This window comes from Streptomyces fradiae (assembly GCF_041270065.1).
GTDB lineage: Bacteria > Actinomycetota > Actinomycetes > Streptomycetales > Streptomycetaceae > Streptomyces.
In genome coordinates this window covers 3,597,487-3,653,588 of the sequence record NZ_CP065958.1, presented here as the reverse complement: position 1 = coordinate 3,653,588, position 56,102 = coordinate 3,597,487, and the positions used below count along the sequence as shown (strand labels likewise).

Here is a 56,102-nt window from a genome sequence, read left to right as displayed (position 1 = left end):
AGGCCATCATCTCCGGTGTCGCGCACGACACCTCCGAGGCCAAGATCACGGTCGTCGGCGTGCCGGACAAGCCGGGCGAGGCCGCCGCCATCTTCCGGGCCGTCGCGGACGCCGAGATCAACATCGACATGATCGTGCAGAACGTGTCCGCGGCCTCCACCGGCCTGACGGACATCTCCTTCACGCTTCCCAAGGCCGAGGGCCGCAAGGCCATCGACGCCCTGGAGAAGACGAAGGCCACGATCGGCTTCGACTCGCTGCGCTACGACGACCAGATCGGCAAGATCTCCCTGGTTGGCGCCGGTATGAAGACCAACCCGGGCGTCACCGCGGACTTCTTCCGCGCGCTGTCCGACGCGGGCGTCAACATCGAGCTGATCTCCACCTCCGAGATCCGCATCTCGGTCGTGACCCGCGCCGACGACGTCAACGAGGCCGTGACCGCCGTGCACACCGCCTTCGGTCTGGACTCCGACTCCGACGAGGCCGTCGTCTACGGCGGCACCGGCCGGTGACGTGCCCCCGGTAGGTACGTCGGGTACATCGGGCACGGGTACATCGGGCATGCCCGGCACCGGCAAGCCGACGCTCGCGGTCGTGGGAGCGACCGGGGCGGTCGGCTCCGTGCTGCTCCGGACGCTGTCGCACCACGCGGACGTCTGGGGCGAGATCCGGCTGCTCGCCTCCCCTCGTACGGCCGGCCGCAGGCTGACCGTACGAGGGGAGGAGTGCGAGGTCCTCGCGCTGAGCGAGGCGCACGAGGAGCACCTGGCGGGCGTCGACCTCGCGCTCTTCCTGGTGCCCGAGGCCGTCGCGGCCCGCTGGGCGCCGATCGCCGCCGCCAAGGGCGCGGTGGTCGTGGACACCTCCGCCGCCTTCCGGGGCGACTCCGACGTGCCGCTCGTGGTCCCCGAGATCAACGCGCACGCCGCCCGGGTGCGCCCGCGCGGCATCGTCGCCAGCCCCGGCTGCGCGACCCTCACCCTGGTCGTCGCCGCGGGCGCGCTGCACGCCGAGTACGGACTCGACGAGCTCGTCGTGACGGTCCAGCAGGCCGCCAGCGGCGCGGGCAGGGCCGGTACGGGCGCGCTGCGCGAGCAGCTGGCCCTGGTCACCGGCAGCGAGCTCGGCAACCACCCCGGGGACGTCCGGCGGGCCGTCGGCGACCACACCGGCCCCTTCCCCGGGCCGCTCGCCCTCAACGTGCTGCCCTGGTCGGGCGCGCCCGCCGCCGACGGCTGGTCCTCCGAGGAGCTGGCCGTCCGCGAGGAGATCCGCAAGATCCTGGACCTGCCGCGGCTGCGGGTCACCGCCACCTGCGTCCGGGTGCCGGTCGTCACCGGGCACTCCGCCTCCGTGCACGCCCGCTTCGAGCGGCCGGTGACGGTGGGCCGCGCGCACGAGATCCTGGCCACCTCGCCGGGAGTGGTGCTGTACGACGATCCCGCCGCCGGCGACTACCCGACGCCGGCCGACGTCGTGGGCACCGACCCCACGTGGGTGGGGCGGGTGCGCCGGAGCCCCGACGACGAGCGGGCCCTGGAGTTCTTCGCCTGCGCCGACAACCTCCGCAAGGGCGCCGCCCTGAACGCCGTACAGATCGCCGAACACATCGCGGCCGAGCTGTCCGGCCCCTCAGGCACTTCCGACCGGTGAGGTCTCTCCGACCGGTGAGGTCTCTCCGGCCGGTGAGTGTCCGAAAATCGGCCTCCCCGTGTCGATCAACTTTGTAGGATCTGTGAACGCCTTGTGAGCAAATCGGCGTCGGATGCCTCTTGATCAGGTCAGATGTCCTGGACGACGATGCTGTTCCCTCCCTCTGCAACCGGTGGTCGGGCGGGAGCGTCTTCGCGTGCACCCGAACCATGTGCCACGGAGCACGTCGCACAATGGGGCATCGGGGGAGAACGGGTACGCATGAGGGCGAATGGCGCACCGCCAAAAACGGTGGCGTACGCGTACAACCCTGACGGGGGGAAGCGTGTCCAACAGGCGTGGCAGAGGTACTCGACATCGCAGCGGTCATCCCGCTGCGCAGCGCAGCGGTCGCGGTGCGCCCGCTCCGGCGGCCGCGCCCGGCCGGCGGCATGCCGGTGATCGCGCCGATGCCCATCAGGACCGGCCGGCCGGCCGGCATCAGCGGTATTCCGGCGCCCCGCGAGGGCGCTGACGACGCGATGGCTGCCGGCACCACCGTCGACCACCTCACCGAGACCTACCGCGCGCACTACCGCTCGCTGCTGGGTCTCGCCGCGCTGCTCCTCGACGACACCGCCTCCTGCGAGGACGTCGTCCAGGAGGCCTTCATCCGGGTGCACTCGGCGCGCAGCCGGGTGCGCGACCCCGAGAAGACCCTGGCCTATCTGCGGCAGACGGTGGTCAACCTCTCGCGCTCCGCGCTGCGCCGGCGCATCCTCGGTCTCAAGCTGCTCTCCAAGCCCATGCCCGACATGGCGAGCGCGGAGGAGGGCGCCTACGACCAGCTGGAGCGGGACGCGCTGATCAAGGCGATGCGCGGACTCCAGCGGCGGCAGCGCGAGGTCCTGGTGCTGAGATACTTCGCGGACATGACGGAGGCTCAGGTCGCGGAGACCCTCGGGATCTCCCTGGGCTCCGTCAAGGCGTACGGCTCCCGCGGCATCGCGGCGCTGCGCGTCGCCATGGAGGCCACGTCATGAGCGGGCCGCTGGACGGCGCCGGTGACGGCACCCGGGAGGGTGCCCGTGACGGTGCCGCGGAGGGGCGCGCCGCGGCGCGGCAGGCCCGCGCGCAGTGGCGCGGGCAGCACGACGAGCACGGTGACCGGGACGACCTGAGTGGACGCGGGATGGTGAACGAAGCGCCGGACAACGGCACGCCCGACGAGCTGGCGCTGCGGCGGCTGCTCCAGGGCGCGGTGGCCGGTCTCGAACCCACCGAGGGCGCGCTCGACCATCTGCGCCGCGCCGTGCCCGCCCGCCGGGCCCGCAAGCGGCAGGCACTGGTCGGCATGGCCGCCGCGGTCGTCCTCATCGGTACGGCCGTCCCGGCCCTGGTGCACGTCGCCTCCTCGGACGGGATCACCGCCGACAACGCGATCAACGCCGGGCACGGCGAGCAGGCCCAGGGCGGCACGGGCACCGAGACCGGCATCGAGGGCGGGCAGCACACCGCCGCCCCGCTGCCCGGCACCGCCGCGCCGAAGCCGGGCGAGGCCGACGGCACCAGCGGAAAGCCGACCGCCTCGGCGCAGAACCCGGGCACCGGCACCGACCCGGCCGGCACGCCGACCGGCGCCCCGCCGACCCAGCCGGTCTGCGCGGCCGCGCAGCTGGGCGTCAGCTCCGTCCAGACGGGCGCGCCCGACGCCACCGGCAAGGTCTACGGCACCTTCCGCATCGCCAACGTCTCCGCCAGCGACTGCGTGGTCGGCGGCGCCGGCCAGGTCGGCTTCGCCGCCCGCGGCGCGGCCGACGGAGCGAAGATCGCGGTCGTCGAGCACACCAGCGGGGACGTGGCGAGCGGTCTGCCCGACCCCTCGCAGGAGGCGCCCCAGCTGCTGCTGACCCCGGACAACGCGTACGAGGTGCGGTTCGCCTGGGTGCCCAGCGAGACCTGCCCCACCACCGGCACCACCCCGACGCCCACCCCCACCCCGTCGACGGGCGGTTCCACCTCGGGGGGCGCGGGCACGACCGGCGGTTCCACGGGCACCGGAGCGGCGGACAACGCGGTGGCTCCCCAGCTCGTCACCGACGGCACCCCGGCCGACGGCAGCGTCGAGGTCACCCACACCGCCGACCCCGGCGGCCCGGTCGCCGCGGCCACCATCCCCAACGCCTGCGCCGGCACGATCTACCGCACGGGAGTCCTGGACGCGTCCTGAGGGCCGGGGCCCCGGCCCCGGCCCTGGCTGGGCGCGGGGCCTTGGGCCTGGGCCCTGGGGCCCTACAGGCCCAGGGCGGCGTCCCGGGAGGCCTCGGCCTCCCGGCGGAGCAGGCGGAACCACATGAAGACTACGAAGCCCGCGAACACGAACCACTCGGCGGTGTAGCCCAGGTTCTGGAAGGCCTTCATGTCCAGGCCGGTGCCCGCGGCCGCCTGGGCCGGGACCGGGGTGAGGCCGGAGGGCGACTCGGTCAGGGTGATCCAGGCGTCGTAGACGTCGTCCGACACCACGTTCACCAGGGATGCCGCGCTGATCATGCCGAGCTGCCCCTGCGGCAGCCCGCCGGCCGTGCGGACACCCTTGGTGCCCTGGCTCTCGGAGGCCTGCAGCGCGCCCGTCACCGTGACCTCGCCGGACGGCGGCGCCGGCGCCTTCGCGCCGGACGGCAGCCAGCCCCGTACCACCGGCAGCGCCCGGCCGCCGTCGGTCTTCAGGAGGGTCAGCACATACGCGCCGGAGCGCCCGTCCAGCTCCCGGTCCGGGACCAGGAACTGCTCGCCGTACCGCCCGCTGGCCCGGGCGACCCGCCCCGAGGTCTCCTTGTCCACCGGCAGCAGGGTGTCCAGCGCCTCGGGCGCCTGGGTCGACGGGTCGGGCCGCTGCTCCGCCTGTTCGTGCGACGCGACGCGGTCCTCGAACTTCCCCATCTGCCAGGTCCCCATGAACAGGCAGAACGGGATCGCCAGCAGGACGAAGACGTTGATCCCCCACCAGCGGGGCGTTCTCAGGAACCGGTACACACCCCCACGGTACGCAAGGCCGCTCAGCCCACCTCCTTCCGGGTCCCCAAGTGGCGGGCCGCGAAGTCCAGGTCAAGCGCGACCTGCTTGATCCGCTCGTCCACCACCAGCGAGCCGTGCCCCGCGTCGTACCGGTACACCTCGTGCACCGCGCCGCGGGCCGCCAGCCGGTCCACGTAGTTGTCGATCTGGCGGATCGGGCAGCGCGGGTCGTTGACGCCGGCCGAGATGTGCACCGGGGCCGTCACCGCGTCCACATAGGTCAGCGGCGACGAGGCCGCGTACCGCTCGGGCACCTCCTCGGGCGAGCCGCCGAGCAGCGTGCGGTCGAGCGCCTTCAGGGCCTCCATCTCGTCCTCGTACGCCGTCACGTAGTCCGCGACGGGCACCGCGGCGAGCCCGACCGCCCAGGCGTCCGGCTGGGTGCCCAGGCCGAGCAGGGTCAGATAGCCGCCCCACGAGCCGCCGGAGAGGACGAGCCGCTCCGGGTCGGCGAGGCCGCTGTCGACGGCCCAGGCGCGGACCGCGGCGATGTCCTCCAGCTCGATCAGACCGACCCGGTGCTTCAGCGCGTCCGTCCACTCCCGGCCGTAGCCGGTGGAACCGCGGTAGTTCACCCGCACCACCGCGTACCCGTGGTCGACCCAGGCGGCGGGACCGGACGCGAAGGCGTCGCTGTCGTGCCAGGTCGGGCCGCCGTGCACTTCGAACACGGTCGGGAACGGGCCCTCGCCCTCCGCCGGGCGCTGCACAAGCGCGTGCACCCGGCCCCCCGGGCCCTCCACCCACACGTCCTCCACCGGCACCGACGGCGGCGCCTTTTGCCCCGGCGGGTCCAGGACCACCGAACCGTCCGTGGAGCGCACGACCGGCGGCTGGGCGGCCGAGGACCACAGGTACTCCACCGAGCCGTCCGGGCGGGCCGTCGCGCTCGACACCGACCCGGCCGGGGTGTCCACCCGCACCAGGGCGCCGGTGCCGATCTCGTACCGCCACAGCTCGCTGCGGGCCTCGAAGCCGTGCACGATCAGCAGCCCAGAGCCGTCCGGATACCACTCCGCCGATACGTCGCCCGGCAGGTCGAGCCGCAGATCGGTCTCCGCGCCCGTGGCCACGTCCCACAGCATCGGCTCCCAGCGGCCGCGCCGCTGGTGCCCGACGAGCAGCCGGGTGTCCCCGGCCAGCGGCGCGAAGCCGAGGACGCTCAGGCCCAGCTCCTCCGTACCGCCCTTGGTGTCGTCGAGCTCCGCCACCACCGAGGCGTCCGCGGCCCGCAGCACCCGGACCGCCGAGTGCATCGCGTCCCCGTGCTCGGTGTGCTCGACCGCGACCAGGGCCGCGTCGTGCGACAGGTCGCCGACCCCGGCCGACTCCCGGTGCCGGTAGATCTCCACCGGCCCGTCGGCGCCGGGGCGGACGAGATCCACGGTCGAACCGTCCTCGTCCGTGGACCGGCCCACCACGACCGTGCCGTCCCGGCCGAGCGCCAGGCCCGCCGGATAGGAGGCGGCCAGCCCCGGCACGGCCTCCTCGTCCGCACCGCCGCCGAACGGCTGCCGCATCCACACGCCGAACTCGTCGCCGTCGGTGTCCGCGAACCACCAGACCCAGCGCCCGTCCGGGCTGAGCGTGCCGTCCGTCGTCCCGTTCGGCCGGTCGGTGACCTGCCGCTGCCCGCCGGTCGCCCGGTCCCACGCGTACAGCTCGAAGGTCCCCGTCGCGTTCGACACGAACAGCGAACGGTCCGGGGCCTCCTCCGCCCACTCGGGCAGCGACACCCGCGGCGCCCGGAACCGCTGCTCCCAGAGCGGCACCGCGGTGCTCTCGCTCCTGGTCTCGTCGTTGCTGTCGTCCTTGATCCCAGTGATCTCCGTCATGCAGCCATGATGCTCCGCGCGACCGACAAACCGTTCGCCCCGCCCACGAACCTGTGGATAACCTCGCGGACATGTACGCATCACAGCCGCCCGAGGGCTGGTACGAGGCCAACCGAGCCCGCTGGGACGAGCGCGTCCCGCTGCACGCCGCCAGCGAGTTCTACGGCCTCGCGGACTTCCGGGCCGGCAAGGACCCCCTGCGCGACTTCGAGCTCGCCGAGGTCGGCGACGTCACCGGCCGCAGCCTGCTGCACCTGCAGTGCCACATGGGCCAGGACACCCTGTCCTGGGCCCGCCACGGCGCCTCCCGCGTCGTCGGCCTCGACTTCTCCGAGCCCGCCGTCGAGACCGCCCGCACCCTCGCGGCCGACCTCGGCCTGGGCCCGGACCGGGCGGCGTTCGTCGCCGCCGACGCGTACGACGCGGCCGGGGCCGTGCCCGACTCCGCGTACGACATCGTCTACACCGGCGGCGGGGCGCTGTGCTGGCTCCCCGACATCGACCGCTGGGCCGAGACCGCCGCGGCCCTGGTGGCCCCCGGCGGCTTCCTCTACCTCGCCGAGTTCCATCCGCTCATCGACGTCTTCGACGACGAGACCGGCTCGCGGGTGATCAACGACTACTTCACCAGCGACGTGTGGGTGGACACCACCCCCGGCACCTACGCCGACATCGACGCCGGGATCGAGACCGTCCACAACCGCAGCGTGGAGTGGCAGCACCCGATCGGCGAGGTCGTCACCGCCATCGCCAAGGCGGGCCTGCGCATCGAGTTCCTGCACGAGCACGACGTCACGCTGAACCAGCGCTACGGCACCCTCAGGCGCCACGACGACGGTTACTACCGCTTCCCGGCGGACCGGCCCCGTATTCCGCTGATGTACTCGATCAAGGCGTCCAAGCCGGCGGCCTGACCCGGAGGGCACCGCCCGGCGAAGCGCCCCGGGAAGCGGAGGTGCCCATCCCGCTTGTGTTCAGGGGCAGTTGTCGGTGGCGGTGTCTACGATGTCCGCATGTTCGTATTCGTCGTGGTCGCCGCCGTCTTCGCCGTGCTGTTCGGGCTCGGCGTGCTGCGCGACCGGCGGCGCTTCAGCAACGCGGTGTATCTCGGACTCGCCGTCAGCTTCCTCGGCCTCGGGCTGCTCGCCGGGATCGACGAGGCGCCGCACGGCGTGGCCGAGACGGTCATGGTGGTCGGGCTGCTCGTGCTCGCGCTCGGCCCGGTGGCCCTCGCCGGACTGCTGTGCGCCAACGGGGTCAAGATGGTCCGCAAGGAGGGCAGACGCCCCGCCAACCTGCTCTCGCTGCTCGCCGGGCTCGGCATCTTCGGCGTCATGGGCCTGATGGCCGCCGCCTTCGCGACCGGATCGCAGACCCTCGGGATCGTCGTCGCCACCCTCCTGATGATCCTCGGCTACGTCTCCTTCCTCTTCCTCTGCTTCATCGGCTACGCCTTCCTGTACGGCCGGATGCGCATCCGCCGCGACGCCGACTACGTCGTCGTCCTCGGCTCCGGACTCATAGGCGGCCGCCGGGTGCCGCCGCTGCTCGCCAGCCGGCTGGAGCGCGGCCGTGAGGTGTACGAGACGCTGGCCCGGCGCCGCGAGGTGGACCGCACCCCGGTCCTGATCACCTCCGGCGGCCAGGGCCCCGACGAGCAGCTGCCCGAGTCGCACGCCATGGCCGACTATCTGATGGAGCGCGGCTTCCCGGCCGACCGGATCGTGCGTGAGGACCGCTCGCGCACCACCGAGGAGAACATGCTCTTCAGCAAGGCCGTGATGGAGGCGGAGCGCCCCGGCTCCGAGTGCGTGATCGTCACCAACAACTTCCACGCCTTCCGGGCCGCCCTGATGGCCCGGAAGGCGGAGGTGAACGGTCAGGTGGTGGGCTCGCCGACCGCCGCGTACTTCTGGCCGAGCGCGACCATCCGCGAGTTCGCCGCGGTCTTCCTCCAGTACAAGGCGGTCAACCTGGGAATCTGCGGCTCCCTGATCCTGCTGGGAGGCCTGGCCCTCGCGTTCACGGGGTGAGGACCAGCCGATCGGACCATGGGCGACGTACCACCGCATGTCAGACAGCGCGGGAGGTCCTACCCTGGAAGTCCTACCCTGGAGGGAAGGCGGCCCGGCGCGCGGAGGCGACGTCATGAAAGCACGGCACCACTTCCACATCGACTACCGCGGCCACTCGGTCAGCGCCACCGTCCAGACCGGCCACCACCCGGTCGTCGAGATCCTGGTCGACGGCAAGGAGACGGGCTACGCGACGAGCCAGGACGACCGCCCGGTCATGGTCCACATCGAGCTGCCCACCGAGCCGCCGACCCCGGTCGTCGTCCGGGCCACACCCGGCCCGGGGGTGCCGCGCTGCCTGCTGCTCGGCCCGGAGGAGCAGGAGGGCCATGTGATGGCCCCGCGGATCTACTGATCCATTGGTCTACTGAGCCGCTGCCCGACCGACCGACCGGCCGACCAGGCTCAGCTGAGCCAGGCCATCCCGATCAGCAGGAAGACGACGAAGGCGACCGCACCGGCCACGGCGGCGGTTCTGCGCGGTCTGCGCCGGGATATCGCCGCCAGCGCGTTCTCGGTGGGCGGCTGGGCGCGCCGGGACGTCCGTGACTGCGGCGGTGCCGACGCCATCGCGGCCGGGCCGGGAGCCGGGGCGGTCTGCGGCGCGTGGTGCGGCGCGCGCGGTGCGGTGTGCGGTGCCGTGTGCGGTACGGGACGGGGCACGGACTGCGGTACGGGCTGCGGTACGGCCGGGGGCAGCGGCATCGGCTGGTCGCGCCACGAACCCGAGGTGAACCAGTCGGCGATGGCCTGCGCCGAGGGGCGCTGCTCCGGCTGCTTGGCGAGCAGCGACAGCAGGTACGCCTCGAAGGCGGCCGGCATCGGCACGCCGAGCTGCCGCGGCGGCGCCGGCGGGGTGTCGATGTGCTGGTAGAGCAGCGCGGTCGCGGTGTCGGCGCGGAACGGCGGCTGTCCGGTGAGCAGTTGGTAGAGCACGCAGCCCAGCGAGTACACGTCCGAGGCGGGCGAGGCGGGCTGCCCGAGGGCCCGCTCGGGCGCGAGATAGAGGCCGGTGCCGACGATCTGGCCGGTGGTGGTGAGTCCCGCCGAGGGGTCGTCGACGAAGCGGGCGATGCCGAAGTCGGCGAGCTTCACGGTCCCGTCGGCGTCCATCAGCAGGTTCCCCGGCTTGATGTCGCGGTGCACCACGCCCTGCCGGTGCGCCGCGGCGAGCCCGGCGGCCGCGTGCGCGGCCACCGTGGCCACCTGCTCGGGCCCGAGCACCACCGAACGGCCCCGGTCGCCGGCCAGGCTGTCGCCGGACACCAACTCCATGACGAGGAACAGCTTGCCGTCCCAGGTCCCGAAGTCGAAGACGCCGACCACATGCGGATGGCTCAGCCGCGCCGCGGTCTGCGCCTCCATCCGGAACCGCTCGGCCGCCGACGGATCGTGCTCGTGCCCCAGCATCAGCTTCACGGCGACATCGCGCCCGAGCACCTCGTCGGTCGCCCGCCACACCTCACCCATGCCGCCACGCCCGACACACACTTGGAGCTGATATCGGTCCGCGACCAGCACCTGAGACCCACCCTTCTTCTTGACGCCCCATCGTAGAGCGGGTTTTGAAGGGCTCTTGCGTCGCGTCCGGATCAAGGGACACGGTCCGTCAGGGGAGCTCGGGTCGCCTTCACTACGATGGGTGCTCCGACGAATGGGGGGATTCGTGACAGACGCGCGCCGCGGGACCGGGGACGAGGGACCGGCCCAGCCCGAGATCCCCGAAAAACCCGAGAACCCCGAGGTCCGACGCCAGGCCGAAGCCCTGCTCGACCTCGCCCGCCGGTTCACGTCGCGTGTACTGACCGAGGACGAGGCCCTGCGCCGCGTGCGGGACCCCGCCCTCGAACTCTCGGAGGCCGCCCTGGGCTCGGTCGTGCTGGGGGCGTTACGCGTCGTCAGGGCCGGCACGCCGGGCGACGCGGTGCCGGCGCTCACCCTTGTACTGGAGGCCGCGCGGTCCCGCTGGGGCGCCCGGCAGGGAACGCCGTGGTGGTGGGCGGCCGACGCCTATGTCGAGGCGGCGCGCCTCGCCCTGGTGGACGTGGCGGACGGGCTGCTGTTCCGCCGGGCCTGCGCGGTGGCGGACGAACAGATCGCCGTTCTCCGTGCCGGCGGCCGCGCCGAGGCGGCCGATGACGCCAAGGACGCCAAGGACGCCAAAGACGCCAAGGACGCCGAGAACGTCGCCGAACTCGCCGAGACGCTGTTCGCCGCGGGTCTGCTGCGCGTCACCCCGTATCTGGGAGGCATGGCGGGACTGACCTTCCAGTCGGCGCACGCCCTGTGGCGTGAACGCAGAGCCCGGCACCGTGCCGTCCACCCCGACGACTCCCTCCCGTCGGAGACCGCGGAGATGCCGCCTCCCCTGGCCGCCATCGAGGAAGGCGTCGGCTATCTGCGCGAGGCCGTCGAGCTGTCGCGCGGGCACGAACGGGCGCGGGTCCTCAAGGCGCTGGCCGAGGCTCTGACCATGGTCGCCGGTCTTCGGCAGGAGTCGTACGACGAGGAGATCCGGGCCCTGGCCCGCGAGGCGTTCGACCTGCTGGATCCCGTGCAGGACCCGCTCACCCTCCTCTACCTGCTGAGGATCCTGCATCTGCTCGGTGAGCTCTCGCTGCCCGCCGACCTCCAGGACCTGCTGCCGCTGCCGCTGGCCGCCATCCGGGCCCGGCAGGGGGCGCAGGAGGCCGCGGGCGTCTTCTCCGAGGCGCTCACCCTGGCCGAGGAGGCCCGCCGGCCCGATCTGGAGTTCCAGCTCCTCCAGGCCGCCGACCGCGAGCTGCCCGAACTGCCCGGGGACGCGTACCGCCGGCGCCGCTGGGCCAGCGAAGTGCACTGTCTCGCGGGCGAACGCCTGGGCTGTTTCGCGGGCCGGATCCGCGTGGCGGAGGCCGCGGACCTGATCGCCGAACGCGCTGACGAAGAGGGCTGGTCACCCGAGGAGCGCGCGGCAACCCTCGTCCATCTGGCGGCACATGCCCGCGGGAGCGGCGAGGAGCACATCGGCCGCGCTCTGACGGCGGAGGCGCGGGAGCTGGCGCCGGAGCTGCGCCGACGGTGTGGTCCCGCACTGGACTATCTGGACGCGACGCTCTCGTACGAGACGGGCCTCGGCACCCCGGCGGGACAGGAGGCCCTCGCCGCCCGCCACTTCGCCGACGCGCTCGCCTCCTACGCGCTGTGCGGCCAGCTCGATCTGGCGCTGAACAGCCTCGACGCCGCACTGCGCAGCGTGCAGGCGGCCGACGCGCACGATGCCGGCGCGGCCGTGGCCGCGCTGATTCCCGCCTCCGCATGGCTCCGGGGCGGGTTCGACGAGGTCATCGGCTGGAAACTGCGCGATCTCTACCAGCAGTTGGTCCTCGCGCTGAGCGGCCCCACCCTCTCGTACGGTCTGATGCTGGCGATCCATCAGGCCGCCAAGGGCGTCGACTTCACGTTCCGCACCGGACGGCCCGGCCCGTTCGCACCCTCCGAACGGCTCTCGCGCCTTCTCGCCCGTATCCGCGCGGACGAGTCACCGTCGCTGGCACCGTCGTCGGCGCCATCGTTCCCGCCTGAACCGCTCGGCGAGCCCGAACTCCCGGGCGCCGACGAGGCCATGCTCTTCTACGTGGCCACCGGCGAATCGGAGCCCGGCAGCGACGCCCAGACGCTGCGCCGCAACGCACAGCGTGCCGCGGACCGGTGGATCAGCCAGGAACTCGTGGCCGAGGCGCCCGCGGACGGCATTCCGGTGATGTTCCCCGACGAGCTGCAGGCGCTCCTCCCCGAGGACACGGTGCTGCTCTCGCTCTTCCTGGCCCACACGCGCCGGGCCGGGTCCGACGCGCCGGTGGCCTCGCTCTCCGGCCTCGCGGTGACCCGCGACGACATGCGGCACCACACCGTGATCCTCTCCGATTTCGAAGCCGGGCTCATCCGCTTCACGAAGGCGGGGCACACCCTCTCCGCCCACCCGGTGGCGTTCCACGTCGCCGAGCTACGGCAGGCCGTCGTCGCGGACCCGCTGCACCGCCAGGTCGGCCGGCAGGCGCAGGAGCGGCTCCGGCAGGACGGCGTCACGCATCTGGCGGCCTTCACCACCGCCCTCGACGACTGGCGGGCCCAGGGGAAGCGCCATCTCTGCATCTGGCCCAACGGCCCCTTGCATTACGTCCCTTACCACCTGCTCGATGTCGACGGCCGTCCGCTCGCCGACGACTGGACCGTCACGCAGGTGCCGAGCCTGGGTTTCCTCCGGCCGCCGTCACCCGGCAGTTCGCCCGCACCCGGCGGTCCGCGGGCCCCTGGGCGGGGACTTCTCGCCTTCGCGTCCGGCGCCGGAGGCGCCCCGCACGGTTTCCCCGCCCAGGACGACCTGGAGACACATGCCGCCCGGGTCGCCGCGGCGATGGGCGGCCGTGCCGTGCTGGGGGCCGCGGCGACACCGCGACGGCTCCTCGCCGAACTCCCCGGCGCGCGGTACGTCCACGTGGCCGCGCACGGCGCGCACAACGAGTGGGCTTCCTGGTACCAGTGCCTGTTCCTGTCGCCGGATCCGGACAACGACGGGCGCGTCTTCGCCCACGACATCCTCCGGGCGGACCTGCGGGGCGTCGAACTCGTGACGATGAGCTCCTGCGAGTCCGCCCTGGGGCGTTTCGACGTCAACGACAACCTGCGCGGCCTGCCCGCCGCCTTCCTGTCCGCCGGGGCCTCGGCCGTCATCGGCTGCCTGTGGCCGGTCCACCCCCAGGTGGCCACGGATTTCTTCGGGACCCTTTACGAGCACCTCGCACGGACGCCGGACGACCGGCGGGCCGCCTTCCGCGCCGCCCAGACGGCCGTCCGAGGCCGCCACCCGGCCTACCGGGACTGGGGCTCGTTCTGTTTCATCGGCGACTGGCGCCAGTCGAACGCGAACCACGGAGCTGCCACGTGACCCTTCTTGAACTGCCCCTGCCCGTGCCGCCGCTCCACGAGATCGACCTGGTGGCCGTGCCCAGGCTCCAGTCACCCGCTCCCCAGCCCCGTATCGAGGGACGGGTGTCGCTCAGCGCGGCCGTCGTCCATCCGCTGACGGCGGAGGAGGCGGCCGGGAGCGAGGCGGAGTGGCTCGGCTTCCTGACGGCGGAAGCGCCGCACAGCGCCTACTTCCTCCTCAGCCTCACCTGCGCGTTCCGCCCCCCGGGGAACGGCGATCCGTTCGCCGACGCGGCGGTCGGCGTCCTCCTGGAGTCCCCCTACGAGCCCGCCGACCGACAGCCGATCGCCTGGTCGATCTCCCCCAAGAAGCGCTCCCACCCGGTCGAACGGTCCGGCTCCATCGCGCTCAGCGCCAGTCTCGCGATCGTCGAGACCACCCTCGAACTCACACCGGGCCAGGGCCGTGAGGACATCTCCGTCATCGGAATGGGGGAAAGGGACAGCGACCCCGAGTGGCGCCTCCAGGCGACGGGCCGCCGCCCCCTCATCGGCGACGAGACCTTCACGATGATCGTCAAAGCCGCCGCCGGCGCCCCCGTCCAGGCCCACGTGACCGTCGCCGCCACCATCAGACACCGCCGTTTCGGCCTGATCCCCTACCGCGCGGACCTCCCCACGGCCCTCCGGACCATCAACCTGCACTGACCAGAGCGAAAGCCGACCCGACCCGACCCGCCCACGCCCCGGGTCGGCCCCCGCCTCTGGAGACTCGCCTCGGCGATTCACCCCGGAAACCACTCAGGGGCCTGATCCGATGTCTCGGCTCAGGCCCCTGACCTGGTCTTGCGGCTGTCGGGGTGGCGGGATTTGAACCCACGACCTCTGCGTCCCGAATGACGTTCGGTCCGGATCGTCACCGGCCGGTGTGCGCCAGCGCCGCCAGGTGGCGTTCGGTGTCGAGGGCGGCCTGGCAGCCGCTGGCGGCGGCGGTGATGGCCTGGCGGTAGGTGTGGTCGACGACGTCGCCGGCGGCGAAGACGCCGGGGAGGTTCGTGCGCGTCGAGGGGGACTCCACCTTGATGTAGCCCTCGCTGTCGAGGTCGATCTGGCTGGTGAAGAGTTCGGTGCGCGGGTCGTGGCCGATGGCGATGAACAGGCCGGTGGCGTCGAGGTCGCGGGTCTTGCCGGTGATGACATCGCGGAGGACGACGCCGGCGAGCATGCCGTTCTCTTCCTTGAGTTCGGCGATCTCGCTGTCGAAGGCGAAGGAGATCTTGTCGTCGGCGAACGCGCGGTTCTGCATGACCTGGGAGGCGCGCAGGGTGGAGCGGCGGTGGACGACGGTGACGGAGCGGGCGAAGCGGGTGAGGAAGGTGGCTTCCTCCATGGCGGTGTCGCCGCCGCCGACCACGACGATGTCGCGGTCGCGGAAGAAGAACCCGTCGCAGGTGGCGCACCAGGACACCCCGCGGCCGGACAGTTCGTCCTCCTTGGGGAGGCCGAGCTTGCGGTAGCCGGAGCCGGTGGCGATGATCACGGTCTTCGCGCGGTGGACGGTGCCGGCGGAGTCGGTCAGCCGCTTGATGTCGCCGGTGAGGTCCACCTCGACGATGTCGTCGTCGATCATCTCGGCGCCGAACTTCTCGGCCTGGGCCCGCATGTTGTCCATGAGGTCGGGGCCGTCGATGCCGGTCGGGAAGCCGGGGAAGTTCTCGACCTCGGTGGTCGTGGTGAGCGAGCCGCCGACGAAGATCGAGCTGCCGAAGAGCAGCGGCTTGAGCTGGGCGCGGGCCGTGTAGAGCGCGGCGGTGTATCCGGCGGGGCCGGAGCCTATGACGATGACCTCGCGGACGTCGTCGGTGGCGGCGGGGGTGTCGGTCACGGGGTCATGCCTCCTGCGTGGCGTCGATCTCGGCGATCAGGGACTCGATGCGGGTCCTGATCTCGTCGCGGATGGGACGGACGGCCTCGACGCTCTTGCCGTCGGGGTCTTCCAGCTCCCAGTTGAGGTACTTCTTGCCGGGGAAGATCGGGCAGGCGTCGCCGCAGCCCATGGTGATGACGTAGTCGGACGCCTGGACGGCCTCGGTGGTGAGGATCTTGGGGGCCTGGCCGGCGATGTCGATGCCGAGTTCGGCCATGGCTTCCACGGCGGCCGGGTTGATCTGATCGGCGGGGAGGGAGCCCGCGGAGCGGACCTCGATGCGGTCGCCGGCGCGGTCGGAGAGGAATCCGGCGGCCATCTGGGAACGGCCGGCGTTGTGGACGCAGACGAACAGGACGGAGGCGAGCGAGGCAGGCATGAGGGCGTTCCTTTGGTGCGGTCGTGCAAGGGATCACGTGCCGAGGCCGGTGGCATGGCAGTGCGGTGACGCGGGTGTCGAGGCCGCTGCGGACGCACGGCGACGCCGGTGTCCGGCAGGTCGGGTAACGGTCCGGCCGGGCCGTGATGGCCGCAGGCGGCCGGCTGCGAGGAGGCGGTCATGGCAGGGGCCTCCTTCGACGGCCATAAGTCAGCCCAAGATGTCAGTACGAACTGGTGTCAGTGTCGACTGATGTGAGAGTATCAGTCCATGATGACGTCAGTCGACACTGATCTGATTCGGGTGCTGGGCGACCCCCTGCGCCTCCGGATCGTGACCCTGCTAGCCCGCGAGACGCTGTGCACCACCCACCTCGTGGAGGAGACCGGTGCCAAGCAGACCAACCTCTCCAACCACCTGAGAGTCCTGCGCGAGGCCGGGGTCGTCGAGACCGAGCCCTGCGGCCGGTTCACGTACTACCGGCTCAAGCCGGACGTCATCGAGCAGCTCGCCGGCCAGTTGGCCGAGCTGGCCGAGTCCGCCCGTAACGCCGCCGAGAACAAGAGGGCCTGTCCGTGACTCCACCCGCTCCCGTGACCGCTGCCGAAGAACAGTCGGTGGTCGCGAAGCTGTCGACGCTCGACCGCTTCCTCGCCGTCTGGATCCTGCTCGCCATGGCGCTCGGCCTGGGGCTCGGCCGGCTGATCCCGGGGCTGAACGATGCTCTGGCGAAGGTCGAGGTCGGCGGTGTCTCGCTGCCGATCGCGGTCGGCCTGCTGATCATGATGTATCCGGTGCTCGCGAAGGTCCGCTACGACAAGCTCGACACCGTCACCGGCGACCGCAAGCTGATGGTCTCGTCGCTGGTGATCAACTGGGTCCTCGGCCCCGCGGTCATGTTCGCCCTTGCCTGGATCTTCCTGGCGGACCTGCCCGAGTACCGCACCGGCCTGATCATCGTGGGCCTCGCCCGCTGCATCGCCATGGTGATCATCTGGAACGACCTCGCCTGCGGAGACCGCGAGGCCGCCGCCGTCCTCGTCGCCCTCAACAGCGTCTTCCAGGTCCTGGCCTTCGGCCTGCTGGGCTGGTTCTACCTCGACATCCTGCCCGGGTGGCTGGGCCTCGGCGAGGGCGAGACCCTCGACATCTCCATGTGGAAGATCGCCCTCAACGTCGTCATCTTCCTCGGCATCCCGCTGCTCGCCGGCTTCCTCACCCGCCGCATCGGCGAGAAGAGGCTCGGCCGGGAGTCCTACGAGGTGAAGTTCCTGCCGAAGATCGGCCCCTGGGCCCTGTACGGGCTGCTGTTCACGATCGTCATCCTCTTCGCTCTACAGGGGAAGACGATCACCTCGCAGCCCCTCGACGTGGCCCGCATTGCGCTTCCGCTCCTCGTGTACTTCGCCGTGATGTGGTTCGGCACCTTCGCCCTCGGCAAGGCGATCGGCCTGCACTACGACCGCACCGCCACCCTCGCCTTCACCGCCGCCGGCAACAACTTCGAGCTCGCCATCGCCGTCGCCATCGCCACCTTCGGCGTCACCAGCGGTCAGGCCCTGTCCGGCGTCGTCGGCCCGCTCATCGAGGTCCCCGTCCTGGTCGCGCTCGTCTACGTGTCGCTGGCCTGGCGCAGGAAGTTCGCCGCCCCGGCCCACGTGCCCACGCGGCGGTAGTCGCGGTGCCGTGCGCTCCCGGCCGTCCCGCTCCTTCCGGCGGGCGCGGCCGGCGCGGTCATTCCGAGGCGGCCTTGATCAGCAGGCGGCCCATGGCGGCGAGCACGGCGGGTTCGAAGCGGTAGTAGACCCAGGTGCCGCGTCGCTCGGAGGAGAGCAGGCCGGCCTCCTTGAGCTTCTTCAGGTGGTGCGACACGGTCGGACCCGACACGCCCACGTCGGAGATGGCGCAGACGCACGGCTGCCCCTCCTCGAACGAGGCGATCGTGGACAGGAGCTGGAGGCGGATCGGATGGGCGAGGACGTGGAACGCCTTCGCGGTCCGCTCGGCCTCGTCTGCGGTCAGGGGGCGCTCGTTCAGGGGCGTGGCGGAGAGCTCGGCCTCGACCCGGGGCAATGGAAGCCTGGGGGAGTTCGGCATTCCCCTATGTTGACATACATCGAATCAGGCGGCGCCGTGGCGTCAGGCGATGTGAGGGCTGCGGCGTTCGATGAGCACGGTGTCGCGCCAGCGGCCGTGGTGCAGTGCGATGCGTTCGCGGGTGCCGATGATCCGGAAGCCGGCCCGCTGGTGGACGGCGAGGCTGGCGGCGTTCTCGGGGAAGATTCCGGACTGGATCGTCCAGATCCCGGCCGCCTCCGTCGAGTCGATCAGCGCCTTGAGCAGGGACGCGGCGACGCCCCGCCCGCGCGCGTCGGGGTGTACGTAGACGGAGTGCTCGACCACACCCGCGTACGCGGCCCGCTCGGAGACCTTGCTCGCGGCGACCCAGCCGTGCACACGGCCGGTCTCGTCGACGGCGGCGAAGCGGTGCCCGGGCAGTCTGGCGGCGTCGAACCGCTCCCAGGTGGGAGCGGCGGTCTCGAAAGTGGCGTTGCCCTCGTCGATCCCGGCCTGGTAGATCGCCAGGACCTGCTCGGCGTGCTCCGCCGCGAGGGGTACGACGGCCGCGGTGGAGGCGGTCACGCGGCGGCTGCCTTGGTGAGCAGCTGCCCCATCGCCGCGAGTACGGCCGGCTCGACCCGGTAGTGCACCCAGGTGCCGCGTCGCTCGGAGGAGAGCAGGCCGGCCTCCTTCAGCTTCTTCAGGTGGTGCGACACGGTCGGCCCCGACACGCCCACGTCGGAGATGTCGCACACGCACGCCTCGCCGCCCTCGTGGGAGGCGACCGCCGAGAACAGGCGCAGGCGGATCGGGTTGCCCAGCGCGTCGAACATCTTCGCGGTCCGCTCGGCCTCCTCGGAGGTCAGCGGGCGCTCGTTCAGCGGCGGGCAGCAAGGGGCGGCGGCCTCAGGCTGGATCAGCGGGAACTCGGTGCTATTCGACATGTGTCTATGTTGACACATGTCGAACCAGCAGACGGAGGCGGGGTTACCAGGCAACTTCGATGAATGTCTATGTTGACGCATGTCAATTCAGGTGTCATGCTGGCCGAGCAATACATCGACAGATGTCGAAATAGAGAGGGGAACGTCGTGAACGCCACCGTCACCGACCAGCTGCCTGTCCTCGTGATCGGCGCCGGGCCTGCCGGCCTGGCCGCAGCCGCCCACCTCGTCGAGCGCGGACTCGAACCGCTGGTCCTGGAGGCCGGGCCGGTCGCCGGCGCGGCGGTGCGCGAGTGGTCGCACGTCCGGCTGTTCTCCACCTGGGGCGAGATCACAGACCAGGCCGCCGAGAAGCTCCTGGCCCCCACCGGCTGGGTGAAGCCCGACGCGAAGACGTACCCGACCGGCGGCGACTGGGCGGAGAAGTACCTCCAGCCGCTGGCCGACGTCCTCGGCGACAAGGTCCGCTTCGGCGCCACGGTCACCGGCGTCTCCCGCTCCGGCCGCGACCGGATCGTCGACGCCGACCGGGAGACCCAGCCCTTCGTCGTCCACGTCGCCCACGCCGACGGACGCGAAGAGCGACTTTTCGCCCGTGCCGTGATCGACGCCTCCGGCACCTGGTCCACCCCGAGCCCGGCCGGCGCCTCCGGCCTGCCTGCCCTGGGCGAGAAGGCCGCCGCCGACCGCGTCACCTACCGCGTCCCCGACCTCAAGGACCCGGTCGTCCGCTCCCGTTTCGCGGGCAAGCGCACCGCAGTGATCGGCTCCGGCGCCTCCGCGTTCAACGCGCTCACCTCGCTCGCGGACCTGGCCCGGGCCGAGGACGGCGAGGGGACCAAGGCGGTATGGATCCTGCGCCGTGGCATCTCCGGCTCCACCTTCGGCGGCGGCACCGCCGACCAGCTGCCCGCCCGCGGCGCCCTCGGGCTTGCCGCCAAGGCCGCCGTCGACGAGGGCCACGCCGACGCCGTCACCGGCTTCCGTACGGAGGCGATCGAGCGCGACGGCGACCAGCTCGTGCTGGTGGCCGAGGACGGCCGACGGCTCGAAACGGTCGACGAGGTCATCGTCCTCACCGGCTTCCGCCCCGACCTGTCCTTCCTCGACGAGCTGCGCCTCGGCCTGGACGAGCGCCTTCAGGCCCCGGTCGAACTCGCTCCGCTGATCGACCCCAACCAGCACTCCTGCGGCACCGTCTACCCGCACGGCGTGAAGGAGCTCTCCCACCCGGAGGAAGACGTCTACCTCGTCGGCATGAAGTCCTACGGCCGCGCCCCGACCTTCCTCGCCCTCACCGGCTACGAGCAGGTCCGCTCCGTGGTCGCCTCCATCGCCGGCGACCACGAGTCCGCCGAACGCGTCGAACTCGTCCTGCCCGAAACCGGAGTCTGCGGCGGATCCGGCCTCTTCGACCAGCCCGACACCGACAACCAGTCCGACGGCGGCGGCTGCTGCGCCCCCGCCCCGGCCCTCATCCAGCTCGGCACCAACACCCAGGCGCCGTCCTGCGGATCGTGACCGACCTGACCACCCGGGGCCAGGCGGCACGTCCTTCTCCGGCCGATACTTGATCGCGTGGACGGATCATCAGCGCGCAGGTCGATACGGCTTGGCAGCCGTGAACCGGTCGTGGTGCGGCCGTTCGCCGAGGGCGACTCCGTTGCGCAGTTGACGCGTCTGCTTCACCGTGCCTCTTCCGCTCATACTGCCGAAGGCCGAGTCTTCTTTGCCTCGTATCAGTCGGTGGAGGACACGGCCTACAGGCTGCGCAAGGGCGAGTGCTGGCTCGCTCCGCGGGCGGGCGAGCTGGTGGGCACCGTGACGGTGGCGGCCCCGTACGGGGTGCCCGAGGGGTATCCGGCTCCGGCGGGGGCTGGGGCATTTTGGCAGCTGGCAGTGGATCCGGAGTACCGGGGGACGGGGCTCGGGCAGCGGCTGCTCGATCTGGCGGAGGAACGTATCGGCGCGCTCGGTTCCTCGCAGGTGGTGATCGATACGTCGGCCCAGGCGGCGGACCTGGTGGGCTGGTATCGCAGGCGCGGTTACGTGCCGGTCGGGTCCTGGCGGTGGGGCGTGACGAACTACGAGAGCGTCGATCCGGGACTTGGAGAAGCTTGCGCTGCTCTCGCTTCCGGACTTGTAGCTTCGTTCCACCCACGCCGATGAGCCTCGGCCACGGCCTCGTCCTGCTCCGTGGCATGCGTGCCGCACGCCACGTCCGACCCCGATATCCGGATCTTGCAGGGACTCCCCGAACGGGTCGGTCGCCCGCAGGTCCGGTTGTGCTGGTCGGTCATGTGCACTGGTCCCCTCTGGCAGAAAGCCGATCGGGATCTTCTCCCGGATTCCTCCCGGGGGAGGGGAACGCAGAAATCGGTCGCGCTCTACGTGGCGGTGGAGCGGGCTCGGCGGAAGGCCCCCGATGCCGAGCGCAGGCCCCGCTGCCGACGGCGTCGGACCCGCTCCGGGAGCCGGATCCTGAAGTCGGCTCCAAACGGCTCCCAAGGGTGCCCAGAAAACCACTCAGGGGCCTGATCCGATGTCTCGGATCAGGCCCCTGACCTGGTCTTACGGCTGTCGGGGTGGCGGGATTTGAACCCACGACCTCTTCGTCCCGAACGAAGCGCGCTGCCAAGCTGCGCTACACCCCGATGTCGCTGCTCTGGTCTTTCTCCGTCGCGGCGACATCGCTTACTTTAGCCCACCCGCGCCCAGAGACGAAATCCGGTTTACGCGGCCCGCCACCGCAGGTCGGAAGCGGTCTGCCGTGACCAGGGCGAGGCCCAGGGCGTAGAAGGCCAGGGCGAGCACCAGGGCGTTGGTGAGGACGCCGGCGTAGCCGTGGGCGGTGACGTCGAGGAAGGGGTACGTGTAGCGGGTCGGGGTGTCCGGGGGGAGCAGGGCGCCGCGGGTCAGGGCGAAGAGCAGGTAGGCGCCGGGGGCGGCGAGCCACTGGGCGGCGTGGCGCCAGCGGAGGGCGCCCGGCGGGGTGAGGAGCAGCCAGTCGAGGAGGACGCCGAGCGGGGTCACCGTGTGGAGGAGCTGGTTGGCGACCGCCCGGGGGCCGGTGAGGCGGGCGATCTCGGCGGCCTGGTTGAAGGGGCTCGCCGGGTTGTCCAGGACCAGGTGGAAGACGAGGCCGACCACCGAGATGCAGAGCAGCACCCCGCCCGTCCACAGCGGGGCCGGCGGCGGCAGGCGCCGCCAGGCCCGTACGGCGCCCAGGCCGAGGACGGCGGCGACCGCGGTGTTCGACCAGATGGTGAAGAAGGAGAAGACGACGAGGGGGCTGCCCTCGACGCACTCGATCACGATGCCCGTCGCGGCGGCAAGGGCGATCAGCCCGCGGAGGAGTGAGGTCACGTACGGCATGGGGGCACCGTACGGCTACACGTACGGCTACACGCGGGCGGTCACGGTGAGCAGCGTCGCCTCGGGCGGGCAGGCGAAGCGGACCGGGGTGTAGCGGTTGGTGCCGCAGCCGGCCGAGACGTGCAGGTAGGAGGTGTGGCCGCCGGCCGTGTGGGTGGACAGGCCCTTCACACGGTCGGTGTCGAGGTCGCAGTTGGTGACCAGGGCGCCGTAGAAGGGGACGCACAGCTGTCCGCCGTGCGTGTGGCCGGCCAGGAGCAGGTCGTAGCCGTCGGCCGTGAAGGCGTCCAGGGCCCGCAGGTACGGGGCGTGGAAGACGCCCATCGAGAAGTCGGCGTCCTGGACGGGGCCGCCGGCCACCCGCTCGTACCGGTCCCGCTTGATGTGCGGGTCGTCGACGCCGGTGAAGGCGAGGTCCAGGTCGGGCAGCTTGAGCCGGCCGCGGGTGTTGGTGAGGTTCACCCAGCCCGCCGCGTCGAACGCGTCCCGCAGGCCCTCCCAGGGGTTGTGGACGGCGCCGACCACCGGCGGGTTGCCGTTCAGGCCGTGCTTGCCCTGCACCTTCTCCTTCAGATAGAGCGCGGGGTTCCGCAGCCGCGGCCCGTAGTAGTCGTTGGAGCCGAAGACGTACACACCGGGGAACTCCATCAGCGGACCCAGCGCGTCGAGCACCTCCGGCACCGCCTCGGTGTCGGAGAGGTTGTCGCCGGTGTTCACGACGAAGTCGGGACGCAGCCCGGCGAGCGACTGGAGCCAGGCGCGCTTCTTGCGCTGGCCACTGACCATGTGGATGTCGGAGACCTGGAGGACCCGCAGGTCGCGCATGCCCCGGGGGAGCACCGGGATGGTCACCCGGCGCAGTCGGAAGGAGCGGGCCTCGAAGCCCGCCGCGTAGACGAGGCCGGCCGCCGCCGTCGCCGTGAGGCCTGCCGTGATCTTCAGGGGGATCCCGTACCGTGCGCGCATCCCCTTATCGTCGCAGACCCGATGAGCCGAAATGCGCGGGCGGTCGAGGCCCGGCACCTGCCACACTTGACCCCATGACCACGCTCAAGGCCAAGCTTCAGGACGACCTCACCGCCGCGATCAAGGGACGCGACGAGCTGCGCTCCTCGACCCTGCGGATGACCATCGCCGCGATCAACAAGGAGGAGGTCGCGGGCAAGACCAAGCGCGAGCTCTCCGAGGACGAGGTGCAGAAGGTGATCGCCAAGGAGGCGAAGAAGCGCCGCGAGGCCGCCGACGCCTTCACCCAGGGCGGTCGCGCCGAGTCCGCCGCGCGTGAGCTGGCCGAGGGCGAGGTCCTCGACGCGTACCTGCCGAAGCAGCTGAGCGACGAGGAGCTGGAGGCCGTCGTGGCCGCCGCCGTCGCGGAGGCGAAGGCCGCGGGCGCCGAGGGGCCGCGCGCGATGGGCGCCGTGATGAAGATCGTGAACCCGAAGGTCGCCGGGCAGGCGGAGGGCGGCCGCGTGGCCGCCGCCGTGAAGAAGCTGCTCGCGGGCTGATCCCCGTACACGAGAAGGCGCCCCTCCCGAACGGATCGGGAGGGGCGCCTTCGTTGCTGTTGCTGTTGCTGTTCCTGTTCGTGTTCCTGTGGCAGGACTAGTTCCCGCCGCGGCCGTGGCCGGGCTTGCCGCTGGTGCCGCCGATCAGGTCCGGCGGGAGGACGATCCCGCCCGGGAGGGTGGTGCCCGGGTTCGGGCCGCCGCCCGGCTTGTTGTCGTCGCCGGGCTTCGGCTTGTCCTTGTCCTTGTCGCCCGGCTGCGCGCCGCGCGGGATGTTGATCGGGACGAAGGAGGGGGTCTCGCCGGCGTTCAGGGCGCCGGTCATCGCGATCCGCCAGATCGGGCCGGGGAGGCAGCCACCGCAGACCTTGTCGTAGTACTGGCCGCCGATGGTGATGTCGTACATCGACTTCTTCTCGCCGATGTCGTCGCCGACCCACACCGCCGTGGACAGGTTCGGCGTGTAGCCGACGAACCAGGCGTCCTTGCGGTCGTTGGTCGTACCCGTCTTGCCCGCGTTGTCGCGGTCGCTCAGACCGGCCTTGGTGCCGGTGCCGTCCTCGACGACGCCCTTCAGCATCTGGTTGACCATGTCGGCGGTGCGGTCGCTCATCGCCTTGGAGCACTCGGTCTGCGGGACCTTGAGCTTCTGGCCGTTCGCCGTCGTGATCGACTCGATGGCGATCGGGGTGCAGTACGTGCCGCGGTTGGCGAAGGTCGCGTAGACCGAGGCCATGTCGAGCGGGGTGCTCTCGACTGCGCCCAGGGTCGCGGACGGGCTCTGCACGATGGGCTTGCCCAGCTCGCGCTCGTAGCCGACCTTCTTCGCCATCGTCAGCGTCTCGCAGAGGCCGGCCATCTGCTCGAGCCGGGCGAAGTACGTGTTGATGGACTTGCCGAGGGCACTGGTCATGTCGTACATGCCCTTTTCCGACTTGAGCTCGTTGCCGACCTTCCAGTTGGCGTAGCCGGACGGCTTTCCGTCGCAGCGGGTGTAGTCCCGCTCCGAGAGGGTGATCTCCGTCGGGTCGTCGAAGCTCTGCGCGGGGCTGAGGCCCTTCTCCAGCGCGGCGGCGGCCGTGATCGGCTTGAAGGTCGAACCGACCTGGAAGCCGTAGGTGGTGCCGCCCATCTTCTTGCCGACGGAGAGGTTGAGGGTCGTCTGGTGCAGCTTCTGGTCGAGGCCGTACGGGCGGGACTGACCCATCGAGAGGATCTTGCCGGTGCCGGGCTGGACCTGGACCACCGCGGCGGCGACCGGGTCGTCCTTGTCGACCTTGGCGATGGCGGCCTCGTTCGCCGCCTCCTGGGCGCGCGGCGAGAGGGTGGTCTTGATGGTGAGACCGCCCAGGTTCCACAGCTTCTGGCGCTCCTCGACCGTCTTGCCGAAGACCGGGTCGCTGAGGATCGTCTTGCGGACGTAGTCGCAGAAGAAGCCGGAGCCGTCGACGGCGGTGATACAGCCGTTCTTGGGCGACTTCACCTTCAGCTTGATCGGCGTGGCCTTCGCCTTGTCGGCCTCCGCCTGGCTGATGTCCTTGACGTCGGCCATGCGCTGGAGGACGGTGTTGCGCCGCTTGGTCGCCTCCTGGAGGTCGTTGACCGGGTCGTAGCGGCTCGGCGACTGCACAAGGCCGGCCATCATGGCGGACTCGGCGAGGGTCAGGTCGGCGGCGTGCTTGGAGAAGTAGCGCTGCGAGGCGGCCTCGATGCCGTACGCCTGCTGCCCGAAGAACGTGATGTTGAGGTAGTTCTCCAGGATCTTCTTCTTGCCGAGCTCCTCCTCGACCTGGATCGCGAACTTCAGCTCGCGGACCTTGCGGCCCATCGTCTGCTGGGTGGCCTGGGCGACCTTCTCGGGGTCGTCACCGGCCTCCTCGACGAAGACGTTCTTCACATACTGCTGGGTGAGCGTGGACGCGCCCTGCGCGACGCCGCCCGACTGCGCGTTGCGGTTGATGGCGCGCAGCACGCCCTTGAGGTCGATCGCGCCGTGCTCGTAGAACCGCGAGTCCTCGATGGCGACGATCGCCTTCTGCATGTACGGCGAGATCTTGTCGATCGGCACGACCTGCCGGTCGCGCGAGTACACGGTGGCGATGTGGCCGCCCTCTGAGTCGAGGATCGTGGTGCGCTGACTCAGTGGCGGTGTCTTCAGGTTGGACGGGATTTCGTCGAACCCTTCGACCGTGCCCTTGGCCGCCAGCCCCAGTGCTCCGGCCGCGGGCAGGGCGATGCCTGCCAGCACGGCTCCGGAGAGCACACTGACCCCGAGGAACTTGGCGGCCTGCTGGGTCCCGGTCAGACCTCCGCCCGAGCGCTTCTTTGCCATGGGGGCAGCCTACGTTCTCATTCGCCGGACACACGTATATGCCTTGGCCTAAGCTGCTCACAACTGTCACAGCAGTGCGGTCCCGCATCAAGACCCGTGCACGCCCCGTGCCCGACCCGTGCGAGATCCGCGCAAGACCAGTGCGTGACATCGGCAGGAATTCCCGCGTCCCCGAAGCGCGGTGACTTCATGCCTGAATCCGGCTCATGTCCGGTATGGCTGTTATGTCCTGGCGTCACTCCCCTGGGTGATCTGCCGGGCACGCATAGTCCGTTCGGGCCATTCAAGATTGGGCCCGAAGGGGGTGTTGCGCTGTCCCCACCTTCCGTAACGTCCCAACTGGCAGCGGTGAATATGCCGCTACCGCCGTGGGGGAGCCTCGATTCGGGAGAGGACGGCGCCGGTATGGGCTGGGTAGCTGACTGGAGTGCGCAGGCGGCCTGCCGCACTACCGATCCGGATGAACTTTTCGTGCAGGGCGCGGCGCAGAACAGGGCGAAGGCGGTGTGCACCGGATGTCCGGTGCGGACCGAGTGCCTCGCCGACGCCCTCGACAACCGCGTGGAATTCGGCGTGTGGGGCGGCATGACGGAGCGCGAAAGGCGCGCACTGCTGCGCCGCCGGCCGACCGTCACCTCGTGGCGCCGGCTCCTGGAGACCGCGCGCACCGAGTACGAGCGGGGAGCGGGCCTGCTGCCCGTGGCGATGGACGACGACGCGACGTACGAGACGTACGCGGCGGTGGGCTAGGCAGCTAGGCGGCTGGGCCGCCGGGTTGGCTGGGCCGCCGGGTTTGACGGGCGCCGGCCTCGCAGGCCCGCCGAGTGGCTTCGCAGGCCTGGGCCCGAGGGCCTGGAGAGCCTGCCGCCCGGTGATGCACCGGCGGTGCGATCGGGCGACCGGGCCGGCCGCGGTGCCGGTCGGCGTGCCCGTCAGGGCATACGGCCGACCGCCAGGCGCTCACCGATGGCCCGCAGCCCGTCGAGGTCGTGCACATCGCCGGGCAGGGCGGCCACTTCGGCGACCGCCACCTCGGGGTGGAGCGCGGTGAAGCGGTCGCGCGTGCGTTGCTCACGTGCGAGCACCTGCATCCGCTCGGCATGGAGACGGAGCAGTCCTGCGGTCAGTCGCTGTACATCCGGGTCCGCTCCGGCTGTGGGGGCAGCCTCGGACTCGGAACCTGTGGATCCTGCGGTGCGGGTGGTGCCGGTAGTGCCCGTGGTGCTGGTGGTGACAGCGGCGGCGGTGGCGAGGTGTGCGGCAAGCTCTGCGCTGGGGTGCGCAGCGTGATCTGACGGCTCGGGAGACTCGGAAGACTCGGGAGAGGTGGCCCGGGAGCCACGCCCACTAGGTTTCCCGGCGCTCTGATCCACAATGCGCCCCTCGTCAAGATTTTCTGCGGCGGCCCGCGCCCGCTCTGCCGACAGCCGGGCGGCGCCGCTGCCATGGACCCGGTTGAGGACGATCCCCGCGAGCGGCATCTCCTCCGCGGCCAGCCGCTCCACGAAGTACGCCGCCTCGCGCAGCGCGTCCCGCTCCGGGGTGGCGACCACGAGGAAGGCCGTGCCCGGAGCCTGGAGCAGTCGGTACGTGGCGTCCGCGCGGGTCCGGAAACCGCCGAACATCGTGTCCATCGCCGCCACGAAGGTCTGCACGTCCTTCAGGAACTGACCCCCGAGCAGCTTCCCCAGCGTCCCCGTCATCATCGACATGCCGACGTTGAGGAACTTCATCCCCGCCCGGCCGCCCACCTTCGCCGGCGCCATCAGCAGCTTGATGAACGTGCCGTCGAGGAAGGAACCGAGCCGCTTCGGCGCGTCCAGGAAGTCGAGCGCCGACCGCGACGGCGGCGTGTCGACCACGATCAGGTCCCACTCGTCCTTGGCCCGGAGCTGGCCCAGCTTCTCCATCGCCATGTACTCCTGCGTACCGGCGAAACCGGCCGACAGGGACTGGTAGAAGGGGTTCTCCAGGATCGCCCGGGCCCGGTCGGCGTCCGCGTGCGCTTCGACGATCTCGTCGAAGGTCCGCTTCATGTCGAGCATCATGGCGTGCAGTTCGCCGCCGTCGCAGCCCTTGATGCCGTCCACCTTGCGCGGCACGTTGTCCAGTGAGTCGATGCCCATCGACTGGGCCAGCCGCCGCGCCGGGTCGATGGTGAGCACCACGACCCGCCGGCCGCGCTCCGCCGCCCGCACGCCCAGCGCCGCCGCCGTCGTCGTCTTGCCGACCCCGCCCGCGCCGCAGCACACGATGATGCGCGTCGCCGGATCGTCGATCAGCGGATCCAGGTCCAGGACGGACACGCTGTCCAGACCGGCCGCAACCGCCGGAGCCCCGTCTGTCCCGGCGCCCTTCGCGCTCTCGGCGCCCTTCGCGGCCGCGCCCGCGGACGTGGCCGTGCCCGCGTTCCTGTCCGTGCCCGCGGCAGCCTTCGGCGACTGCTTCGCCGTGCCTTGCCTGCCCTGCGTGCTCTGCCTGCCTTGCGTGCTCTGCCTGGCCTGCGTGCTCTGCGTCACGCGCCCACCCCTTGTCTGCGCAGCTCCTTCGCCAGCCGGTACAGGCCGGCGATGTCCGCCCCGTCCCCCAGGAAGGGCAGTTCGTACGACGGGACGCCGATGCCGTCCAGGGTCTCCCGCTGCGCCCGCTCCAGCTCCACCCGCTGGGCGTGCTCGGCGGCCTGCTCCAGGAGCGGCTCGACCAGCCTGGTGCCGCCCTTGACGCCGACGGACGCCAACGTGCCGGCGATGGCGTCGCGGTGGGCGCCGGAGGCGGCCCGTACCGCCGCCTCGTCGAGGACGTGCGGGCGGACCATGTTCACCACCACGCGGCCCACCGGCAGTTCGGCGGCGCGCAGCTCCGCGATGCCGTCGGCGGTCTCCTGGACCGGCATCTCCTCCAGGAGCGTCACGAGGTGCACCGCGGTGTCCGGGGACTTCAGGAAGCGCATGATCGCCTGGGCCTGATTGTGTATCGGGCCGATCCTCGCCAGGCCCGCCACCTCGTCGTTGACGTTGAGGAAGCGGGTGATCCGGCCGGTCGGCGGCGCGTCCATCACCACGTAGTCGTACGTGAAGCCGCCGGCCTTCTCGCGGCGGCGGACCGCCTCGCAGGCCTTCCCGGTGAGCAGCACGTCCCGCACGCCCGGCGCTATCGTCGTCGCGAAGTCGATCGCGCCCAGCTTCTTCAGCGCCCGGCCCGCGCTGCCCAGTTTGTAGAACATCTGGAGGTAGTCGAGGAGGGCCCGCTCGGCGTCGATGGCCAGCGCGAACACCTCGCCGCCGCCCGGCGCGACGGCGATCTTGCGCTCCTCGTACGGCAACGCCTCCGTCTCGAAGAGCTGTGCGATGCCCTGTCTGCCCTCCACCTCGACCAGGAGGGTCCGCTTGCCCTCCGTGGCGAGGGCGAGCGCGAGTGCCGCGGCCACCGTCGTCTTACCGGTACCGCCCTTGCCGCTGACGACCTGGAGCCTGCTCACGTCTTCGAGCCTAACCACTGGCGGCCCGCCCCAATCAGAGGGTCGCCCCGGACGCGCCCCCCGAACACGCCCCCCGATCACCTAGGGGTCTTCCCGGGGGCCGGCTCGGCGGACCGCCCCCGCGCAGCGGCTACAGTCGGCTCATGACCAAGTGGGAGTACGCGACTGTGCCGCTGCTGGTGCACGCGACGAAGCAGATTCTTGACACCTGGGGCGAGGACGGCTGGGAGCTCGTCCAGGTCGTGCCCGGCCCGAACAACCCCGAGCAGCTCGTGGCCTACCTGAAGCGGGAGAAGACCTCGTGAGCGGGGCCGGAGCCGTCGAGGCGAAGATCGCAGAGCTGGGCCTGACGCTGCCCGAGGTCGTCCCGCCGATCGCGGCCTACCAGCCGGCCGTGCAGTCCGGCGTGTACGTCTACACCTCGGGCCAGCTCCCGATGGTGGCCGGCAAGCTCCCGGTGACCGGCAAGGTCGGCGCCGAGGTCACGGCCGAGGAGGCCAAGGAGCTCGCCGCCACCTGCGCGCTCAACGCGCTCGCGGCCGTGAAGTCGGTCGCCGGTGACCTGGACCGGATCAAGCGGGTCGTGAAGGTGGTCGGCTTCGTCGCCTCCGCCCCCGACTTCACCGGCCAGCCCGGCGTCATCAACGGCGCCAGCGAGCTGCTCGGCGCCGTCCTCGGCGACAAGGGCGTGCACGCCCGCAGCGCCGTCGGCGTCACGGTCCTCCCGCTGGACGCCCCCGTCGAGGTCGAGGTCCAGGTGGAGCTCGAGTCGGCCTGAGGCCCGTAGCCAAGCCGCACGCGTCGCCCGCGTGGCCGACACCCGAGCCGGTTCCCTCCCACCTGGAGGGGATCGGCTCTCGTGCATTCCGATGCTTGCGCATAGCATCCGGCCATGTCGAATGGTCAGACGAACGGTCAGTCGAACGGGCAGTGGTACCCGGCGGAGTGGCCCGACCGCATCCGTGCCCTCGCCGCCGGTGAGCTGGTCCCCGCGACGCCCCGGCGGGCCGCCACCGTGCTGCTCCTGAAGGACGGCGCCGACGGCCCGCTGGTCCACATGCTGCGCCGGCGCGCCTCCATGGCCTTCGCGGGCGGCGCGTACGCCTACCCCGGCGGCGGCGTCGACCCGCGCGACGAGCACCCGGTGCGCTGGGCCGGCCCCGCCCGCGAGGAGTGGGCGGCCCGCCTCGGCCTCCCGGACGCCGCGCAGGCGCAGGCCGTGGTCTGCGCCGCCGTGCGCGAGACGTACGAGGAAGCGGGCGTCCTGCTCGCCGGGGAGACGCCGGACACAGTTGTCGGCGACACGACCGGCGAGGACTGGGAGAAGGACCGGGCGGCGCTGGTCGCCCGCGAGCTGTCCTTCGCCGACTTCCTCGACCGGCGCGGGCTGGTGCTGCGCTCGGACCTGCTCGGCGCCTGGGCGCGCTGGATCACCCCCGAGTTCGAGCCACGGCGCTACGACACCTGGTTCTTCGTCGCCGCCCTCCCGGCCGGCCAGCGCACCCGGAACGCCTCCACCGAGGCCGACCGGACCGTGTGGATCCGCCCGGCGGACGCCGCCGCCGGTTACGACCGGGGCGAGCTCACGATGATGCCGCCGACCATCTCGACCCTCCGTGCCCTCGAACCGTACGGGAGCGCCGCCGGCGCCCTGGCCGCGGCGGCCGACCAGGACATGACCCCGGTCCTCGCGCAGGCGCGCCTGGAGGGCGACGAGGTGATCCTGAGCTGGCCGGGGCACGATGAATTCACGAAGCACATCCCCACCGCCGGGGGCGGCGCCGCGGACGGAGCCACCGGTCGGGAAGGAGGGCCGTCGATATGAGCCACGCCCACACCCTCCCCGGGCAGCCGCGCGGCGCCGTCGTCTCCGGGCCCGCGACAGCCCGCGCCGTCAACGTCCTCGCGCCGAACCCGTCCGCGATGACCCTGGACGGCACCAACACCTGGATCGTCGCCGAACCGGACTCTGACCTCGCCGTCGTCATCGATCCCGGGCCGCTCGACGAGGGACACCTGCGCAACGTCGTCGCCACCGCCGAGAAGCTCGGCAAGCGGATCGGCCTCACCCTGCTCACCCACGGGCACCCCGACCACGCCGAGGGCGCGGCGCGCTTCGCCGAGCTGACCCGCACCAAGGTGCGGGCGCTCGACCCGGCGCTCCGGCTCGGCGACGAGGGTCTCGGGGAGGGCGACGTGATCACCACGGGCGGCCTGGAACTCCGGGTCGTGGCCACCCCCGGCCACACCTCCGACTCGCTCTCCTTCCACCTCCCGGCCGACCGGGCCGTGCTGACCGGCGACACGATCCTGGGCCGGGGCACGACGATCGTGGCCCACCCGGACGGGCGGCTCGGCGAGTACCTGGACTCCCTGCGGCGGCTGCGCTCGCTCACCGTCGACGACGGGGTGCACACCGTCCTGCCCGGGCACGGGCCGGTCCTGGAGGACGCTCAGGGGGCCGTGGAGTTCTACCTCGCCCACCGCGCGAACCGGCTCGCCCAGGTCGAGGCGGCCGTCGAGAGCGGCCTGCGGACCGCCCCGGAGGTCGTGGCCCACGTCTACGCGGACGTCGACCGCTCCCTGTGGCCGGCCGCCGAGCTCTCCGTACGGGCGCAGCTGGACTATCTGCGGGAGCGCGGCCTGAGCTGAGGCACGGGGCGGGGACGCACCCGGGCTTCGGTCCGTCCGCATGCCCCCGGGCCCCTCGGCACCAGCCCCGGCCCCTTGGCCCCCGCCCCTTGGCCCCGCCCCCGGAACCTTTGGGCCTCCCCGAGTGTCTTACGCTCCGCTTACATCTGGCCGTAGCTCTCGGGGGGAAGCCCGTGTTCGTCATAGCCATCCTGCTGGTCATCACGGCGGTGGTGCTCTACATCGTCGGCCGCGTGAACGACACCCGCGGCCTGAAGCTCGGCGCCGTCGGCGCCCTGCTCGCCGGCCTGTTCTCGCTGATCGCGAGCATGACGTACGTGATCAGCGCGTACGAGGTCGGCGTCCCGGTCGCGTTCGGCAAGGTCGGTACGCCGATGACCTCCGGCATGCACATGAAGTCGCCGTTCACCAACGTCACGACCTTCTCCACCCGGCCCGTCGACCTCAACCTCTCCGACAAGGACGTGGTCGAGGTCCGCTCCTCGCAGGGCGGCGTGATGTACGCCGAGGTCACCGTGAAGTGGGCGGTCCACCCGTCCAAGGCGGTCGAGCTCTACAAGCTGGCCGGCAGCGAGGACGCCATCCAGCAGCGCCTGGTCTACCCGGACAGCCGCGAGATCGTCCGCAACGTCTTCGCCCGCTACTCGAGCGAGCAGGGCTACGCCTCCGACCGCGAGAAGATCAACGCGGAGATCGCCCGCCTCATCAAGGAGCGGCTCGCCCCGCGCGGCATCGACGTCACCACCGTGAACCTGCGCAATGTGAAGCCCTCGCAGGCCCTGCAGGACCAGATCGACCGCAAGATCCAGCAGCAGCAGGCCACCGAGCGGGCCCTTGAGGCCTCCCGTACGGCCAAGGCGGAGGCCGACCGGCGCCGTATCGAGGCGGAGGGCATCGCCCGCGCCAACAAGATCCTCAACGACTCGCTGACCGACAAGGTCCTCACGAACCAGTGCATCGAGGCCTACAAGGAGGCCGCGGCGAAGAACCCGGTCTACGCGGTGCCGTGCGGCAGCGGCGGCTCGAACCCGCTGATCGTGGACGGCACGAAGCGCTGATCACTGCTCACGAGCAGATCACGAGTAGATAGCGCCGGTATCCACGAGATATCCGCGAGACACGAGACGAGACACGAGCACGAGACACGAGACGAGACACGAGAAGGGGGCCGCCCGGTTCGACCGGGAGGCCCCCTTCTCGTACGTACGGGGTGGTGCTCAGCGCGAGCGCTTCGCGAGGCGCTCCACGTCGAGCAGGATCACCGCGCGGGCCTCCAGGCGCAGCCAGCCGCGCTGGGCGAAGTCGGCGAGCGCCTTGTTGACCGTCTCGCGGGAGGCGCCGACCAGCTGGGCCAGCTCCTCCTGGGTGAGGTCGTGGACGACGTGGATGCCCTCCTCCGACTGCACGCCGAAGCGGCGCGACAGGTCGAGGAGCGCGCGGGCGACCCGGCCCGGCACGTCGGAGAAGACCAGGTCGGACATCTGGTCGTTGGTCTTGCGCAGGCGGCGGGCGACGGCACGCAGCAGGGCGCTGGCCACCTCGGGCCGGGCGTTCAGCCAGGGCTGGAGGTCGCCGTGGCCGAGGCCGAGCAGCTTGACCTCGGTCAGCGCGGTCGCCGTGGCGGTGCGCGGGCCCGGGTCGAACAGGGACAGCTCGCCGATCAGCTCGCCGGGGCCGAGGACGGCCAGCATGTTCTCGCGGCCGTCGGGCGAGGTGCGGTGCAGCTTCACCTTGCCTTCGGTGACCACGTAGAGCCGGTCGCCCGGGTCGCCCTCGTGGAAGAGTGCGTCGCCTCGGGCCAGCGTCGCCTCACTCATCGAGGCGCGCAGCTCAGCGGCCTGCTCGTCGTCGAGCGCCGCGAACAGCGGGGCGCGCCGCAGAACGTCGTCCACGAGTTCTCTCCTATGTCGACCTCAGTGCGATCAATCACAACAAGTTTGACGCACCGGACCGCCTTTCCGTACGTCAGGGGCCCGATTGGGTCGTGATCGGGGGCGCGCGGGGCGGATGTCGGCGGCGGCCCCTAGGCTGGCCGGGTGTCCAACTCGCCGGTGAGAGCACAGGCCAAGGGGGCTGGAAGAGTGCGGAACGAAGCCAATTCCGCTGTGGGCGAACACGGAGTGTCGAAACAGACGAAACCGACAAATCGCCCCGGCGGTGGGTCCGGAGGACCCGACAAACCGGCGGCGGCCGAGGCAAAGGCGGCCGCCAAGAAGGCCACGCCCAAGAAGCCCGGCGCCGGCATGCACGACGCCAGTAAGCCCGGTGCCGGCAAGCCCGGCGCCAAGAAGGCCGCCAAGCCCGAGTCGCACCTCGCCATGGTCCGGCGGGCCCGGAAGATCAACCGGGAGCTGGCCGAGGTCTATCCGTACGCGCATCCCGAGCTCGACTTCACGAACCCCTTCGAGCTGCTCGTCGCCACGGTCCTTTCCGCCCAGACCACGGACCTGCGGGTCAACCAGACGACGCCCGCGCTCTTCGCGAAGTACCCGACGCCCGAGGACCTGGCCGCCGCCGTGCCCGAGGAGGTCGAGGAGCTGATCCGGCCGACCGGCTTCTTCCGCGCCAAGACCAAGTCGATCATGGGGCTTGCCGCGGCCCTCCGGGACGACTTCGGCGGCGAGGTGCCCGGCCGTCTGGAGGACCTGGTCAAGCTGCCCGGCGTCGGCCGGAAGACGGCCTTCGTCGTCCTCGGCAACGCCTTCGGAGTGCCCGGCATCACCGTGGACACCCACTTCATGCGCCTCGCCCGGCGCTGGAAGTGGACCGAGTCCGACGACCCGGTGAAGATCGAGGCCGAGGTCGCCGCGATCTTCCCGAAGAGCGACTGGACGATGCTGTCGCACCGGGTGATCTTCCACGGGCGCCGCATCTGCCACGCCCGCAAGCCCGCGTGCGGCGCCTGCCCGATCACCCACCTCTGTCCCTCGTACGGCGAGGGCGAGACCGATCCGGAGAAGGCGCGCAAGCTGCTGAAGTACGAGAAGGGCGGCTTCCCGGGCCAGCGGCTCAACCCGCCGCCGGACTACCCGGGCCTCCCCGCGCCCCCGCTGGGCGCGAACTCCGAAGCCCTGAGCCCTGAGGCTTGAGCGCTGAGGCAGGAGCCCTGGGCCCTGAGCACCGAGCACTGAGTCCGGGAACGAACCGGGACGCCGACCGCGTTGTGAAACACGGGATGAGACACGGGGGTGCCTATGACGCGCACTGGTGAAGAGCTCCAGGGCTCGGGCGGCCTGCTCAGCAGAGCGGGGCTGCCCGACTGGCTCGCGCCGGTCGACCACGCCGCCCGCACGGTCGAGCCGGAGCAGCTGAGCCGCTTCCTGCCGCCCGCGGACGGCGCGGGGCGGCAGTCCGCCGTGCTCGTCCTCTTCGGCGAGGGCGCGCGCGGCCCCGAACTGCTCCTCATGGAGCGCTCCGGCACCCTCCGCTCGCACGCGGGCCAGCCCTCCTTCCCCGGCGGCGCCCTCGACCCCGAGGACGGCGACCCGGCCGACGGCGGGCTGCTGCGGGCCGCGCTGCGCGAGGCGCGAGAGGAGACCGGCCTCGACCCGGCCGGCGTCCAGCTCTTCGGCGTGCTGCCACGGCTCTACATCCCGGTGAGCGGATTCGTCGTCACGCCCGTCCTCGGCTGGTGGCGGACGCCCAGCCCGGTCGGGGTCGTCGACCCCGCCGAGACCGCCCGGGTCTTCACCGTGCCCGTGGCGGATCTCACGGACCCCGCCAACCGCGCCCTGGCCGTCCATCCGCTCGGCCACGAAGGCCCCGCATTCCTCGTCGAATCGGCCCTGGTCTGGGGATTTACCGCAGGGGTGATCGACCGGATCCTGCATTTCGCAGGCTGGGAGCGGCCCTGGGACCGGTCGAAGCGGGTCCCGCTCGACTGGAGGTCATGACAGGCTGGCCCCGGGGCGATCGATGACGAATCTGCGAGGCTACTGACGGTGAACGTGCTGGACATTCTGCTGCTGCTCGCCGCCGTCTGGTTCGCGATCATCGGCTACCGCCAGGGATTCGTCGTCGGCATCCTCTCGGTGATCGGTTTCCTCGGCGGCGGTCTCGTCGCCGTTCTGCTGCTCCCGGCCCTCTGGAACCAGCTGACCGACCACAGCGAGGTCTCGACGACCGCGACGGTGATCTTCGTGATGGTGGTGATCATCAGCGCCTCCGTCGGCCAGGCCTTCACCACCCACCTCGGCAGCAAGCTGCGCCGGCACATCACCCGGACGCCCGCCCGCGTCCTGGACGCCACCGGCGGCGCCCTGGTCAACGTGGTCGCGATGCTGCTCGTCGCCTGGCTCATCGGCTCCGCGCTCGCCGGCACCGCGATGCCCACCCTGGGCAAGGAGGTCCGCGGCTCCAAGGTGCTCCTCGGCGTCGACCAGGTGATGCCGGATCAGGCGCCCGGCTGGTTCTCCGACTTCACCTCGGCGCTCGCCCAGAACGGCTTCCCGCAGGTCTTCAGCCCGTTCTCCAACGAGCCCATCACCGAGGTCCTGCCGCCCGACCCGGCGCTCGCCGGCAGCCCGGTCGCCGCCCGCGCCCAGGACTCCATCGTCAAGGTCGTCGGCACCGCCCCCAGCTGCGGCAAGGTCCTCGAAGGCACCGGCTTCGTCTTCGCCGAGCGCCGGGTCATGACCAACGCCCATGTCGTCGGCGGCGTCGACGAGCCGACCGTCCAGATAGGCGGCGAGGGCAAGCTCCACGACGCCAAGGTCGTGCTCTACGACTGGAAGCGCGACATCGCCGTCCTCGACGTGCCCGATCTCCAGGCCCGCCCGCTGCAGTTCACCGACCAGGACGCGCGCAGCGGCGACAACGCCATCGTCGCCGGCTTCCCGGAGAACGGCGCCTACGACGTGCGCTCCGCCCGCGTCCGCGGCCGCATCGCCGCCGAGGGTCCCGACATCTACCACCGAGGCGAGGTGCGCAGGGACGTGTACTCGCTGTACGCGACGGTCCGTCAGGGCAACTCCGGCGGACCGCTGCTCACCGCCGACGGCAAGGTGTACGGCGTGATCTTCGCCCGTTCCCTCGACGACGCCAACACCGGTTACGCGCTGACGGTCGACGAGATCCGTGACGACATCCTCCGCGGCCGCTCGGCCAACCAGCAGGTCGACAGCCAGGGCTGCGCCCTCTAGGGCCCGCCCCGGGGCCGTGCGGCGGTCCGGAGGCTACGTACGGGTGTGGCGCAGCCGGGCCGACATCCAGCGGGCCCGGCGGCGGAGGATGCGCGAGATCCCCACGGCCCCCGCCGGGTGCGGACGGCCCTGCTCCTGCGTACCGCCCCGTTCCGGGGCGCCGGCGCCGCCGATCGAGCGGCGGTCGCGTGCTGTGTCACTGTAGTCGTGCGTCCAGCCCATACCCGGACGTCTGCCCGGGGCCCAAGGTCGGTAACCGCCCGGGGGCCCGCCAATTGGAGTATGCGCGAGGCACATGGCAGTTCGACGGATCCCTGTGCGCCGCCGATTCAGCCGCCGACTCGGTCGCCGGCTCGGCCGCCGGGCTCAGCGGTCGGGCTCGGGGTCCTTCAGCCAGTTGACGAGCTCGGTGGTGAACGCCACCGGGTCCTCCTCGTGGGGGAAGTGCCCGAGGCCGTCGAACAGCCGCCAGCGGTAGGGCGCCTCCACGTACTCCCCGGAGCCGGCCGCGCTGCGGGTCCGCATCACCGGGTCGAGCGAACCGTGCAGATGCAGCGTGGGCACCCGCACCGGCCGCTTCATGCGCCGGTTGAACTGGATGCCGTCCGGACGGGCCAGCGAGCGCACCATCCACCGGTACGGCTCGATGGAGCAGTGCGCGGTCGACGGGATGCACATGGCCCGCCGGTAGACCGCGAGGGCCTCCGCCTCGTCGGCCGCCGCGCGCGGGTCCGGTCCTGACCAGTCCTGGATGAGCCGCCCCACGAGCGCCGCCTCGTCGGCGACGAGCTGACGCTCCGGCAGCCACGGGCGCTGGAAGCCCCACACGTACGAACCGGCACGGGTCTGCGCGAAGTCGGAGAGCATCGCCGAACGCCAGCGGCGCGGGTGCGGCATCGACGAGACGACGAGCCGGCGCACCAGCTTGGGGCGCATCACGGCGGCCGTCCAGGCGAGATAGCCGCCCAGGTCGTGGCCGACGAGGGCCGCGTCCGGTTCGCCGAGCGAGCGGATCACGCCGGTGATGTCGAGGGCCAGGTTGGCCGGGTCGTAACCGCGGGGCGTGCGGTCGCTGCCGCCGACGCCGCGCAGGTCCATCGCCACCGCCCGGAAGCCGGCCTCGGCGAGGGCCGGCAGCTGGTGGCGCCAGGTCCACCAGAACTGCGGGAAGCCGTGCAGCAGCAGCACCAGGGGGCCGTCGCCCATCTCGGCGATGTGGAAGCGGGCGCCGTTCGCCGCGACGTCGCGGTGGGTCCACGGCCCGTCGATGCGGACGGGGCTCCCGCCGTTGGCGCTGCTGCTCTCAGGGACGGTCATGCGGACGAGCGTGCCACAGTCTCGCCCTTGTCCAGGGCGATCCGGGCCGCGTCCGCCGCGACCGGCCGCGGGTGCGGCTTGACGTTCTGCATGACCGCCGCGGTCTCCTTGGCGGAGGCGATGGACTTCTCCGGCTTCTTGACCTTCTTGAACTTGGCGTACGCGATCAGCCCGAGCAGGCCCGCGAGCAGCACGTTCGCGGCGAAGGACAGCAGGAAGCACCAGATCATGTTCCAGCCGCCGTTGCCGTTGTGCCCGCCGGTCCAGGTGTTGATGGCGTAGGCGAGCGCGAAGCTCAGCATCGGCAGGGAGAACAGCAGCACCACCCCGGCGGTGATGAACGCTGCGCTGCCGATCGCGCCGCGCTTCACGTCCTGGCGGATCTCGGCCTTGGCGAGGGCGAGCTCGTCGTGCACCAGGGCGGACATCTCGGCGGTCGCCGAGGCGACCAGCTGGCCGAGGCTGCGCTCGGTTCCGTCGAACGGGTCGCTCATGGCTGCTCCCTCTTCTCCTGTGTCGTCTGCCCTCAGATCATGCCGGACGGTCGGCCTCATCGCGCGACGCCCCCGCCAGTTGGGCGCGCTCGCGATGCTCGGCGGCCTTCCGCTCGAGGATCTCGGCCATCCGCAGGTGGTACTCGGGGGTGTGCTCCTCGTAGATGTCGGGGATGCCGTCCTGGTCCTCGTCGCGCTCCTCCTCGGCGCACAGCGCCTGGTAGGTGCGCACCCGCAGCTTCAGGAGTACGGAGGCGAGGACGGCGGCTATCAGGGAGCCGGCCAGGACCGCGGCCTTCACCTGGCTCGTCAGCGCGGGGTCGTCCTCGAAAGCCAGTTCGCCGATGAGCAGCGACACGGTGAAGCCGATGCCGGAGAGGGTGGCGACGGCGAAGACGTCCGGCCAGGCCAGGTCGGGGTTGAGCTCCGCCTTTGTGAAGCGGGCGGTGAGCCAGGTGCCGCCGAAGATGCCGACCGCCTTGCCGACGACGAGTCCGAGGACCACGCCGAGGGTGACGGGCTCGGTGAACACGTCGCCGATGGACTTGCCGGAGATGGTGACCCCGGCGGAGAACAGCGCGAACAGCGGCACGGCGAGACCGGCGGAGAGCGGCCGGACCAGGTGCTCGATCTGCTCGCCGGGGGAGTGCTCCTCGCCCTCGCGGGTGGTGCAGCGCAGCATCAGGCCCATGGCCACGCCGGCGATGGTGGCGTGGACGCCGCTGTTGTACATCAGGCCCCAGATGACCAGGGCCAGCGGCACGTACACGTACCAGCCGCGGACGCCCTTGCGCAGCAGCAGCCAGAAGACGGCGAGGCCGGCGAAGGCGCCGCCGAGGGCGGCGAAGTTGAGGCTGTCGGTGAAGAAGATCGCGATGATCAGGATCGCGAGCAGGTCGTCGACGACGGCGAGGGTGAGCAGGAAGGCCCGCAGCGCCGAGGGCAGCGAGGTGCCGATCACGGCGAGGACGGCGAGCGCGAAGGCGATGTCGGTGGCGGTGGGCACGGCCCAGCCGCCGAGGTTGCCGCCGCCGACCGCGTTGACCACGGTGTAGACCAGAGCGGGTACCGCCATGCCGCATATCGCGGCGATGACGGGGAGCGCGGCGGCCTTGGGCTCGCGCAGTTCGCCCGCGACGAGCTCGCGCTTGAGCTCGATGCCGGCGACGAAGAAGAAGATCGCGAGGAGGCCGTCGGCGGCCCAGTGCTCCACCGAGAGATCGAGGCCGAGGGCGGCCGGACCCAGGTGGAAGTCCTGCACGGCCGCGTAGCTGTCTTTCAGCGGGGTGTTGGCCCAGATGAGCGCGACCACCGCGGCGATCAGCAGCAGCACGCCGCCGACGGTCTCCGTGCGCAGCGCGTCGGCGACGAAGCGGCTCTCGGGCAGGGGGAGGCGGCCGAGGAACCTGCGGTCGGTGGGCTGGGGCGCGGACGCGGGCACGGTGAGAACCTCCGGTCGGTGGGCAGGGCTTAGCACATGCCGACCAGACTTCCCGGCGCACCTAGGTGTTCTTGTCGCGTCACTGACGCGGTCCTTACCTTACCTAACGGTGCTCGGTGGTGTCCGGTGATCTTCACTTTAGGGGCATACACGGACACCGGCACCCCCTGTGGACAACGCCCTGTGGATAACCTCGGGTGCGTCCCGGGTGCGTCCCGGGTGCGTCCCTGGGCATCTCGGGAGCATGCGGAAGCGCCCGCCCCGGATGCTCCGGAACGGGCGCTCACCTGCGGTTCTGCCAATCAGTCGGCAGCTCAGTCCTCGCTGGGCGCGGCCGGCAGCTTGGTCTGGATGAGGTCCATGACCGAGGAGTCCGTCAGCGTCGTGACGTCGCCCAGCTCGCGGTTCTCGGCGACGTCCCGGAGCAGCCGGCGCATGATCTTGCCGGAGCGGGTCTTGGGCAGCTCGGCCACCGGCAGGATCCGCTTCGGCTTGGCGATCGGGCCGAGGGTCGCGCCGACGTGGTTGCGCAGCTCGGCGACGAGGGCCTCGTCCTCGCTGGCCGTGCCGCGCAGGATGACGAAGGCGACGATGGCCTGGCCGGTCGTCTCGTCGGCGGCGCCGACCACGGCGGCCTCGGCGACGGACGGGTGGGAGACCAGCGCGGACTCGACCTCGGTGGTGGAGATGTTGTGGCCCGAGACGAGCATGACGTCGTCGACCCGGCCGAGCAGCCAGATGTCGCCGTCCTCGTCCTTCTTCGCGCCGTCGCCCGCGAAGTACTTGCCGTCGAAGCGCGACCAGTAGGTGTCGATGAAGCGCTGGTCGTCGCCCCAGATGGTGCGGAGCATCGACGGCCACGGCTCGGTGAGGACCAGATAGCCGCCGCCCCCGTTCGGCACCTCGTTGGCCTCGTCGTCGACGACGGTGGCCGAGATGCCGGGCAGCGGGCGCTGCGCGGAGCCGGGCTTGGTCTCGATGACGCCCGGCAGCGGCGAGATCATCGCCGCGCCGGTCTCCGTCTGCCACCACGTGTCCACGATCGGGCACGTGTCGGCGCCGATGTGCTTGCGGTACCAGATCCACGCCTCGGGGTTGATCGGCTCGCCGACCGAGCCGAGCACCCGCAGCGACGACAGGTCGAACTTGGCGGGGATGTCGTCGCCCCACTTCATGAACGTGCGGATCAGCGTCGGCGCCGTGTAGAGGATGGTGACGCCGTACTTCTGCACGATCTCGAACACTCGGCCCTGGTGCGGGGTGTCCGGGGTGCCCTCGTACATGACCTGGGTGGCGCCGTTGGCCAGCGGGCCGTAGACGATGTACGTGTGCCCGGTGACCCAGCCGATGTCGGCGGTGCACCAGAAGACGTCGCTCTCCGGCTTGAGGTCGAAGATGGCGTGGTGGGTGTACGCGGCCTGGGTGAGGTAGCCGCCGGAGGTGTGCAGGATGCCCTTCGGCTTACCCGTGGTGCCCGAGGTGTAGAGGATGAAGAGCGGGTGCTCCGCCTCGAAGGCCTCGGGGGTGTGCTCGGCGGACTGGCGGGCGACGATGTCGTCCCACCACACGTCGCGGCCCTCGGTGAAGGCGGTGTCCTGGCCGGTGCGGCGGACCACGAGGACGTGCTCGACCTGCGGGCACTTGGCGACGGCCTCGTCGATGGCCGGCTTGAGGGCGGACGGCTTGCCGCGGCGGTAGCCGCCGTCGGCGGTGACGACCAGCTTGGCGTCGGCGTCCTGGATGCGGGAGGCGACGGCGTCGGCCGAGAAGCCGCCGAAGACCACCGAGTGGGCGGCGCCGATGCGGGCGCAGGCCAGCATGGTGACGGCGGCCTCGGGGATCATCGGCAGATAGACCGCGACCCGGTCGCCCTTGCGGACGCCCAGCTCGGTCAGGGCGTTCGCGGCCCGGGAGACCTCGTCCTTGAGCTCGGCGTAGGTGATGGCGCGGCTGTCGCCGGGCTCGCCCTCGAAGTGGATGGCGACCCGGTCGCCGTTGCCGGCCTCGACGTGCCGGTCCACGCAGTTGTACGCGACGTTCAGCTCGCCGTCGGCGAACCACTTGGCGAACGGCGGGTTCGACCAGTCCAGGGTCTCGGTCGGCTCGGTGGCCCAGCTGAGCCGCTTGGCCTGTTCGGCCCAGAAGCCCAGCCTGTCCGCCTTGGCCTGCTCGTACGCCGCCGCCGTGACATTGGCGTGCGCGGCCAGCTCGGCGGGCGGCGCGAATCGGCGCTCTTCCTTGAGCAGATTGGCCAAGGATTCGTTGCTCACGACATCTCCCTTTCCCAGGGCGTCCTATGTGCCTGTGTGTCCCGCGTCATAGCTCATCAGGCGGATGCCCGGGTGACAAGAGGCTCCGGACAATTGGTTTAGACCTGTGGGGTGACATGGGGAGGTGACCCCTCGTTCCCCGAGCGGTGGGGAGCGAGGGGTCACACACTTGCACGGACGGACGGAACGGAAGGTTCAGGACGCGCGCGCGGCCTGTCGCCCCCACGCCCGGTCCACCGGTCCCGCCGCCGCCCCTGCGGACGGCCCGGCCACCGGTTCTGCCGCCGGTCCGCCCGCCGCGGGCGGCACATGGTTGAACACGTCGTCGTAGCTGTGCACCTCGTCCGTGCCGGCCAGCAGATAGGCCTGCGCCTCGCCCACGTGGAAGTACATCCCGTGCAGCGTCAGCGTGCCCTCGGCGAGCCGCCGCGCCACCGACTCGTACGCCCGCAGATGCTCCAGCTGCTGCACCACATTGGTCAGACACAGCTGCTCGACGGCGTCCGCCGGCAGCCGACCGGAGATCCTCGCCCACGCGTGGCGACGACTCGCCATCCGCTCCAGACTCGGCAGACCGTGCCGCAGCCAGCGGCGCAGCTGGCTCGGCGGGTCGTCAGGGCCGCTGCTCAGCAGGGCGTGCATCGCGCCGCAGCCCGAGTGCCCGCAGACCGTGATCGACTCGACCCGCAGCACCTCCACCGCGTACTCGATCGCCGCCGCCACCGAGTCGTCCCCGCTCTCCTCGCCCGGCAGCGGCACCAGATTGCCCACATTGCGCACGGTGAACAGATCACCCGGACCGCTGGAGGTGATCATGCTCGTCACCACCCGGGAATCGGCGCAGGTCAGAAAGAGCTGCGAGGGCCGCTGCCCCTCCCTGGCCAGCCGGGCCAGCTCGTCGCGCACCAGCGGCGCGGTGTCCCGCTGGAAGGCGCCGATACCGCTCGCCAGCCGGTGCCCGACGGCTCCGCCGCCCGGTTCCTCGCCGGCCTGCGCACTCTTGGCTCCCGAGGGCCGCTGCTCGCCGCACTGGTGGTTGCGCCACGGCGTCCACGGGCGGCAGCAGGCGTGTCTGCCCGCGCCGTGTGCGGCGGAGCCACTCTCCTCGCCCGTACCCGCGCCGTGCGCCCCCGCGTCGGCGATCCGGCCGCCGCCCGGGCCGGTCGTCTCCACCGTCCCGCCGTGCGTCAGATGCGCGGTCTGCCAGTCGTGCAGTGCCTCATAGGCGGCATGGTCCATGAACGAGCCGTCCAGCTCCACGACCGCGTCGGCACCGGCCGGGATCTGGTGCAGCGCGCGGCTCAGCCGCGGCACCGCCAGGAAGGTCAACTGGCCGCGGATCCGCACCACCTGGTGCCCGTCCCGCTCCTCGCGGGTGATCCGGGTACGGGCCAGCCGGTGCAGCGCCACCGTGACCGCCACCGCGATCCCCAGGGCCACGCCCTGAAGAATCCCGACGAACGCCACACCACCCAGCGTGACCGCGTACACCAGCGCTTCACGATGACGGGTGACCGTCCGGATGTGGGTGATGCTGACCATCTGCATGCCGACCACCATCACCAGGGCGGCCAGCGCGGGCAGCGGGATGAGGTCGAGAACCGGTACGAGGAAGAGCGCCGCGAGCACGACCCATACACCGTGCAGTATCGCGGAGTTGCGGCCGACCGCCCCGGCGGAGACGTTCGCGACGCTGCGTACCGCGACTCCCGCGACCGGCAGGCCGCCGAGTGCCCCGGACACGACGTTCGCCGCGCCCTGGCCCGCGAGTTCGCGGTCGAGCCGGGAGCGCGGCGGGGCGACCCCGCCCGTCTCGCCGGCTCGCTTCGCCGCCAGCTTGTCGACGGCGACGGCGGACAGCAGCGACTGCACGCTGGTGACGAGCGTGATGGTGAGCACCCCGGCCGCGAGGCCGAGCACCGGCCCCTCCGGCAGTCCGGGCAGCGCGTGGCTGCTCCACGCGGGCAGGTCCACGCGGGGCACGGCGAGTCCGGCGAGTGTGGCGGCCGTCGTCGAGGCGGACACCGCGACGAGCGCGGCGGGCGCCGTACGAAGCAGCCGTCCCGTACGCCCGGGAAGCCGCGGCCATACCAGCAGCACGGCGACGGTGAGCGCGCTGACGGCGAGCGCGGGGCCGGACACGTGCGCCAACTGGGCGGGCAGCCCCCGCGCGTTGTCCACGGCGGAGCTCTGCGGCGTCCCGCCGAGCACGATGTGCAGCTGGGCGAGGGCGATGGTGACGCCGATGCCGGCCAGCATCCCGTGCACGACCGCGGGGGAGACCGCGAGCGCGGAGCGCGCCACCCGCAGGGCGGCGAGGCCGAGTTGGGCCAGTCCGGCGAGGACCGTGACGGCGCAGGTGGTGCGCCAGCCGTAGCGCTGGATCAACTCGGCGGTGACCACGGTAAGTCCGGCGGCCGGGCCGCTGACCTGGAGCGGGGAGCCGCCGAGGCGTCCGGCGACGATGCCGCCGACGGCGGCGGCCACCAGACCGGCCTGGAGCGGCGCACCGGTGGCGAGGGCGATGCCGAGGGAGAGCGGCAGCGCGATGAGGAACACGGCGACGGACGCGGACAGGTCCGCGCCGGCGATGCGGAAGCGGCGGCGCGGACCGTCCGGTGGGCTGTGCGGCCGCTGGACGCGGGGCCGGTTCGTGGTGCGGGCAGGGGTGGTGAGGGTCATGTTCCCGTCTCCTCCGGAGGGGCAGCGTGGCGCGGCTCGTGCGGGGTGCAGCGGCGGGTACAGCGATCGTCACTGATCAACGCTCAGTAAATGGATGGTAATGGAGAGTAAAGACTCCGGCATTATTTTCGGGGCAAACAGGGCAATGATTCACCGGATCAGGTGACAGAACGTGGTCATGCCGCTTGTCGTTGCCGCGCTCCGGCCGTCGTGGTGCGACGTTGTCGCCGCTTGTACGGAAATCCGAGGAACCGTGCCGCAACGAGGAGAGGTGTGCGGATGTCAGCCGCCGCGAGAAGGACCACTGTCCAGAAGAGGGCGCTCGCCGTCGGCGCCCTCGCCGTCGCCCTCACGGCCGGGCTCGCCGGCTGCTCGGGCTCCGGCGGTTCCGCCCCACAGGGCGCGCCGGGCGGCGCGGGCGCCAAGAAGGGCCCGGCCGCGGCCCCGCAGAGCGCGGTCCGGCTGATCGGCGACGGCTCCACCGCCTTCACCGGCGCGCAGCCCCACCAGCCCAGCTGGCAGCGCCTGAAGCCGGGTCAGCAGCCGCCGCAGTTCGTGGTGTTCTCCTGGGACGGCGCGGGCGAGGACAGCCAGAAGCTGTTCTCCCACTTCCGCAAGGTCGGCAAGCAGTACGGCGCGAACATGACGTACTTCCTCAGCGGCGTCTACCTGCTGCCGGAGTCCAAGCGCGAGATGTACGACCCGCCGCAGCACTCCCCGGGCCGCTCGGACATCGGCTTCAACGACGTCCAGGGCATCCGCGACACCGTGCGCGAACTGCGCGGCGCCTGGGAGGAGGGCAACGAGATCGGCACCCACTTCAACGGGCACTTCTGCGGCAAGGACGGAGGTGTCGGCACCTGGTCGGTCGACGAGTGGAAGAGCGAGATCAACCAGGCCAAGTCCTTCGTCAAGCACTGGAAGACCAATGCCGGACTGAAGGCGGAGCAGCCGCTTCCGTTCGACTACGACAAGGAGCTCGTCGGCGCCCGCACGCCGTGCCTGGAGGGCCGCGCGAACTTCGTGAAGGCGGCGTCCCAGATGGGCTTCCGCTACGACACCAGCGGCGTCAACGACCAGATCTGGCCCAAGAAGGACCAGGGCCTCTGGGACCTCTCGATGCAGCTGGTGCCGGTCCCCGGCCGCGCCTTCCAGACGCTGTCGATGGACTACAACTTCCTGGTCAACCAGTCCGGTACGACCAAGGGCGACCCGTCGATGCACGAGTACTGGGGCAACCAGATGCGTGACGGCCTGGTGCAGGCCTTCGAGCGCTCCTACCGGGGCAACCGGGCGCCGCTGATCATCGGCAACCACTTCGAGTCCTGGAACGGCGGCACCTACATGCGCGCCATCGAGGAGACCATCGCCACGGTCTGCGTGCAGAAGGACGTCGAGTGCGTCTCCTTCCGCCAGCTCGCCGACTGGCTCGACGCCCAGGACCCGGCGGTCGTCGCCAAGCTCCGCACCCTGAAGGTCGGCGAGGCCCCGGCCGCCGGCTGGCAGTCCTTCCTGGCCCCGCAGCCCGCCGCCCCGGCCGGAGCGGCGGGCAAGCCGGCCGCGCCGGCCGCCGTCAAGCCGGCTGAACGGCGCTGAGCCCTTCCGTCAGTACGAAGTCGGGGTCGACCTGCGCGGTCAGGTCGGCCCCGGCCCCTTCTTTCTCGCCCCCTCGCACCGCTCGGCGCCGGGGCGCCTCCCGGGCGTCGGGAGCGGTGCCGGACTCCGTCCGGCGGGGCGGGGCGAGCGCGTCAGCTCGGCTGCGGCACGGCGAGGCGCTCGTCGAGGACGAAGCCCGGGTCGACCTGACCCGCCAGGTCGGCCCCGGTTTTGGCGTTGCCCCAGCTCTCCGCGTTCTTCAGGTGGAAGTGGACCATCTGGCGCGTGTAGCGCTCCCAGTCGCGGTGGGCGTACGAGTCGTCCGCCGCGTTCTGGAGGAGCTGCAGGGCCGTGCGGTTGGTGGCCTCCAGGAGCTCGAAGAGCGGCGGGCGGCCCTTCTCCATCGAGCGCACCCAGTCGGATTGGCCGACCGTCACCAGCAGGTCGTCGCCGACCTCGGCGCGCAGGAAGTCGACGTCGTCCGGGCCCTGCACCTTGTTGCCGACGACCTTCAGCGTGACCCCGAAGTCCCGCGCGTACTCCTTGTACTGGCGGTAGACGGACACGCCCTTGCGGGTCGGCTCGGCCACCAGGAAGGTCATGTCGAAGCGGGTGAACATGCCCGACGCGAAGGAGTCCGAACCGGCCGTCATGTCGACCACCACGTACTCGTCCGGCCCGTCCACCAGGTGGTTCAGGCACAGCTCCACCGCGCCGACCTTCGAGTGGTAGCAGGCCACCCCGAGGTCCGACTCGGTGAACGGACCCGTCGCCATCAGCCGGATCCCGTCCCCGTCGAGGACCACCGGACGGGCGCAGGCCTCGTACACCGGGTTGTCCTCGCGGACCCGGAGCAGCCGCGAACCCGCCCCGGGCGGCGTCGTCTTGATCATCGTGTCGGCGGAGGCGATCCGCGGGTTGGCGCCCCGCAGGTACTCCTTGATCAGCGGCAGATGCGCCCCCATGGCGGGCAGCGCGGCGGCCTCCTCGTCGGAGAGGCCGAGCGCCGCTCCGAGGTGCTGGTTGATGTCTGCGTCGACCGCCATGACCGGGGCCCCGGCGGCGGCGAGGTGTCGGATGAAGAGCGAGGACAGCGTCGTCTTGCCGCTGCCGCCCTTCCCCACGAAAGCGATCTTCATGTTCACCTAGCGTAGTGGCATGAATGCTCGCCGTGGTCAAGGTGCGTGAAGAAGACCACTCCAAGGTGGGGTCCGAGCCGCAGGCGCGTAGCCTCCCTACTTATGAGTACGCACGCCTCTGACCCCCTGGCCGCCCTCGGCTCCCTGCCGGGCGTCGCCGACTCGGTGGACTCCGTACGCAAGGCCGTCGACCGGGTCTACGGCCACCGTGTGATGCGCCGTCGCAGCAACGAGATCACCGCCGAGGCGGCGCTGCGCGGCGCGCGCGGCTCCGCCGCGCTCGCGGGCGCCGACTGGGCCCTCGAAGAGGTCCGCCGGCGCACCGACTTCGGCGCGGACCCGGAAGCCCGCACGGTCGGCGCGGCGCTGCGGCTGGGCGCCGAGAGCGGGCAGCTGCTCTCCATCTGGCGCCAGTCGCCGCTGCGGGTGCTGGCCCGGCTGCACCTGGTCGCCGAGGGCGAGCCGCGCGAGTCGACGGGCCGGCCGCGGCAGGCGGGCGAGCCGGTGGACGAGCCGCTGATCGAGGCGCCGCTGCCGGACCCGGCGGAGGTCTCCGGCCGGCTCGACGGCCTCGCCGACCTGATCATCGCGGGCGGCGACGCCCCGGCGCTCGTCACGGCCGCCGTGGTGCACGGCGAACTGCTCGCGCTGCGCCCCTTCACCTCGTACAACGGCCTGATCGCGCGGGCGGCGGAGCGGATCGTGCTGATCGGCAGCGGTCTCGACCCGAAGGCGATCTGCCCGGCCGAGGTCGGCCACGCGGAACTGGGCCGGGCGGCGTACCTGGCCGCCTTCGAGGGCTATCTGTCCGGGAACCCGGACGGCATGGGCGCCTGGATCGCGCACTGCGGCCGCGCGGTGGAACTCGGGGTGCGGGAGTCGACGGCCGTCTGCGAGGCGCTGCAGCGCGGCGCGGCCTGAGCGCTTCTCGTACGTTCCGGGCGCCCCCGGACATGGGTTGCGGCGGTACCAGACTTCGGTACCGCCGCTGGCACGTCTACCCAGTTACCAAGCGTCCTCGATATGTGCCCATCAGGCGGGGAACTTTGCCCTGCGCCTGGTGCGGCTGGCCCTTAATCGAAGGGTCGACGTCGCGTGGGTGCCAGGTTTCTGTGCATCAGGTCCGTGGGGCCGTCATGCTCAACAGGTGATCCTCTCGGATGTCCCCGGTCTCGCGGGCCTGATTCCTTTCTACTCCTGTCCGGATGGAAGCGAAAGTCCTGAATCCGCTTCTTTGCGCCCTTCTCAAATCCGGGCAAAGGGATCGGCAAGTCCCGAGGTCGGGGCGGTGGGCCGCCCCGTGGTCTCCGGGACGCGGGCTCAGGCGATGGCCCGGGCCGCCGCGCGGGCGAGCGCGGCCTGCCGGCGGCGGCTGGCGTACCAGACGATGCCCGCGGTGGCCGCCGCCGCACCCACCGCCGCCGCGGCGACGAGCGCCGGACGCGGCGGCATCCGGAACTCCGGCAGCCGCTGCTTGAGCCGGACCGGCTTGTCGAAGACCAGGACCGGCCAGTCCCGCGAGGTCGCCTCGCGGCGCAGCGCCCGGTCGGGGTTCACCGCGTACGGGTGGCCCACGGCCTCCAGCATCGGCAGGTCGGTCGCCGAGTCGCTGTACGCGAAGCAGCGCGAGAGGTCGTAGCCCTCGGACTCGGCGAGCTCCCGGACGGCCTCCGCCTTGGTCGGGCCGTACGCGTAGTACTCCACCTCGCCCGTGAAGCAGCCGTCCTCGCCGACCACCATGCGCGTGGCGACCACCCGGTCGGCGCCGAGCATCTCGCCGATGGGCTCCACGACCTCGGCCCCGGAGGTCGAGACGATCACGACGTCACGGCCGGCGGCGTGGTGGTCCTCGATGAGCGAGGCCGCCTCGTCGTAGATGATCGGGTCGATCAGATCGTGCAGGGTCTCGGCTACGAGCTGCTTCACCTGGGCCACGTTCCAGCCTTTGCAGAGCGCGGAAAGGTATTCGCGCATCCGCTCCATCTGGTCGTGATCGGCCCCGCCGACCAGGAACACGAACTGGATGTACGCCGTCCGCAGTGCGGCACGGCGACTGATCAGTCCGCCCCGGTAGAAGGACTTGCTGAAGGTCAGCGTCGAGGACTTCGCAATGACCGTCTTGTCCAGGTCAAAGAAGGCGGCTGCGCGCGGCATCGAGTGGTTTTCCACGTGCCCGAGCATAGGTGCCCGCCATTCGGCGTACGCTGGGGCGCGTGGGTTTGCCTGAGAAGGCTCTCGGGTACACCATGGAAGTCACGGATCGTTCGCGACCGTGCTAACCCGGTCCGGCTCCTCCCCCCCGAGTCGGCCGGAGAGACGACCCCCGCTCTCCCCCCCGGCGGGGGTCGTCGCATGTCCGGACGGGTTTTCGTCCATTCTTCACTCATCTTCTCCCCTTCCTCCGGCCCGCGTCGCCGCGACGGCCGGGTGCGCGCACGAACCCTCGTTTCGTCACTCAGCGTAGTCGTCGGGCCGCTCTCCGGGTAGTCCCGGATCGGGTGACGGAGTTATTCACAGGCAGCCGGTTATCCACAGTTTTCGAGCAAGATCCACTTGATTTCCGGGACTGCTGCACGGTGATTCCGGTCGCGAAGTCCGCGAACCGCAGGAATCACGTGAGGGGTGGGTGCCGTGGAGGGACCGAAGGCTTCCGGAACGCCGGTGCGAGGCACGACGGCGCGAGGCACGGGGGAGTGGGACACGGCGGAGCGGAGCACGGGGGCAGGCGGCGGGCCGCCGGTCCGGCCGCTGCTCGTCACCGAGGACCTGGTGCTGCTCGACGACCTGCTGCGGCTGTGCGCGGCGGCGGGCGCCGAGCCCGAGGTGCACCACACCGTGCCCGAGCGCCGGGCGAGCTGGACCGACCCGCCGCTCGTGCTCGTCGGCGACGACGCGGCGGTCCGCTGCCGCACCGCCGCCCGAAGGCCGGGCGTGCTGCTCGTCGGCAGGGAACCCGACGACCCCGACGTATGGCGGCGGGCCGTCCGGATCGGCGCGGAAGGCGTGCTGATCCTGCCCGGCGACGAGGGCCGGCTGGTGGATCTGCTCGCCGACGCCGTCGAAGGCGTCGGCCGGCAGGCCCCGACCGTCGGCGTCATCGGCGGGCGCGGCGGCGCCGGGGCCTCCACCCTGGCCTGCGCCCTGGCCCTCGCCGCCGTCCGGGCCGGGCAGCGCACCCTCCTCGTCGACGGCGACCCGCTCGGCGGCGGCCTCGACGTCCTGCTCGGCGGAGAGCGCGCCGAGGGCCGCCGCTGGCCCGACTTCGCCGCCTCGAAGGGCCGGCTGGCCGGCGCCGCACTGGAGGAGTCGCTGCCCGAGGCGCACGGACTGCGGGTGCTCAGCTGGGACCGCGGCGATCCGGTGCTCGTGCCGCCCGAGGCCATGCGCTCGGTGCTCGCCGCCGCCCGGCGGCGCGGCGGGGTCGTCGTGGTCGACCTGCCCCGCCGGATCGACGACACGGTCACCGAGGCCCTCGCCCAGCTCGACCTCGGACTGCTGCTCGTCCCCGGCGAACTCCGCGCCGTCGCCGCCGCCCAGCGGGTGGCCGGCGCGGTCGGCACCGTCGTGCGCGACCTACGCGCCGTCGTCCGCGGGCCGTACGCGCCCGGGCTCGACGAGCAGTGGATCGCCGACGCCCTCCGGCTTCCGCTGGTCGGCGAACTCCCCCACGACCCCGGCCTGTCGACGGCCGGCGACGGCGGACCCCCGCCCGGCGCGGAGGCCAGGAGCGGGCTCGCCCGGTTCGGCGCCGCGTTCTGGGACCGGGTCCTCACCCCGGAGCGTGCGGCATGAGCGGTACGGGACTCCTCGACGCCGTCCGCCAGCGTCTCGCCGAGAGCGGCGCCGAGCCGACCCCGGCCCGGGTCGCGGCGGCGCTCCGCGCCCAGGGACGTCTGCTCGGAGACGCCGAAGTGCTCGGCGCCGCCGAGCAATTGCGCAGCGAGCTGGTCGGCACCGGACCGCTGGAGCCGCTGCTCGCCGACCCACGGGTCACCGACGTCCTGGTCTCCGCACCCGACCGGGTCTGGGTCGACCGCGGCGCCGGCCTGGAGACGACCGGGGTGACCTTCGCCGACGCGGCGGCGGTACGGCGCCTGGCGCAGCGGCTCGCGGCGGTGGCCGGCCGGCGGCTCGACGACGCGCGGCCCTGGGTCGACGCCCGCCTGCCCGACGGCACCCGCATGCACGCCGTCCTGCCGCCGGTCGCCGTCGGCTCGACCTGTCTGTCCCTGCGGGTGGTGCGGCCCAGGGCCTTCTCGGTGGCCGAGCTGACGGACGCGGGCACCGTCCCGCCCGGCGGTGAACCGGTGCTGCGGGCGCTGATCGAGGCCCGGGTGTCCTTCCTCGTCAGCGGCGGTACGGGCTCGGGCAAGACCACCCTGCTGTCCACGCTGCTCGGCCTGGTCGGCCCGCGCGAGCGGATTGTCATCGCCGAGGACTCCGCCGAACTGCGCCCCGACCACCCGCACGTGGTGCGCCTGGAGGCCCGCCCGCCCAACCAGGAGGGCGCGGGTCTCGTGACCCTGCGGGACCTGGTGCGGCAGGCGCTGCGGATGCGGCCGGACCGGCTGGTCGTCGGAGAGGTCCGGGGTTTCGAGGCTGTTGATCTTCTCGCGGCCTTGAACACGGGCCATGAGGGCGGCTGCGGCACCGTCCACGCCAACGCGGCGGCGGACGTGCCCGCCCGGCTCGAGGCCCTGGGGACGGCCGCGGGCCTCGACCGGGCCGCCCTGCACAGCCAGTTGGGCGCCGGGCTCTCCGCGGTGCTGCACCTGGTGCGCGACCGGTCCGGGACCCGTCGGATCGCCGAGGTGCACATTCTCGAACGGGACCGGGAGGGTCTGGTGGTGACGGTGCCCGCGCTCAGCTGGAAACCGGGCGGGTTCCAGCGGGAGCGGGGCTGGGGCCGGCTGCGGGCGCTGATCGGGGGCGAGCGATGACGGCGACGGTCCTCGGCGCGGCGCTGTGCGCGGTGCTCGCCCTGGCCTGGACGGCGGGGCACGAACGGGCCGCCCGCCGGGCGCGGGCGGTGCTGGCGGCCCCCGGCGGCCCGGCGCGGACCTGGAGCACGGCGCTCGGGCCCTGGTGGGAGCGCCTGCGCGGCCGCCCCGAATGGCTGTGCCTGCCGGCGGCCGGGGTGCCGGCCCTGCTCGGCTCCTCACCGCTGCCGCTCCTCGCGGGCGCCCTCGCCGTGCCGCTGGTCGGGCGCCGGCTGAGAACGGCCCGGGCGCGCCGGGAGCGGGAGCAGCGGGCCGACCGGGTGGTCGCGCTGTGCGGAGCCGTCGCGGGAGAACTGCGGGCCGGCTGGCAGCCCGCCCAGGCGCTGACGTTCGCGGCCCGCACCAGCGGGGCGCTCGGCGGCCAGGAGGCAGCCGTCCTCGCGGCGGCCCGCTTCGGCGGGGACGTGCCCGAGGCACTGCGCCGGGCCGCCCGCCGGGACGGAGCCGACGGCCTGGCCGGGATGGCCGCCTGCTGGCAGGTCGCCGTGGACGGCGGCGCCGGCCTCGCCGCCGGCCTGGACCGCCTGGAGTCCGCCCTACGGTCCCACCGGGACCAGCAGGAACGACTGCGGGCCCAACTGGCCGGGGCCTGGGCGACGGTGGCCGTCCTCGCGGTCCTCCCCGTCGCCGGCCTCGGCCTCGGCTCGGCCCTCGGCGCCCGCCCCCTGTGGGTGCTGCTCCACACCCCTGCGGGGCTCGGCTGCCTGTTCGTCGGCGGGGTCCTGGAGACGGCGGGTCTGTGGTGGGCGGCCCGGATCGTGCGAGGAGGTGAGCGTCTGTGACGGCGCTGCTCAAGGCGATGTGCGCCTTCGCGGGGATCGGCTGCTTCCTTGCCGGTGGCGCCCTGGAGATCGCGGGTCTGTGGTGGGCCGGCCGGACCGAACGAGGAGGTGAGCGCTCGTGACCGCGCTGCTCACGGCGGTGTGGGCCCACGCGGGGCTCTCCTGCCGCCACAGCGAGGTCGCCCTGAAGGCGCCCGGTTCATGGTGGGCCGCTCAGCCCCTGCCGGGAGGTGAGCGCCCGTGACCGCGCTGCTGACCGTGGTGGTGGCCCTTGCGGCCCTAGGGCTGACCCTCGCCGATCGGCGGCGCGGGCGGCGGGCTCGAAGGCGGGCGGCGGCCCTGCTCGCGGCCGGGCAGGCGCCGGGGCGGCGCCGGCGGCCGGGGCTTCCCGTACGGGTGCGTGCCTGGGGTGTGCCCGCTGTGGCGGGTCTCGCCGGGGGCGTGTTCGTCGGCGGGCTTCCCGGACTGGCGGTGGGGGTCGGTGTCGCCTGGGGCGTCTGGTGCCTCGGGAAACGGCGCGCGCGGGCCCGAGGGGCCGCCGGGGAGGCGACGGAGGAGGAGCGGGTCGAGACGGCCCGTCAGCTGCCGCTCGCGGCCGATCTGTTGGCCGCCTGCGCTTCGGCCGGTGCGCCGCCGGGGGAGTCCGCCGAGGCGGTGGGGCGGTCCCTGGGCGGGCCGGTCGGGGAGCGGTTGGTGCGCACCGCCGCCGAGCTGCGGCTCGGTGGCGAACCGGCCGAGGTGTGGCGGAGGTTCGGCGCGATACCCGGCGCGGAGGGGCTGGCCCGCTGCCTGGAGCGGGCCGCCTCCTCCGGGGCGCCCGCGGCCGATGCCGTGGCGCGCCACGCCGAGGCGCTGCGGGCCGCCCGCGCCCGCACGGCGGCCGCCCGGGCGCAGCGCGCGCAGGTGCTGATCACCGCGCCGGTCGGGCTGTGCTTCCTGCCCGCCTTCCTGGCGGTGGGGGTGGCGCCGGTGGTGATCGGCCTGGCGAGCGGACTGCTCGGCGGCCGGTGAGGACGGACGGGGCGCCCCGAAGGGACGCCCGACGAGACGACGACGGGTCCGGAGACGGACCCGAGGAGGTTCAGGATGCAGGTGAAGGTGCAGGCGCAGACGCAGGTCAGGAAGCGGCTGGGTGCGTGGTGGCGGGCCCGGAGGGCCGCGGCGCGGCGGGACGCGGGGATGAGCACCACCGAGTACGCGATGGGCACGATCGCCGCGGCGGCCTTCGCCGCCGTGCTCTACAAGGTGCTCACCAGCGGAACGGTCTCCAAGGCCCTGGAATCGGTGATCGGAAAGGCTCTCGATGTGCCGTTCTGACCGGGGCTCGGTGACCGCGGAGACGGCGGTAGCGCTGCCGGCGCTCGTGCTGTTCACGGCGGTGCTGCTGTGGGCGCTGGCGGCCGCCGCCGGGCAGATCCAGTGCGTGGACGCGGCCAGGGCCGGGGCGCGGGCGGTGGCCCGCTCCGAGCCGGTGCCGGCCGCCGAGGCCGCGGCCCGGGCGGCCGCCCCCGATGGCGCCCGGGTGACCGTGGTGCGGGAGGGCGAGCTGTGGCGGGTGACCGTCGAGGCGGCCGCGCCCGGGCCCGGCGGTCTGGGGCTGACCCTGCGGGCCGGGGCGGCGGCGCTCGCCGAGGACACGGTGGGGGAGGTGGTGGCATGAGCCGGCGGCGGGCGGACCGGGCGGACCGGGGAGCGGCGACGGTGTGGACCGCGTTCGCCGCGTGCGCCCTGTGCGTGGTGTTCGGTGCGGTGCTCGCGCTCGGCCAGGTGGTCACGGCCCGGCACCGGGCAGGGGCGGCGGCCGATCTGGCGGCGCTCGCGGCGGCGGACCGCGCCCTGTGGGGCGAGGCGGGCGCCTGCGCGGCCGTCGGCCGGGTGGCCGCCGCCCAGGGGGCCGATCTGCCCCGCTGCCGGGTCCGTGAGGACATCGCGGACGTCACCGCGAGGGTCGCCGTCGGTCCGTGGGCGAGTGAGGTCAGATCGCGAGCGGGCCCAGCGGGCTCCGGGGCGATCCCCGGCCCGCGGAGTCCTACGGGGCCGCCGCCGGGCCCGGAAGATT

General features: G+C 72.1%; 55 protein-coding genes, 1 tRNA gene and 1 pseudogene (2 of these 57 only partly in view). 33 read left to right on the top strand and 24 right to left on the bottom strand.

Translation table 11 applies throughout. The features are described 5' to 3' along the window. From JAO84_RS16450 to JAO84_RS16435, 4 genes are all read left to right on the top strand, one after another. Positions 1-515: the 3' portion of an aspartate kinase gene (locus tag JAO84_RS16450; protein ID WP_265865208.1), read on the top strand. 757 nt of this gene lie to the left of the window's left edge; 515 of the gene's 1,272 nt are visible here — the last part of the coding sequence; the start codon falls outside the window, past its left edge; the stop codon is at positions 513-515. Positions 516-564: 49 nt separating this feature from the next. Further along, a complete protein-coding gene (locus JAO84_RS16445) occupies positions 565-1,656 on the top strand; it encodes an aspartate-semialdehyde dehydrogenase (protein ID WP_370413567.1) in 1,092 nt (363 codons plus the stop codon). 338 nt (positions 1,657-1,994) lie between these two features. Continuing rightward, on the top strand, positions 1,995-2,678 hold the full coding sequence (locus tag JAO84_RS16440; RefSeq protein WP_370413566.1) for a SigE family RNA polymerase sigma factor: 684 nt from the start codon (positions 1,995-1,997) through the stop codon (positions 2,676-2,678). Then, positions 2,675-3,865, top strand: coding sequence for a hypothetical protein (locus JAO84_RS16435; protein ID WP_370413565.1), 1,191 nt, complete (start codon positions 2,675-2,677; stop codon positions 3,863-3,865). Before JAO84_RS16440 ends, JAO84_RS16435 begins: the two co-directional genes overlap by 4 nt. 62 nt (positions 3,866-3,927) lie before the next feature. Here JAO84_RS16435 and JAO84_RS16430 read toward each other — a convergent pair whose 3' ends face one another. Both JAO84_RS16430 and JAO84_RS16425 read right to left on the bottom strand, forming a co-directional pair. Further along, on the bottom strand, positions 3,928-4,668 hold the full coding sequence (locus JAO84_RS16430; RefSeq protein ID WP_370413564.1) for an SURF1 family protein: 741 nt from the start codon (positions 4,666-4,668) through the stop codon (positions 3,928-3,930). Between the two features lie 23 nt (positions 4,669-4,691). Beyond that, positions 4,692-6,545 (bottom strand): prolyl oligopeptidase family serine peptidase, encoded by a 1,854-nt coding sequence (locus JAO84_RS16425; protein ID WP_370413563.1) that lies wholly within the window; start codon positions 6,543-6,545, stop codon positions 4,692-4,694. Positions 6,546-6,616: 71 nt separating this feature from the next. On the opposite strand from JAO84_RS16425, the gene JAO84_RS16420 reads away from it, so the two are divergent. The 3 genes from JAO84_RS16420 (at position 6,617) to JAO84_RS16410 (ending at position 8,975) form a co-directional block, all read left to right on the top strand. After that, positions 6,617-7,459, top strand: coding sequence for a class I SAM-dependent methyltransferase (locus JAO84_RS16420; protein ID WP_370413562.1), 843 nt, complete (start codon positions 6,617-6,619; stop codon positions 7,457-7,459). Positions 7,460-7,558: 99 nt separating this feature from the next. Next, positions 7,559-8,578 carry a YdcF family protein gene (locus JAO84_RS16415; RefSeq protein ID WP_370413561.1) on the top strand — a complete coding sequence of 340 codons (1,020 nt, stop codon included), beginning with the start codon at positions 7,559-7,561 and terminating at the stop codon, positions 8,576-8,578. Positions 8,579-8,693: 115 nt separating this feature from the next. Continuing rightward, on the top strand, positions 8,694-8,975 hold the full coding sequence (locus tag JAO84_RS16410) for a hypothetical protein (RefSeq protein WP_370413560.1): 282 nt from the start codon (positions 8,694-8,696) through the stop codon (positions 8,973-8,975). Positions 8,976-9,025: 50 nt separating this feature from the next. On the opposite strand, the gene JAO84_RS16405 is transcribed toward JAO84_RS16410, so the two are convergent. After that, entirely contained in the window at positions 9,026-10,141 is a 1,116-nt protein-coding gene (locus tag JAO84_RS16405; RefSeq protein WP_370413559.1) for a serine/threonine-protein kinase, read from the bottom strand. Between the two features lie 145 nt (positions 10,142-10,286). On the opposite strand from JAO84_RS16405, the gene JAO84_RS16400 reads away from it, so the two are divergent. Together JAO84_RS16400 and JAO84_RS16395 are read left to right on the top strand one after the other, a co-directional pair. Beyond that, positions 10,287-13,547: a CHAT domain-containing protein gene (locus tag JAO84_RS16400; protein WP_370413558.1), complete on the top strand. Its 3,261-nt coding sequence runs from the start codon at positions 10,287-10,289 to the stop codon at positions 13,545-13,547. Continuing rightward, entirely contained in the window at positions 13,544-14,236 is a 693-nt protein-coding gene (locus tag JAO84_RS16395; protein ID WP_370413557.1) for a hypothetical protein, read from the top strand. The genes JAO84_RS16400 and JAO84_RS16395 overlap by 4 nt, the downstream gene beginning before the upstream one ends. 208 nt (positions 14,237-14,444) lie before the next feature. On the opposite strand, the gene trxB is transcribed toward JAO84_RS16395, so the two are convergent. Both trxB and JAO84_RS16385 read right to left on the bottom strand, forming a co-directional pair. Further along, positions 14,445-15,413, bottom strand: a complete 969-nt coding sequence (gene trxB / locus JAO84_RS16390) for a thioredoxin-disulfide reductase (RefSeq protein WP_370413556.1) — start codon at positions 15,411-15,413, stop codon at positions 14,445-14,447. A gap of 4 nt (positions 15,414-15,417) precedes the next feature. After that, on the bottom strand, positions 15,418-15,834 hold the full coding sequence (locus JAO84_RS16385) for an arsenate reductase ArsC (protein ID WP_370413555.1): 417 nt from the start codon (positions 15,832-15,834) through the stop codon (positions 15,418-15,420). A gap of 270 nt (positions 15,835-16,104) precedes the next feature. On the opposite strand from JAO84_RS16385, the gene JAO84_RS16380 reads away from it, so the two are divergent. Together JAO84_RS16380 and arsB are read left to right on the top strand one after the other, a co-directional pair. Next, entirely contained in the window at positions 16,105-16,413 is a 309-nt protein-coding gene (locus JAO84_RS16380) for a helix-turn-helix transcriptional regulator (RefSeq protein ID WP_265865222.1), read from the top strand. After that, a complete protein-coding gene (arsB, locus tag JAO84_RS16375; protein WP_370416778.1) occupies positions 16,404-17,510 on the top strand; it encodes an ACR3 family arsenite efflux transporter in 1,107 nt (368 codons plus the stop codon). Before JAO84_RS16380 ends, arsB begins: the two co-directional genes overlap by 10 nt. 58 nt (positions 17,511-17,568) lie before the next feature. Here arsB and JAO84_RS16370 read toward each other — a convergent pair whose 3' ends face one another. Genes JAO84_RS16370 through JAO84_RS16360 form a run of 3 tightly spaced genes read right to left on the bottom strand, consistent with a single transcriptional unit; the run spans position 17,569 to position 18,839 of the window. Further along, a complete protein-coding gene (locus JAO84_RS16370) occupies positions 17,569-17,931 on the bottom strand; it encodes an ArsR/SmtB family transcription factor (RefSeq protein ID WP_370413554.1) in 363 nt (120 codons plus the stop codon). Between the two features lie 42 nt (positions 17,932-17,973). Next, the gene (locus JAO84_RS16365; protein WP_370413553.1) at positions 17,974-18,477 is read right to left on the bottom strand and encodes an N-acetyltransferase family protein; all 504 of its coding nucleotides are present in this window, start codon (positions 18,475-18,477) and stop codon (positions 17,974-17,976) included. Next, positions 18,474-18,839, bottom strand: coding sequence for a helix-turn-helix transcriptional regulator (locus JAO84_RS16360; protein WP_265865226.1), 366 nt, complete (start codon positions 18,837-18,839; stop codon positions 18,474-18,476). The genes JAO84_RS16365 and JAO84_RS16360 overlap by 4 nt, the downstream gene beginning before the upstream one ends. 147 nt (positions 18,840-18,986) lie before the next feature. On the opposite strand from JAO84_RS16360, the gene JAO84_RS16355 reads away from it, so the two are divergent. Further along, a complete protein-coding gene (locus JAO84_RS16355; RefSeq protein ID WP_265865393.1) occupies positions 18,987-20,360 on the top strand; it encodes an NAD(P)-binding domain-containing protein in 1,374 nt (457 codons plus the stop codon). A 57-nt stretch (positions 20,361-20,417) separates the two neighbouring features. Further along, entirely contained in the window at positions 20,418-21,008 is a 591-nt protein-coding gene (locus JAO84_RS16350) for a GNAT family N-acetyltransferase (RefSeq protein WP_370413552.1), read from the top strand. Between the two features lie 411 nt (positions 21,009-21,419). On the opposite strand, the gene JAO84_RS16345 is transcribed toward JAO84_RS16350, so the two are convergent. The 3 genes from JAO84_RS16345 to JAO84_RS16335 all read right to left on the bottom strand — a co-directional run bounded on the left by JAO84_RS16345 (position 21,420) and on the right by JAO84_RS16335 (position 23,180). Then, positions 21,420-21,493, bottom strand: a tRNA-Pro gene (locus tag JAO84_RS16345). 40 nt (positions 21,494-21,533) lie between these two features. Further along, positions 21,534-22,214 (bottom strand): Pr6Pr family membrane protein, encoded by a 681-nt coding sequence (locus tag JAO84_RS16340; protein ID WP_370413551.1) that lies wholly within the window; start codon positions 22,212-22,214, stop codon positions 21,534-21,536. A 27-nt stretch (positions 22,215-22,241) separates the two neighbouring features. Next, positions 22,242-23,180, bottom strand: coding sequence for a metallophosphoesterase (locus JAO84_RS16335; protein WP_370413550.1), 939 nt, complete (start codon positions 23,178-23,180; stop codon positions 22,242-22,244). 74 nt (positions 23,181-23,254) lie between these two features. On the opposite strand from JAO84_RS16335, the gene JAO84_RS16330 reads away from it, so the two are divergent. Beyond that, positions 23,255-23,719 carry a GatB/YqeY domain-containing protein gene (locus tag JAO84_RS16330; RefSeq protein ID WP_265865229.1) on the top strand — a complete coding sequence of 155 codons (465 nt, stop codon included), beginning with the start codon at positions 23,255-23,257 and terminating at the stop codon, positions 23,717-23,719. Positions 23,720-23,816: 97 nt separating this feature from the next. Here the strand turns inward: JAO84_RS16330 and JAO84_RS16325 are convergent, their stop codons facing one another. Further along, on the bottom strand, positions 23,817-26,051 hold the full coding sequence (locus JAO84_RS16325) for a transglycosylase domain-containing protein (protein ID WP_370413549.1): 2,235 nt from the start codon (positions 26,049-26,051) through the stop codon (positions 23,817-23,819). A gap of 405 nt (positions 26,052-26,456) precedes the next feature. Here JAO84_RS16325 and JAO84_RS16320 point away from each other — a divergent pair, with 405 nt between their 5' ends. Further along, positions 26,457-26,801 carry a WhiB family transcriptional regulator gene (locus JAO84_RS16320; protein WP_046910200.1) on the top strand — a complete coding sequence of 115 codons (345 nt, stop codon included), beginning with the start codon at positions 26,457-26,459 and terminating at the stop codon, positions 26,799-26,801. A 182-nt stretch (positions 26,802-26,983) separates the two neighbouring features. Here JAO84_RS16320 and JAO84_RS16315 read toward each other — a convergent pair whose 3' ends face one another. Together JAO84_RS16315 and JAO84_RS16310 are read right to left on the bottom strand one after the other, a co-directional pair. Further along, a complete protein-coding gene (locus JAO84_RS16315) occupies positions 26,984-28,366 on the bottom strand; it encodes an ArsA family ATPase (protein ID WP_370416777.1) in 1,383 nt (460 codons plus the stop codon). 200 nt (positions 28,367-28,566) lie between these two features. Beyond that, on the bottom strand, positions 28,567-29,529 hold the full coding sequence (locus JAO84_RS16310) for an ArsA-related P-loop ATPase (protein ID WP_265865232.1): 963 nt from the start codon (positions 29,527-29,529) through the stop codon (positions 28,567-28,569). A 143-nt stretch (positions 29,530-29,672) separates the two neighbouring features. Here JAO84_RS16310 and JAO84_RS16305 point away from each other — a divergent pair, with 143 nt between their 5' ends. The 5 genes from JAO84_RS16305 (at position 29,673) to JAO84_RS16285 (ending at position 33,239) form a co-directional block, all read left to right on the top strand. Then, the gene (locus JAO84_RS16305; RefSeq protein WP_137988514.1) at positions 29,673-29,834 is read left to right on the top strand and encodes a DUF4177 domain-containing protein; all 162 of its coding nucleotides are present in this window, start codon (positions 29,673-29,675) and stop codon (positions 29,832-29,834) included. Further along, a complete protein-coding gene (locus tag JAO84_RS16300) occupies positions 29,831-30,307 on the top strand; it encodes a RidA family protein (protein WP_265865233.1) in 477 nt (158 codons plus the stop codon). The genes JAO84_RS16305 and JAO84_RS16300 overlap by 4 nt, the downstream gene beginning before the upstream one ends. A gap of 114 nt (positions 30,308-30,421) precedes the next feature. Further along, positions 30,422-31,354: an NUDIX hydrolase gene (locus JAO84_RS16295; protein ID WP_370413548.1), complete on the top strand. Its 933-nt coding sequence runs from the start codon at positions 30,422-30,424 to the stop codon at positions 31,352-31,354. Continuing rightward, the gene (locus JAO84_RS16290; RefSeq protein WP_370413547.1) at positions 31,351-32,181 is read left to right on the top strand and encodes an MBL fold metallo-hydrolase; all 831 of its coding nucleotides are present in this window, start codon (positions 31,351-31,353) and stop codon (positions 32,179-32,181) included. Before JAO84_RS16295 ends, JAO84_RS16290 begins: the two co-directional genes overlap by 4 nt. A gap of 173 nt (positions 32,182-32,354) precedes the next feature. Continuing rightward, positions 32,355-33,239: a prohibitin family protein gene (locus tag JAO84_RS16285; protein WP_265865236.1), complete on the top strand. Its 885-nt coding sequence runs from the start codon at positions 32,355-32,357 to the stop codon at positions 33,237-33,239. Positions 33,240-33,398: 159 nt separating this feature from the next. Here JAO84_RS16285 and JAO84_RS16280 read toward each other — a convergent pair whose 3' ends face one another. Further along, the gene (locus tag JAO84_RS16280) at positions 33,399-34,073 is read right to left on the bottom strand and encodes a Crp/Fnr family transcriptional regulator (RefSeq protein ID WP_046910193.1); all 675 of its coding nucleotides are present in this window, start codon (positions 34,071-34,073) and stop codon (positions 33,399-33,401) included. 144 nt (positions 34,074-34,217) lie between these two features. Between JAO84_RS16280 and nth the strand changes: the two genes are divergently transcribed. From nth to JAO84_RS16265, 3 genes are all read left to right on the top strand, one after another. Beyond that, the gene (gene nth, locus JAO84_RS16275) at positions 34,218-35,270 is read left to right on the top strand and encodes an endonuclease III (protein ID WP_370413546.1); all 1,053 of its coding nucleotides are present in this window, start codon (positions 34,218-34,220) and stop codon (positions 35,268-35,270) included. A gap of 105 nt (positions 35,271-35,375) precedes the next feature. After that, positions 35,376-36,074, top strand: a complete 699-nt coding sequence (locus JAO84_RS16270; protein WP_370413545.1) for a CoA pyrophosphatase — start codon at positions 35,376-35,378, stop codon at positions 36,072-36,074. 48 nt (positions 36,075-36,122) lie between these two features. Beyond that, positions 36,123-37,322 (top strand): MarP family serine protease, encoded by a 1,200-nt coding sequence (locus JAO84_RS16265; RefSeq protein ID WP_265865239.1) that lies wholly within the window; start codon positions 36,123-36,125, stop codon positions 37,320-37,322. A gap of 33 nt (positions 37,323-37,355) precedes the next feature. Here the strand turns inward: JAO84_RS16265 and JAO84_RS16260 are convergent, their stop codons facing one another. The 6 genes from JAO84_RS16260 to JAO84_RS16235 all read right to left on the bottom strand — a co-directional run bounded on the left by JAO84_RS16260 (position 37,356) and on the right by JAO84_RS16235 (position 45,526). Beyond that, the gene (locus JAO84_RS16260) at positions 37,356-37,544 is read right to left on the bottom strand and encodes a hypothetical protein (protein ID WP_265865240.1); all 189 of its coding nucleotides are present in this window, start codon (positions 37,542-37,544) and stop codon (positions 37,356-37,358) included. A 144-nt stretch (positions 37,545-37,688) separates the two neighbouring features. Further along, positions 37,689-38,639, bottom strand: coding sequence for an alpha/beta fold hydrolase (locus JAO84_RS16255; protein ID WP_370413544.1), 951 nt, complete (start codon positions 38,637-38,639; stop codon positions 37,689-37,691). Then, positions 38,636-39,133, bottom strand: a complete 498-nt coding sequence (locus tag JAO84_RS16250) for a phage holin family protein (RefSeq protein WP_370413543.1) — start codon at positions 39,131-39,133, stop codon at positions 38,636-38,638. The genes JAO84_RS16255 and JAO84_RS16250 overlap by 4 nt, the downstream gene beginning before the upstream one ends. Positions 39,134-39,170: 37 nt before the next feature. Beyond that, positions 39,171-40,574 (bottom strand): Na+/H+ antiporter NhaA, encoded by a 1,404-nt coding sequence (gene nhaA / locus JAO84_RS16245; protein ID WP_370413542.1) that lies wholly within the window; start codon positions 40,572-40,574, stop codon positions 39,171-39,173. A 314-nt stretch (positions 40,575-40,888) separates the two neighbouring features. Then, positions 40,889-42,844: an acetate--CoA ligase gene (acs, locus tag JAO84_RS16240; RefSeq protein WP_370413541.1), complete on the bottom strand. Its 1,956-nt coding sequence runs from the start codon at positions 42,842-42,844 to the stop codon at positions 40,889-40,891. A 195-nt stretch (positions 42,845-43,039) separates the two neighbouring features. After that, entirely contained in the window at positions 43,040-45,526 is a 2,487-nt protein-coding gene (locus JAO84_RS16235) for a bifunctional SulP family inorganic anion transporter/carbonic anhydrase (protein WP_370413540.1), read from the bottom strand. Positions 45,527-45,805: 279 nt separating this feature from the next. Between JAO84_RS16235 and JAO84_RS16230 the strand changes: the two genes are divergently transcribed. Next, a complete protein-coding gene (locus JAO84_RS16230; protein WP_370413539.1) occupies positions 45,806-47,122 on the top strand; it encodes a hypothetical protein in 1,317 nt (438 codons plus the stop codon). Between the two features lie 152 nt (positions 47,123-47,274). Here the strand turns inward: JAO84_RS16230 and JAO84_RS16225 are convergent, their stop codons facing one another. Then, positions 47,275-48,261: an ATP-binding protein gene (locus JAO84_RS16225; protein WP_370413538.1), complete on the bottom strand. Its 987-nt coding sequence runs from the start codon at positions 48,259-48,261 to the stop codon at positions 47,275-47,277. A 102-nt stretch (positions 48,262-48,363) separates the two neighbouring features. On the opposite strand from JAO84_RS16225, the gene JAO84_RS16220 reads away from it, so the two are divergent. After that, entirely contained in the window at positions 48,364-49,182 is an 819-nt protein-coding gene (locus JAO84_RS16220) for an oxidoreductase (RefSeq protein ID WP_370413537.1), read from the top strand. A gap of 399 nt (positions 49,183-49,581) precedes the next feature. Here the strand turns inward: JAO84_RS16220 and JAO84_RS16215 are convergent, their stop codons facing one another. Beyond that, positions 49,582-50,442: an HAD family hydrolase gene (locus JAO84_RS16215; RefSeq protein ID WP_370413536.1), complete on the bottom strand. Its 861-nt coding sequence runs from the start codon at positions 50,440-50,442 to the stop codon at positions 49,582-49,584. A gap of 480 nt (positions 50,443-50,922) precedes the next feature. On the opposite strand from JAO84_RS16215, the gene ssd reads away from it, so the two are divergent. From ssd to JAO84_RS16175, 8 genes and pseudogenes are all read left to right on the top strand, one after another. Continuing rightward, positions 50,923-52,053, top strand: coding sequence for a septum site-determining protein Ssd (gene ssd / locus JAO84_RS16210; RefSeq protein ID WP_370413535.1), 1,131 nt, complete (start codon positions 50,923-50,925; stop codon positions 52,051-52,053). Beyond that, entirely contained in the window at positions 52,050-53,201 is a 1,152-nt protein-coding gene (locus JAO84_RS16205; protein WP_370413534.1) for a TadA family conjugal transfer-associated ATPase, read from the top strand. Before ssd ends, JAO84_RS16205 begins: the two co-directional genes overlap by 4 nt. Next, positions 53,198-54,043, top strand: a complete 846-nt coding sequence (locus tag JAO84_RS16200; RefSeq protein WP_370413533.1) for a type II secretion system F family protein — start codon at positions 53,198-53,200, stop codon at positions 54,041-54,043. The genes JAO84_RS16205 and JAO84_RS16200 overlap by 4 nt, the downstream gene beginning before the upstream one ends. Beyond that, positions 54,040-54,165, top strand: a complete 126-nt coding sequence (locus tag JAO84_RS16195) for a hypothetical protein (RefSeq protein ID WP_370413532.1) — start codon at positions 54,040-54,042, stop codon at positions 54,163-54,165. The genes JAO84_RS16200 and JAO84_RS16195 overlap by 4 nt, the downstream gene beginning before the upstream one ends. 118 nt (positions 54,166-54,283) lie before the next feature. Beyond that, positions 54,284-55,054, top strand: coding sequence for a type II secretion system F family protein (locus JAO84_RS16190; RefSeq protein ID WP_370413531.1), 771 nt, complete (start codon positions 54,284-54,286; stop codon positions 55,052-55,054). A gap of 75 nt (positions 55,055-55,129) precedes the next feature. Then, positions 55,130-55,360, top strand: a complete 231-nt coding sequence (locus JAO84_RS16185) for a DUF4244 domain-containing protein (RefSeq protein ID WP_370413530.1) — start codon at positions 55,130-55,132, stop codon at positions 55,358-55,360. A gap of 10 nt (positions 55,361-55,370) precedes the next feature. After that, positions 55,371-55,703, top strand: a complete 333-nt coding sequence (locus JAO84_RS16180) for a TadE family type IV pilus minor pilin (RefSeq protein ID WP_370413529.1) — start codon at positions 55,371-55,373, stop codon at positions 55,701-55,703. Beyond that, positions 55,700-55,978 (top strand): annotated as a pseudogene (locus tag JAO84_RS16175) (Rv3654c family TadE-like protein); the annotation flags it as partial. The gene JAO84_RS16180 and the pseudogene JAO84_RS16175, both read left to right, overlap by 4 nt. Positions 55,979-56,072: 94 nt before the next feature. Here the strand turns inward: JAO84_RS16175 and JAO84_RS16170 are convergent. Next, positions 56,073-56,102: the 3' end of a DEAD/DEAH box helicase gene (locus JAO84_RS16170; protein WP_370413528.1), read on the bottom strand. It continues 2,520 nt past the right edge of the window; only the last 30 of its 2,550 coding nucleotides appear in the window; its start codon lies beyond the right edge, outside the window — the gene reads right to left on this strand; the stop codon is at positions 56,073-56,075.

Coding starts and splice junctions, on each gene's coding strand:
- JAO84_RS16420 (WP_370413562.1), top strand. CDS start 6,617: ATGTACGCATCACAGCCGCCCGAGGGCTGGTACGAGGCCAACCGAGCC.
- JAO84_RS16435 (WP_370413565.1), top strand. CDS start 2,675: ATGAGCGGGCCGCTGGACGGCGCCGGTGACGGCACCCGGGAGGGTGCC.
- JAO84_RS16200 (WP_370413533.1), top strand. CDS start 53,198: ATGACGGCGACGGTCCTCGGCGCGGCGCTGTGCGCGGTGCTCGCCCTG.
- JAO84_RS16410 (WP_370413560.1), top strand. CDS start 8,694: ATGAAAGCACGGCACCACTTCCACATCGACTACCGCGGCCACTCGGTC.
- JAO84_RS16230 (WP_370413539.1), top strand. CDS start 45,806: ATGTCAGCCGCCGCGAGAAGGACCACTGTCCAGAAGAGGGCGCTCGCC.
- JAO84_RS16340 (WP_370413551.1), bottom strand. CDS start 22,214: ATGCCGTACGTGACCTCACTCCTCCGCGGGCTGATCGCCCTTGCCGCC.
- JAO84_RS16415 (WP_370413561.1), top strand. CDS start 7,559: ATGTTCGTATTCGTCGTGGTCGCCGCCGTCTTCGCCGTGCTGTTCGGG.
- JAO84_RS16225 (WP_370413538.1), bottom strand. CDS start 48,261: ATGAAGATCGCTTTCGTGGGGAAGGGCGGCAGCGGCAAGACGACGCTG.
- JAO84_RS16330 (WP_265865229.1), top strand. CDS start 23,255: ATGACCACGCTCAAGGCCAAGCTTCAGGACGACCTCACCGCCGCGATC.
- JAO84_RS16185 (WP_370413530.1), top strand. CDS start 55,130: ATGCAGGTGAAGGTGCAGGCGCAGACGCAGGTCAGGAAGCGGCTGGGT.
- JAO84_RS16385 (WP_370413555.1), bottom strand. CDS start 15,834: ATGCCTGCCTCGCTCGCCTCCGTCCTGTTCGTCTGCGTCCACAACGCC.
- JAO84_RS16205 (WP_370413534.1), top strand. CDS start 52,050: ATGAGCGGTACGGGACTCCTCGACGCCGTCCGCCAGCGTCTCGCCGAG.
- JAO84_RS16305 (WP_137988514.1), top strand. CDS start 29,673: ATGACCAAGTGGGAGTACGCGACTGTGCCGCTGCTGGTGCACGCGACG.
- JAO84_RS16325 (WP_370413549.1), bottom strand. CDS start 26,051: ATGGCAAAGAAGCGCTCGGGCGGAGGTCTGACCGGGACCCAGCAGGCC.
- JAO84_RS16370 (WP_370413554.1), bottom strand. CDS start 17,931: ATGCCGAACTCCCCCAGGCTTCCATTGCCCCGGGTCGAGGCCGAGCTC.
- JAO84_RS16270 (WP_370413545.1), top strand. CDS start 35,376: ATGACGCGCACTGGTGAAGAGCTCCAGGGCTCGGGCGGCCTGCTCAGC.
- JAO84_RS16250 (WP_370413543.1), bottom strand. CDS start 39,133: ATGAGCGACCCGTTCGACGGAACCGAGCGCAGCCTCGGCCAGCTGGTC.
- JAO84_RS16425 (WP_370413563.1), bottom strand. CDS start 6,545: ATGACGGAGATCACTGGGATCAAGGACGACAGCAACGACGAGACCAGG.
- JAO84_RS16215 (WP_370413536.1), bottom strand. CDS start 50,442: ATGCTCGGGCACGTGGAAAACCACTCGATGCCGCGCGCAGCCGCCTTC.
- JAO84_RS16445 (WP_370413567.1), top strand. CDS start 565: ATGCCCGGCACCGGCAAGCCGACGCTCGCGGTCGTGGGAGCGACCGGG.
- JAO84_RS16260 (WP_265865240.1), bottom strand. CDS start 37,544: ATGGGCTGGACGCACGACTACAGTGACACAGCACGCGACCGCCGCTCG.
- JAO84_RS16235 (WP_370413540.1), bottom strand. CDS start 45,526: ATGACCCTCACCACCCCTGCCCGCACCACGAACCGGCCCCGCGTCCAG.
- JAO84_RS16290 (WP_370413547.1), top strand. CDS start 31,351: ATGAGCCACGCCCACACCCTCCCCGGGCAGCCGCGCGGCGCCGTCGTC.
- JAO84_RS16295 (WP_370413548.1), top strand. CDS start 30,422: ATGTCGAATGGTCAGACGAACGGTCAGTCGAACGGGCAGTGGTACCCG.
- JAO84_RS16255 (WP_370413544.1), bottom strand. CDS start 38,639: ATGACCGTCCCTGAGAGCAGCAGCGCCAACGGCGGGAGCCCCGTCCGC.
- JAO84_RS16220 (WP_370413537.1), top strand. CDS start 48,364: ATGAGTACGCACGCCTCTGACCCCCTGGCCGCCCTCGGCTCCCTGCCG.
- JAO84_RS16335 (WP_370413550.1), bottom strand. CDS start 23,180: ATGCGCGCACGGTACGGGATCCCCCTGAAGATCACGGCAGGCCTCACG.
- JAO84_RS16360 (WP_265865226.1), bottom strand. CDS start 18,839: ATGTCGAATAGCACCGAGTTCCCGCTGATCCAGCCTGAGGCCGCCGCC.
- JAO84_RS16320 (WP_046910200.1), top strand. CDS start 26,457: ATGGGCTGGGTAGCTGACTGGAGTGCGCAGGCGGCCTGCCGCACTACC.
- JAO84_RS16380 (WP_265865222.1), top strand. CDS start 16,105: ATGATGACGTCAGTCGACACTGATCTGATTCGGGTGCTGGGCGACCCC.